This window comes from Paenibacillus sp. JT22N7 (genome assembly GCF_059383875.1).
On sequence record NZ_JBXENY010000003.1, the window covers coordinates 344267 to 401937 of the forward strand.

Annotated in this window: 52 protein-coding genes, 1 pseudogene and 1 riboswitch (2 of these 54 running past the window's edge); of the genes and pseudogenes, 42 read left to right on the forward strand and 11 right to left on the reverse strand. The window is 48.0% G+C overall.

Going from position 1 to position 57671, the window contains the following annotated elements; translation table 11 throughout:
• The 21 genes and pseudogenes from lacZ to AC50Y5_RS10105 form a co-directional block, all read left to right on the forward strand.
• Window positions 1-1567 carry the 3' portion of a beta-galactosidase, LacZ type gene (lacZ, locus tag AC50Y5_RS10005; RefSeq protein WP_494860227.1) on the forward strand. 1562 nt of this gene lie to the left of the window's left edge, so only the last 1567 of its 3129 coding nucleotides appear in the window; its start codon lies off the left edge, out of view; its stop codon occupies window positions 1565-1567.
• A gap of 317 nt (window positions 1568-1884) precedes the next feature.
• Complete coding sequence (locus AC50Y5_RS10010; RefSeq protein ID WP_056040538.1) at window positions 1885-2463, forward strand: TetR/AcrR family transcriptional regulator; 579 nt, start codon at window positions 1885-1887, stop codon at window positions 2461-2463.
• Window positions 2464-2735: 272 nt separating this feature from the next.
• Window positions 2736-3518: an SDR family NAD(P)-dependent oxidoreductase gene (locus AC50Y5_RS10015; protein ID WP_494860708.1), complete on the forward strand. Its 783-nt coding sequence runs from the start codon at window positions 2736-2738 to the stop codon at window positions 3516-3518.
• 139 nt (window positions 3519-3657) lie between these two features.
• Window positions 3658-3921, forward strand: a complete 264-nt coding sequence (locus AC50Y5_RS10020; RefSeq protein WP_494860229.1) for a hypothetical protein — start codon at window positions 3658-3660, stop codon at window positions 3919-3921.
• A gap of 251 nt (window positions 3922-4172) precedes the next feature.
• Complete coding sequence (locus tag AC50Y5_RS10025) at window positions 4173-4913, forward strand: SDR family oxidoreductase (protein ID WP_056040530.1); 741 nt, start codon at window positions 4173-4175, stop codon at window positions 4911-4913.
• A 93-nt stretch (window positions 4914-5006) separates the two neighbouring features.
• On the forward strand, window positions 5007-5708 hold the full coding sequence (locus AC50Y5_RS10030) for an SDR family oxidoreductase (protein WP_056040528.1): 702 nt from the start codon (window positions 5007-5009) through the stop codon (window positions 5706-5708).
• A 40-nt stretch (window positions 5709-5748) separates the two neighbouring features.
• Entirely contained in the window at window positions 5749-6018 is a 270-nt protein-coding gene (locus AC50Y5_RS10035; protein WP_056040526.1) for a muconolactone Delta-isomerase family protein, read from the forward strand.
• Between the two features lie 203 nt (window positions 6019-6221).
• Entirely contained in the window at window positions 6222-6659 is a 438-nt protein-coding gene (locus AC50Y5_RS10040; RefSeq protein ID WP_494860235.1) for a site-specific integrase, read from the forward strand.
• 57 nt (window positions 6660-6716) lie between these two features.
• Window positions 6717-6917, forward strand: a complete 201-nt coding sequence (locus AC50Y5_RS10045; protein WP_235533275.1) for a site-specific integrase — start codon at window positions 6717-6719, stop codon at window positions 6915-6917.
• Window positions 6918-6942: 25 nt separating this feature from the next.
• Window positions 6943-9227 (forward strand): annotated as a pseudogene (locus AC50Y5_RS10050) (Tn3 family transposase); the annotation flags it as partial.
• Between the two features lie 357 nt (window positions 9228-9584).
• Window positions 9585-10793 carry an MFS transporter gene (locus AC50Y5_RS10055; protein WP_494860237.1) on the forward strand — a complete coding sequence of 403 codons (1209 nt, stop codon included), beginning with the start codon at window positions 9585-9587 and terminating at the stop codon, window positions 10791-10793.
• A 70-nt stretch (window positions 10794-10863) separates the two neighbouring features.
• Window positions 10864-12198 carry a sensor histidine kinase gene (locus tag AC50Y5_RS10060; protein WP_494860239.1) on the forward strand — a complete coding sequence of 445 codons (1335 nt, stop codon included), beginning with the start codon at window positions 10864-10866 and terminating at the stop codon, window positions 12196-12198.
• Window positions 12195-12839 (forward strand): response regulator transcription factor, encoded by a 645-nt coding sequence (locus tag AC50Y5_RS10065; RefSeq protein ID WP_056040520.1) that lies wholly within the window; start codon window positions 12195-12197, stop codon window positions 12837-12839. Before AC50Y5_RS10060 ends, AC50Y5_RS10065 begins: the two co-directional genes overlap by 4 nt.
• A gap of 120 nt (window positions 12840-12959) precedes the next feature.
• Window positions 12960-13415 carry a thiol-disulfide oxidoreductase DCC family protein gene (locus AC50Y5_RS10070; protein ID WP_494860242.1) on the forward strand — a complete coding sequence of 152 codons (456 nt, stop codon included), beginning with the start codon at window positions 12960-12962 and terminating at the stop codon, window positions 13413-13415.
• Window positions 13405-14340: a DoxX-like family protein gene (locus AC50Y5_RS10075; RefSeq protein WP_494860244.1), complete on the forward strand. Its 936-nt coding sequence runs from the start codon at window positions 13405-13407 to the stop codon at window positions 14338-14340. Before AC50Y5_RS10070 ends, AC50Y5_RS10075 begins: the two co-directional genes overlap by 11 nt.
• A 19-nt stretch (window positions 14341-14359) precedes the next feature.
• On the forward strand, window positions 14360-15037 hold the full coding sequence (locus AC50Y5_RS10080) for a DUF4166 domain-containing protein (protein WP_056040514.1): 678 nt from the start codon (window positions 14360-14362) through the stop codon (window positions 15035-15037).
• 96 nt (window positions 15038-15133) lie between these two features.
• Window positions 15134-15427 carry a DUF3817 domain-containing protein gene (locus AC50Y5_RS10085; protein ID WP_494860246.1) on the forward strand — a complete coding sequence of 98 codons (294 nt, stop codon included), beginning with the start codon at window positions 15134-15136 and terminating at the stop codon, window positions 15425-15427.
• A 365-nt stretch (window positions 15428-15792) separates the two neighbouring features.
• Window positions 15793-16782, forward strand: coding sequence for an HD-GYP domain-containing protein (locus AC50Y5_RS10090; protein WP_162241933.1), 990 nt, complete (start codon window positions 15793-15795; stop codon window positions 16780-16782).
• A gap of 29 nt (window positions 16783-16811) precedes the next feature.
• Window positions 16812-17702, forward strand: a complete 891-nt coding sequence (locus AC50Y5_RS10095; RefSeq protein ID WP_494860250.1) for a GGDEF domain-containing response regulator — start codon at window positions 16812-16814, stop codon at window positions 17700-17702.
• Window positions 17703-17762: 60 nt separating this feature from the next.
• Window positions 17763-19529 (forward strand): sensor histidine kinase, encoded by a 1767-nt coding sequence (locus AC50Y5_RS10100; RefSeq protein ID WP_162241932.1) that lies wholly within the window; start codon window positions 17763-17765, stop codon window positions 19527-19529.
• Window positions 19529-21211 (forward strand): thiamine pyrophosphate-binding protein, encoded by a 1683-nt coding sequence (locus AC50Y5_RS10105; protein ID WP_494860254.1) that lies wholly within the window; start codon window positions 19529-19531, stop codon window positions 21209-21211. The genes AC50Y5_RS10100 and AC50Y5_RS10105 overlap by 1 nt, the downstream gene beginning before the upstream one ends.
• Before the next feature lie 182 nt (window positions 21212-21393).
• Here AC50Y5_RS10105 and AC50Y5_RS10110 read toward each other — a convergent pair whose 3' ends face one another.
• Window positions 21394-23373, reverse strand: a complete 1980-nt coding sequence (locus AC50Y5_RS10110; protein ID WP_494860256.1) for a methyl-accepting chemotaxis protein — start codon at window positions 23371-23373, stop codon at window positions 21394-21396.
• 558 nt (window positions 23374-23931) lie between these two features.
• On the opposite strand from AC50Y5_RS10110, the gene AC50Y5_RS10115 reads away from it, so the two are divergent.
• From AC50Y5_RS10115 to AC50Y5_RS10130, 4 genes are all read left to right on the forward strand, one after another.
• Window positions 23932-24906 (forward strand): ring-cleaving dioxygenase, encoded by a 975-nt coding sequence (locus AC50Y5_RS10115; RefSeq protein ID WP_494860258.1) that lies wholly within the window; start codon window positions 23932-23934, stop codon window positions 24904-24906.
• A 96-nt stretch (window positions 24907-25002) separates the two neighbouring features.
• Window positions 25003-25251 carry a hypothetical protein gene (locus AC50Y5_RS10120; protein ID WP_494860260.1) on the forward strand — a complete coding sequence of 83 codons (249 nt, stop codon included), beginning with the start codon at window positions 25003-25005 and terminating at the stop codon, window positions 25249-25251.
• Window positions 25252-25653: 402 nt separating this feature from the next.
• On the forward strand, window positions 25654-26787 hold the full coding sequence (locus tag AC50Y5_RS10125; protein ID WP_494860710.1) for a rhamnogalacturonan acetylesterase: 1134 nt from the start codon (window positions 25654-25656) through the stop codon (window positions 26785-26787).
• A 204-nt stretch (window positions 26788-26991) separates the two neighbouring features.
• The gene (locus AC50Y5_RS10130) at window positions 26992-27450 is read left to right on the forward strand and encodes a GNAT family N-acetyltransferase (protein ID WP_494860262.1); all 459 of its coding nucleotides are present in this window, start codon (window positions 26992-26994) and stop codon (window positions 27448-27450) included.
• Window positions 27451-27597: 147 nt separating this feature from the next.
• Here AC50Y5_RS10130 and AC50Y5_RS10135 read toward each other — a convergent pair whose 3' ends face one another.
• Window positions 27598-28554, reverse strand: coding sequence for a DMT family transporter (locus AC50Y5_RS10135; RefSeq protein WP_056040493.1), 957 nt, complete (start codon window positions 28552-28554; stop codon window positions 27598-27600).
• A gap of 195 nt (window positions 28555-28749) precedes the next feature.
• Between AC50Y5_RS10135 and AC50Y5_RS10140 the strand changes: the two genes are divergently transcribed.
• Window positions 28750-30108, forward strand: coding sequence for an aminotransferase-like domain-containing protein (locus tag AC50Y5_RS10140; protein WP_494860265.1), 1359 nt, complete (start codon window positions 28750-28752; stop codon window positions 30106-30108).
• 20 nt (window positions 30109-30128) lie between these two features.
• Here the strand turns inward: AC50Y5_RS10140 and AC50Y5_RS10145 are convergent, their stop codons facing one another.
• The 5 genes from AC50Y5_RS10145 to AC50Y5_RS10165 all read right to left on the reverse strand — a co-directional run bounded on the left by AC50Y5_RS10145 (window position 30129) and on the right by AC50Y5_RS10165 (window position 36424).
• A complete protein-coding gene (locus tag AC50Y5_RS10145) occupies window positions 30129-30911 on the reverse strand; it encodes an N-acyl homoserine lactonase family protein (protein WP_494860267.1) in 783 nt (260 codons plus the stop codon).
• A gap of 24 nt (window positions 30912-30935) precedes the next feature.
• Window positions 30936-31748: an ABC transporter ATP-binding protein gene (locus AC50Y5_RS10150; protein ID WP_494860269.1), complete on the reverse strand. Its 813-nt coding sequence runs from the start codon at window positions 31746-31748 to the stop codon at window positions 30936-30938.
• Between the two features lies 1 nt (window position 31749).
• A complete protein-coding gene (locus AC50Y5_RS10155; RefSeq protein ID WP_056040484.1) occupies window positions 31750-32550 on the reverse strand; it encodes an ABC transporter permease in 801 nt (266 codons plus the stop codon).
• Between the two features lie 91 nt (window positions 32551-32641).
• Window positions 32642-33682: an ABC transporter substrate-binding protein gene (locus tag AC50Y5_RS10160; RefSeq protein WP_494860271.1), complete on the reverse strand. Its 1041-nt coding sequence runs from the start codon at window positions 33680-33682 to the stop codon at window positions 32642-32644.
• Between the two features lie 114 nt (window positions 33683-33796).
• Window positions 33797-33900, reverse strand: a riboswitch (guanidine-I (ykkC/yxkD leader).
• Window positions 33901-34171: 271 nt separating this feature from the next.
• Window positions 34172-36424, reverse strand: a complete 2253-nt coding sequence (locus tag AC50Y5_RS10165) for a heavy metal translocating P-type ATPase (RefSeq protein ID WP_494860273.1) — start codon at window positions 36422-36424, stop codon at window positions 34172-34174.
• 197 nt (window positions 36425-36621) lie between these two features.
• On the opposite strand from AC50Y5_RS10165, the gene AC50Y5_RS10170 reads away from it, so the two are divergent.
• From AC50Y5_RS10170 to thrS, 4 genes are all read left to right on the forward strand, one after another.
• Window positions 36622-36969, forward strand: coding sequence for a hypothetical protein (locus AC50Y5_RS10170; protein WP_056040479.1), 348 nt, complete (start codon window positions 36622-36624; stop codon window positions 36967-36969).
• A 259-nt stretch (window positions 36970-37228) separates the two neighbouring features.
• The gene (locus tag AC50Y5_RS10175; RefSeq protein ID WP_056040477.1) at window positions 37229-38437 is read left to right on the forward strand and encodes an MFS transporter; all 1209 of its coding nucleotides are present in this window, start codon (window positions 37229-37231) and stop codon (window positions 38435-38437) included.
• 63 nt (window positions 38438-38500) lie between these two features.
• Entirely contained in the window at window positions 38501-38719 is a 219-nt protein-coding gene (locus AC50Y5_RS10180) for a hypothetical protein (RefSeq protein WP_155973426.1), read from the forward strand.
• Between the two features lie 92 nt (window positions 38720-38811).
• Window positions 38812-40770: a threonine--tRNA ligase gene (thrS, locus tag AC50Y5_RS10185; RefSeq protein WP_494860276.1), complete on the forward strand. Its 1959-nt coding sequence runs from the start codon at window positions 38812-38814 to the stop codon at window positions 40768-40770.
• Window positions 40771-40878: 108 nt separating this feature from the next.
• On the opposite strand, the gene AC50Y5_RS10190 is transcribed toward thrS, so the two are convergent.
• The 4 genes from AC50Y5_RS10190 to AC50Y5_RS10205 form a co-directional block, all read right to left on the reverse strand.
• Window positions 40879-41643, reverse strand: coding sequence for a MerR family transcriptional regulator (locus AC50Y5_RS10190; RefSeq protein WP_056040471.1), 765 nt, complete (start codon window positions 41641-41643; stop codon window positions 40879-40881).
• A 222-nt stretch (window positions 41644-41865) separates the two neighbouring features.
• Entirely contained in the window at window positions 41866-42357 is a 492-nt protein-coding gene (locus AC50Y5_RS10195) for a DedA family protein (RefSeq protein ID WP_056040469.1), read from the reverse strand.
• Window positions 42358-42364: 7 nt separating this feature from the next.
• Window positions 42365-42889 carry a CDP-diacylglycerol--serine O-phosphatidyltransferase gene (pssA, locus tag AC50Y5_RS10200; RefSeq protein ID WP_056040466.1) on the reverse strand — a complete coding sequence of 175 codons (525 nt, stop codon included), beginning with the start codon at window positions 42887-42889 and terminating at the stop codon, window positions 42365-42367.
• 174 nt (window positions 42890-43063) lie between these two features.
• Window positions 43064-43450: a DoxX family protein gene (locus AC50Y5_RS10205; protein WP_056040464.1), complete on the reverse strand. Its 387-nt coding sequence runs from the start codon at window positions 43448-43450 to the stop codon at window positions 43064-43066.
• A gap of 181 nt (window positions 43451-43631) precedes the next feature.
• Between AC50Y5_RS10205 and AC50Y5_RS10210 the strand changes: the two genes are divergently transcribed.
• From AC50Y5_RS10210 to AC50Y5_RS10265, 12 genes are all read left to right on the forward strand, one after another.
• Window positions 43632-44651 (forward strand): Gfo/Idh/MocA family protein, encoded by a 1020-nt coding sequence (locus AC50Y5_RS10210; protein WP_494860712.1) that lies wholly within the window; start codon window positions 43632-43634, stop codon window positions 44649-44651.
• A 199-nt stretch (window positions 44652-44850) separates the two neighbouring features.
• Window positions 44851-45579: a Crp/Fnr family transcriptional regulator gene (locus tag AC50Y5_RS10215; RefSeq protein WP_056040460.1), complete on the forward strand. Its 729-nt coding sequence runs from the start codon at window positions 44851-44853 to the stop codon at window positions 45577-45579.
• A 284-nt stretch (window positions 45580-45863) separates the two neighbouring features.
• A complete protein-coding gene (locus tag AC50Y5_RS10220) occupies window positions 45864-46931 on the forward strand; it encodes a LacI family DNA-binding transcriptional regulator (protein ID WP_494860280.1) in 1068 nt (355 codons plus the stop codon).
• Window positions 46932-46943: 12 nt separating this feature from the next.
• Window positions 46944-48800, forward strand: a complete 1857-nt coding sequence (locus tag AC50Y5_RS10225) for a sensor histidine kinase (protein WP_056040456.1) — start codon at window positions 46944-46946, stop codon at window positions 48798-48800.
• Between the two features lie 31 nt (window positions 48801-48831).
• A complete protein-coding gene (locus tag AC50Y5_RS10230) occupies window positions 48832-50340 on the forward strand; it encodes a response regulator transcription factor (protein WP_494860288.1) in 1509 nt (502 codons plus the stop codon).
• A gap of 134 nt (window positions 50341-50474) precedes the next feature.
• A complete protein-coding gene (locus AC50Y5_RS10235) occupies window positions 50475-51353 on the forward strand; it encodes a carbohydrate ABC transporter permease (RefSeq protein WP_056040451.1) in 879 nt (292 codons plus the stop codon).
• A 3-nt stretch (window positions 51354-51356) separates the two neighbouring features.
• Window positions 51357-52193, forward strand: coding sequence for a carbohydrate ABC transporter permease (locus AC50Y5_RS10240; RefSeq protein WP_056040449.1), 837 nt, complete (start codon window positions 51357-51359; stop codon window positions 52191-52193).
• A 76-nt stretch (window positions 52194-52269) separates the two neighbouring features.
• A complete protein-coding gene (locus AC50Y5_RS10245) occupies window positions 52270-53196 on the forward strand; it encodes a glycoside hydrolase family 113 (protein ID WP_494860714.1) in 927 nt (308 codons plus the stop codon).
• A 15-nt stretch (window positions 53197-53211) separates the two neighbouring features.
• The gene (locus AC50Y5_RS10250; protein WP_494860291.1) at window positions 53212-54456 is read left to right on the forward strand and encodes an AGE family epimerase/isomerase; all 1245 of its coding nucleotides are present in this window, start codon (window positions 53212-53214) and stop codon (window positions 54454-54456) included.
• 52 nt (window positions 54457-54508) lie between these two features.
• Window positions 54509-55714 (forward strand): glycoside hydrolase family 130 protein, encoded by a 1206-nt coding sequence (locus AC50Y5_RS10255; protein ID WP_494860293.1) that lies wholly within the window; start codon window positions 54509-54511, stop codon window positions 55712-55714.
• Between the two features lie 133 nt (window positions 55715-55847).
• Window positions 55848-57170, forward strand: a complete 1323-nt coding sequence (locus AC50Y5_RS10260) for an ABC transporter substrate-binding protein (protein WP_056040445.1) — start codon at window positions 55848-55850, stop codon at window positions 57168-57170.
• A gap of 174 nt (window positions 57171-57344) precedes the next feature.
• A protein-coding gene (locus AC50Y5_RS10265; RefSeq protein ID WP_494860295.1) for a beta-mannosidase crosses the window boundary here: on the forward strand, window positions 57345-57671 show its 5' portion. Its footprint extends 2259 nt past the window's final position; only the first 327 of its 2586 coding nucleotides appear in the window; it begins with the start codon at window positions 57345-57347; its stop codon lies off the right edge, out of view.

Genomic DNA, 57671 nt, shown 5'->3' on the forward strand with positions numbered 1-57671 from the left:
TATTGAGAGCCATATGTACACAAGTCCAGAAGGTGTAGAAGCCTATGCCAAAAATAATCCGCAAAAGCCGTTTATTATTTGCGAATACAGCCATGCAATGGGCAACTCTTGTGGCGGCTTGCATAAATATTGGGAGCTGTTTGACCAGTATCCGATCCTGCAAGGCGCTTTCATCTGGGATTGGATCGATCAGGCTATTCGCACGCAAACACCGGATGGCATTACGTACATGGCCTACGGCGGCGATTATGGCGATAGCCCGAACGATGGCAACTTCTGTGGAAATGGTCTGATTTTTGCCGATCGCTCGGTTTCGCCTAAGCTGCATGAAGTGAAGGCCTGCTACCAAAACATCAAAATTCATAACCCGAACTGGGAATCTGGAACGGTGCGTGTCGACAATAAAAATCTGTTCGTATCGCTGGATGCGTATGAGCTGCACTGGAAGCTGAACAGCAACGGCATTATTATGCAAAAAGGCGTGCTGACCGTAGATATCGCAGCGGGTGACTCTGCCGAGCTGGCCATTCCGTTCCAGATGCCAACAGAAGCAGGTCTGAATGAAGAAATTACGCTTACGGTAAGAGCTGTGCTTAAGGAAGCTACGCCATGGGCGGAGCAAGGACATGAGGTGGCCTTCGGTCAATTTATTGCGCCTGCACTGCCTGTATCGCCAGTTGCTGTAGAGATTGCATCGCCGCAGTATGGTGCAATAGCGGTTGAAGCTGTATCTAATGGCGTTCTTGTGTTAACGGGAGAAGGCTTTGACATTCGCTTCAATCAGGCGAGCGGCGAGCTGGAGTCCTACCAAATCGGCGGCTCTGAGCTGCTGTCTTCGCCGATTGTCCCGAATTTCTGGCGTGCGTACACGGATAATGACCGCGGAAATGGACATGTCGAGCGCTGTGCGCCTTGGCAGGCTGCTTCGAAGGAGCGCCAATTGATCCGCTTCAGCTGGGAAGCACTTGGAGACCGCGTTAAAGTAAGATCGCAATACCGTTTAAGCGCTGCAGCTGAAACACGCTGCGAGCTGGCATATACGATATATGGCGATGGACTGGTTGAAGCTGAGCTGCTGCTGCAGCCAGGTGAAGGACTTCCTGAAATACCAGAAATCGGCCTGCTTTTCACAATGAATGAAACGTTTGATTCTATTGCCTGGTATGGCAATGGCCCTCATGAATCGTATTGGGACCGTCAAACAAGCGCGCGTCTTGGCCGTTATGGCGGCAAGGTGAAGGATCAGCTTATGCCTTACATCCGTCCGCAGGAGTGCGGCAACAAAACCGAAGTGCGCTTCGCAGCTGTAACCGATGCAAACGGAAGCGGCATTTCGCTTCAAGGAGAGCCGCGCTTCGAGTTGAATGTGCTGCCTTATACAGCCGATGAGCTGGAAGGGCATGATCATCCTTACAAGCTGCCAGTGAGCGATAAAACCGTCGTTCGCGTCAATTACCGTCAAATGGGCGTGGGTGGAGACGACAGCTGGGGAGCACGGGTTCATCAGGAATATACGCTTCCAGCGAATCGAGACTATCGTTTCCGTGTCTCGCTGCGCGGACAATAATCGAGGGGTCCCGCCAACATTTTAACGAAAATATACGCTAAGCCTTCGGATATGACCGGCTTAGCGTTTTTTCTTACTCTAAGCTAAAAAAGTAAGCGTCAAATAGCCCCCACCAATTCAAGGAGGTGATGTACGCGAGAGTAAGGGAACTGCTAACTCCGGAATAAAGGCTGCAATATTTGCAAATACCGCCTGATCTCGGCGAGTGGTCATACAACTTCACCAAATCCATCGATGGATTACATACACGATTATCGAATATATATTGTTTACTGATCGTTCCCGATATGTTACTATAATTTTGGGAGGGAATTTATATGGCTAGAAGTAAAGAGTTTGAAGTGAACGAAGTATTGGATAAAGCAATGAAGATATTCTGGGAACAAGGTTACGAGAAGACATCGATGAGTGACCTTGTTGAGCATATGGGCATTCACCGCAGAAGTTTATATGATACATTTGACGATAAACATTCGCTGTTTCTGCAGACTATGGATCGTTACTGCGGCAAAGTTAACGCCACATTGCTCGCAGAAGTCAAAACGTCCAAGACTGCAGTGGAAGCTCTGCATAAAGTTTTTGGTTTTATGATCAGCGAATCAGAGGGTATGCCATCTGGTTGCTTAATCGTGAATTCGGCGGTAGAACTGGCCGCACGTGATACGGACGTGGATACAAGGTCTATTGAATCATTCACAGTGGGAGAGCAGATGTTCGAGCAGATTATTCTTTGGGGACAGCGGGATGGAGAGTTCTCCTCTGATCACGATGCCAAAGAAATGGCAGAATACCTGCATAATATATCTGTCGGTATAAGAGCAATGGCAAGAACATCGATTGATAAAAGAAAATTAAAGAGAATTGTGAATGTATCAACGAAACTTTTGCAAGGATAATCTTTTTTTACACTTACTAGAATGTTCATTCCCATGTAGCTTGGTTGTCCCTTTAAAGAAGTTAACCTCCCTGTTGAACCATCGAAGCACAGTACATTCTCCTCTTTAGAATGTTAGTTCTAAAAATGGCATCAATGAGGAGCAAATGAATAGCACTTGTAACAAGCGCCGCAAACAAAGGGAATGGTTCGACGTAACCAGGACCTTCGGTGGAAATAAATTTTACTAAATTGTGATCAATTCACACACTTACAATAAAAGGTGGATTTAAGATAAAAAAAACTGTACTTATTACTGGCGCTTCAGGTGGAATTGGAAAAGAGTTAGCAGATCGTTTTGCTAAAGATGGTAACAACATGGTTCTCGTGGCAAGAAGCGAGGCTAAGCTAATAGAATTGGCAAAAGGATATAGGGAAAGATACGGTGTTCACGTTAAGGTATTTGCAAAGGATGTATCGTTGCCTGGTGTGGCCGAAGAAATTTCTGCCGATCTTAAAAAGGAAGGAATCAATGTCGACTATCTGGTCAATAATGCGGGCTTTGGCTTGTATGGGTCATTCTTGGAAACAGATTTGGAACAAGAAATGAATATGATTGATGTCAATATCAAAGCTTTAACGATTATGACGAAGTTGTTCTTACCGGACATGGTTAAGCGGCGCCAAGGGGGCGTAATGAATGTGGCTTCGGTAGCAGCTTTTTACCCGGGGCCATTAATGGCAGTATACTTCGCTACGAAGGCATATGTTCTTTCATTCACAGAAGCGCTTGAGAATGAACTGACTGGAACGGGTGTGACTGTCACGGTTTTATGCCCCGGCCCAACGGCAACTGGTTTCGTAGACCGTTCAGATGTAGGATCATCCAAATTGTACCAAAGCGGTGTGATGGAAGTCGGAATGGTGGCAGATGAGGCGTATCGCGATTTCTTGCGTGGCAAGACACTCATCATCCCAGGTGCAATTCATCGGTTCATTACATCTCTACCTCGGTTTTTACCTCGGAAAATAATGACGGGTCAAATAAGAGCACGTACAGAACATGTAGATCGTTGATCTAGATCACTAGACAATGGATCAATAGGGTCTGTTAAGGTACATCTAATTTGTTTTGTTCACCATATTCGACGGGAATAACGATATAGGATTTTATATATTTATAAATCTAGTGTATCAGAACAAAAGTTTAGAGTTATTGGTCGCTAAAAAATCTATTAAATCTATTGCAAATACATTAAAATTCTCAGCAATTACAGGAGCGGATCAGCAATGGTTCTCTGAAGTCTGGTTTCCAAAAGCAGAAGAAGCTGGGTTGAAATATATGGCTTTGATTACGCCAGAAAAGGCAGTAGCTATATCCATTTTAAAACGACTTGATTCTGAGCTTAAGGGAAGTTATGCAACTAAAAACTTTGATTCTATGGAAGGAGCAGTCGACTGGTTAGCTAAAAGAAATTAAGGTTCAGGGAATAATATGAGGAGTGAAAAAAATCTTTACCGAACGTTCTCATTATGCTATAGTAATTTCAGAATGAGAGGAAAACAAAGTTCAGAGAATATGATTTCTGAGAGTAGGCCATAGGCTTTATAAATATTTTTTTGGGATAACTAGAATCATTGTTCTCAAAACGATGGGCAGAAGCAAAACCCTGGTTCATTTAAACGAGAAAGCAATAGATACTATAGTTATAAACTAAGGAGGATAAGAAAATGAAATTAACAGGCAACACGATTTTTATCACAGGCGGCGGTTCAGGAATTGGACGAGGGCTAGCAGAGGCATTTCACAAACTTGGAAACAAAGTTATTATCTCAGGACGGAGTAAAGAGCGTCTAGAGGAGACCATTCAAGCGAACCCTGGCATGTCTGCAGTGGAGCTGAATATACAAGACCCCGCAAGCGTAAACTCAGTTGCCCAGCACTTAATGAAGGAATACCCAGATCTTAATGTATTGTTTAACAACGCCGGTATGTATACGCCTGAAGATCCGTCGGGGTTGGTTGACGAAGATATACTGGTTCAAACAGTCACCACCAACCTGCTTGGTCCAATCCGTATGGCGGCTGCATTGCAGGAACATTTGAAATCCAAAAAAGAAGCTTATATCATCAATACGACTTCAATACTCGGATTCGTACCCGTGACGCAGGGGGCTGTATATTCTGCGACAAAAGCAGCGCTTCATTCCTATACACTCACCCAGCGCTACATTCTGAAAGACACATCGGTGAAAGTACTGGAGATTGCGCCGCCATTGGTTCAAACACAAATGATCAATTACGATCCCAATGCGATGCCACTTACAGCATTCATTGAAGAAACGATGAAGGTACTTGGTACAGATACGAATGAAGTTCTGGTGGAGTCAGCGAAAATGTATCGTAACAATCCGGGCCCGAACGAGAGCGTTCTTGTAAACCAAGTTAACGATATGCTGTCTGGTCAGTAATTTACTTGTACGGTAAAGCACGCAGATGTATACAATGAAGGCGTGCACAAAAATTTAAGAACGATAATTCTAAAAACAAAGGAGAAATAAAAAATGAATATTTCAAAACAAGTTGCTATTGTCAGTGGTTCAAATCGTGGTTTAGGTAAACAATTGGCTCTTGAGCTTCTAGCAAGAGGAGCCAAAGTATACGCTGGAGCAAGAAACCCAGCATCAGTCGATCTGCCAGGTGCTATTCCGCTGCAGCTCGATATTACTGATCCGAAATCCGTCATGGCAGCGGCCGAGGTAGCTGGGGATGCAACCCTTCTGATCAACAATGCTGGTACCGCAACGGGTGCTTCCCTTTTCGCAGGTGAACTGGAAGATATTCATGTTGAATTCAACACCAATGTTTTCGGCACAATTTCAATGGTTCGTGCTTTTGCACCCGTTATTGAAAAAAATGGAGGAGGCTCGATCCTGAATATCCTATCTGCATTATCTTGGTTCAATACCGGTGATTCAGGCGCGTATTCAGCAGCAAAATCTGCTCAATGGGGAGCAACAAATGCATTACGCTTGGAGTTAGCCCCTAAAAACATTAAGGTTGCCGGATTGCACGTAGCGTTCATGGACACGGATCTGACAGCTGGTATCGAAGCACCTAAGGCTAGTCCAAAGGAAATCGCCAAGATCGCGATTGATGGAATCGAAGCTGATCTATACGAGATTATTGCTGATGATACGAGCCGGAATTTACAACAAGGCCTTGCCGGAGGAGTACCTTCCCTATACCCGCAATTGTTTCAATAGAATTTTCAAGTAGTAAAGTAATGCCTAGGAGGGATACAACATGCGTTTTCTCGTTCATGTCAAAATTGATCCAGCAGCATCAAAGGAAGAAATTGCTGAACTGTTACCTGCGGAACAAACACGATTTGCCGAATTAGTGGAACAGGGGCTGATCAACACGTTTTATCTCTCCCACACAAGGGATGAGCATTGGTCCCTTTGTATTGCTGACAGCGTTGATGAATTAAAAACGGCTTTGAAATCATTGCCCTTATATAAATTCATGAAAATAGAACATACCCAACTGATCGACGATACGAACCAGGCGTAAACGAAAGTAGTACCGGAATCAGACTTTTTAAAAGAGCCATAAATAATGCCTAATCTCTCAGTTTAAACTAGTTGCAACATATGAAGTTGAAAAAAATTTAGAATCTAATTAATGACCGCTAATTAAGATTAGCGGTCATTTGATGTTTTCAGAGCCTATAGTTGATGTCCGCTAATGTAAGTCAAGATTTGGAGGCTTTGCTAATGAGAGAGGCGACCGGGATTTCGGAACAGGGCGAGCAGACGATTCAGGACTTTATTCACGCTCTCACCACCCATGAAGATTTGAATCCCAAAACATTGAAAGAGTACGCAAGCGACTTGAAGCATTTTATTGGCTGGTTTGAGACAGCCGACCACCAAGAGGAAGAGGTCATATTTCAAATTGAAGATGTGGCTACTCCAACATTAACACGATACCGGGAAGCTGCACAAAAAATAATGGAATTGAAACCGACGACCATTAACCGGCGGCTTATAACCCTGAAACGTTTTTTCGAGTGGGCCACGCAGGAATCCAAAATTCGCCGCGACCCTTCGAAGCCAGTCAAATTGGTCCCGGAGGAAAAGGTAAGCCCTAGACAGATGACAGACAAAGCAGACAAAGAAGAAGCTGCACTGATCGCTGCGGCTGAATACTGAGGTTCTTTACGGGATCAGACGATTCTAATCGTGATGTTTCACACCGACTTACGGACAATGGAAGTGTGTGACCTGGCTCCAGGAGATATTCAAATCGGTAAACGCAGCGGCCAGCTTACGGTCCGCTCCGGAAAAAGGAATAAACAGCGAGAAGTTTCTTTGAACGCTACGTGTAGAACTGCTTTAGAAAAATATCTGCAGAACTCACTCCGGACAGTCATTATCTGTTTCCATCGGAGAAAACCGGTGATCGATTAACCGAACGTGCTTTACGTCATCGAGCGAGTATCGTTCTTTGTGCAAGCGTCTTTTTAGCCATACCATGGCAAACGGTAATCCCCTACACCTGATTCAGCTCGCACTCGAAGATTTACGTAAACGTAAAATCATTCTACCCTCAATGGCCACGATTGAAAGAGCAGTTTGGCAAACTCGCAAACGGACAGAAGAAAAAATATTCAGGATGCTCAGCAGTTCATTGACAGAATTACAAATTGTTAAGCTGGATCGCGTCTTAACCACCATGCCGGAAAGCAGCAAAACATACTTGGCATGGTTAAGGGAAATCCCAGGTGCCAGCTCTCCGGATTCCTTTTTGAAGGTTATTGAAAAGCTTGAATACATACGGGATTTGCAGCTGCAAGTCGATACGAAAGGCATCCATCCGAACCGGCTGCGGCAGCTTTCTAAAATTGGTACGCGTTACGAACCCCATTCCTTCCGCCGCTTTAATGATCCGAAAAAGTACGCAATTTTAGTAGCGTACCTATTGGAATTGATTCAGGATTTGACAGACTTGTCTTTCGAGATTCACGACCGGCAAATCATGATACTGCTTTCCAAAGGGAGAAAAGCCCAAGAGGAACTTCAAAAACAAAACGGTAAATCGATCAACGAAAAGGTTGTTCATTTTGCCGATCTTGGAGCCGCTCTTATTAAGGCTCGAAGTGAAGGTATTGATCCGTTCGTTGCGCTTGATGCCGTTATGCCGTGGGAACAGATCGTCGCATCTGTAGAAGAAGCTAAACGGCTGGCGCGGCCCGTAGATTACGACTATTTGGACTTGCTGGAAAAGAAATACTATGCGCTCGGGAAATACACGCTAACGCTGCTAAAATCGTTGGCGTTTAGGTCAACCAAGTCGGCAGAGCCGCTAATGAAGGCGGTCGATATCATCCGGGATATGAATGAAACCGGAAAGCGAAAGGTTCCGGAAGGCGCACCGCTGAACTTCGTATCCAACCGCTGGCAAAAGCACGATTACGACGATGACGGAACGATCAACCGGCATTATTACGAAATGGCTGTCCTGACAGAGCTGCGGAATTACGTTCGTTCCGGGGACGTATCCATTGTCGGAAGCCGTCAGCATAAGGACTTCGAGGAGTACCTTGTACCGAAAGCGGATTGGAATAGCATCAATCCTAACGCTACAATGATTGCCGTTAGTTTGTCCGCAAAGGAATATCTTGAAGAACGGACTGAATCACTTCTTCAAAGATTAAACTGGGTTTCGGACCATATCGACAAGCTGGATGGCGTTAATTTGGAGAATGGGAAATTGCACATCGACCGATTGGAGAAAGATTCTCCCGATGAATCCCGGAATTTCAGTCTTTCTCTCTACGGACTACCTCTTCATCTGATGGAATGCGTGTCCAGATCGGTGTTTCGGCGCTTCATGCAGACGCCAACCCCCACTATGGGACCGGAAAAGGAGCTACGATTTATCGATTCGTAAGTGATCAATTCTCCACGTTTTACACGAAAGTCATCAATACGAACGCGCGGGATGCCGTACATGTCATCGACGGTTTGCTCCACCATGAAACGGATTTGGCCATCGAGGAGCATTATACAGATACAGCCGGTTACACCGACCAGGTCTTTGGTTTAACGCATTTACTTGGTTTTCGCTTTGCGCCGCGTTTACGTGACTTGGCTGATTCCAAGCTCTACTCTATCGGTAAACCTTCTGATTTCCCCAAATTGGAGAAATTGCTGCGCGGACAGATCCAAACAAGGATCATTCAGGAGAACTACGACGATGTTCTCCGGCTGGCTCACTCCATCCAGGAAGGAACCGTTTCGGCATCACTCATTATGGGGAAAATCGGTTCCTACGCAAGACAAAATAGTTTGGCCACCACGCTCCGCGAAATGGGCCGAATCGAAAAAACAATATTCATCCTGGATCACCTTTCAAGTGAGGCACTACGTCGAAGAATCCACCGGGGGTTGAACAAAGGGGAAGCCATGAACGCTCTTGCCAGAGCGATCTTTTTCGGCAAACATGGAGAGCTACGAGAACGGGCGCTTCAAGACCAACTCCAAAGGGCAAGTGCGTTGAACATTATCATCAATGCAATTAGCGTTTGGAATACCGTCTATCTCCAGCAAGCAACAGAACACCGCAAAAAGCAAGGAAAGCTTCAGGAAGAACTACTAAACCACATTTCTCCACTCGGATGGGAGCACATCAATTTCTTAGGCGAATACAAATTCAATTTCAGGCAGAGTACGTCTCTCAATTCATTACGACCGCTGAAACAACAGGAAGTTGAATGACCGGTTGGTTCGGGTTATGCCGCCCGGACTATTGGGCTTAGAGTAAGAAAAAACGCTAAGCCAGTCAGATCCGAAGGCTTAGCGTATATTTTCGTTAAAATGTTGGCGGGACCCCATCGAGGACTAACGCAAGCTATTGCTTTTTGCCAATCATATAGCCACACAACGGCAAACTGCCGCTATGACCGAACAGGTCACAGCGGCAGTTTTTTTGCATTTAGCGGGCAAATTTGACGGGGTGACGATAACCAGCTAAAACAAAGTTATTGACTAAAACCAAACTAAATAATATCATGTCTAATTAATAGACAAACAAAACTTAATTTTGTCTAATAAAAATCTAGGGGAGTTGCAAAAATGTTTAGTAATCGATTTTTCCGTACGATCATCCTGTCCAGAGTTTTGCTCCAATTGGGTATTTGGATTAGGAACTTTGCGATCTTGCTGTATGTGACGGAAGTCACGAACAACGATCCCTCAGCCGTATCGCTTATTTCGGTGGCAGAGTTTGCGCCGATTTTTGTCTTTGCCATCATTGGCGGCACGTTTGCAGACCGCTGGAAGCCTAAACGGACGATGATCGGCTGCGATTTCTTGTCCGCTTTTTCCGTCCTCGGCGTATGGATCGCATTGCTTAGCGGCTCATGGCAAGGACTGCTGCTGACGACGCTAGTTTCGGCCGTGCTGTCGCAATTTTCCCAGCCATCAGGCATGAAGCTGTTCAAGCAGCATGTACCACAAGATCAGCTGCAAGCTATGATGGGCATGTATCAGACCATAATGGCTGTATTTATGGTTATAGGACCACTGCTCGGTACATTTGTATATCAGCACTATGGCATTGAGGTGGCGATTACGGCTGCAGCGGCGCTGTTTTGCGGCTCAGCAGTCATATTGATGCTTCTGCCGCGCGATGCACAATCAGAGGGTACACAGCAGGCAGCGAGCTTCAGGCAAGAGCTTACGGCGGGACTTCATTATGTATGGGGCCAGCATGCCCTGCGCTCTCTGGGACTCACGTTTGCAGCAACCGGCCTCGCTTCTGGACTTACCCAGCCGCTGGCTTTGTTTATTGCTATCGATAATCTAGGACAGGATAAGTCGTTTTTACAGTATTTATTAGTGGTTAGCGGGGCGGCGATGCTAGTTGGCGGAGGTGTGGTTATGTCGATCGGGAAAAAGGCAAGTCCGCGCAAGCTGCTCCTATTCGGCTTGTCGGCAAGTGCACTGGCTACGCTGGGCACCGGATGGTCGGAGAGCATTCCGCTAACGCTCGCTTCTCTTATGGTCGGCGGCTTCTGTGTTCCGCTTATTCAGGTGGGCATTAACACCATTATTCTTCAAAATACCGATGCAGCCTTCATCGGCCGGGTAGGAGGAACGATTACGCCCATGTTTACCGGCATGATGGTCATCGGAATGTCGCTATCCGGCGTATTAATGGCAGCCTTGACGCTGCCCCTTGTTTACAGCATAAGCGCGTTCATCTTTGTTATTGCCGTCTTTACGGTAAAACTCGGGAATAGGGCAAGGCCAAGTGTTTCAAAAGCGTCAACGCAGGTTTGAAAATAGGACCTTAATCGATGAATTATGGTAAAATAAAGCGATCACACGCTTTTTTGGGGAAGGATACCGTATGCTTTATTATTTTGCAGCGCTGCTTGCCGCTGCTTTACTGCTGCTGCTGACAAATCCGAGGAGCGAGTCGAATCGCTGGGCCGCTTTTTTTCTCGGATTTGCGTCCATAGGCGGGCTGGCAGATACGCTTGCCGCAGCAGAAATGAATACGTTAGCGCATCTCGTTCAAATGATGAATCACACATTCACGCCTTACGGCGTACTGGTATTCAGCATCGTTTATTCCGATAAAGTGGCGAACGAGAAGATGCGCCTGCTGCTTAAAGGACTGCTGCTGCTTCCTGTAGTCGGCATGCTGCTGTTCACGCCGATTACTCCAAGGCTGGAGCTGGATTACCCTATATTGCTAGCCTGGACAGCGCCTTATTATTTAGCCTCCTGCTATTTGCTGCTCGTCTCGCTATGGAGCGAGGAAAATAGCCGCCGGAAGCGCAATCGCTTTATAATTGCCCTTATTATGGTGCCGACGCTGCTGGCGGTGCTTGTTCTTATTAATGTAGCGAACGTCATTTCGCCTGCATTCGATTATTTCCGTTACATTTCGCTCTTCATCTTTTATTCGCTTACTGTAGCCGTGTTATGTACATTTGCTTATGGCGTGCTTGGCGTCAAGCTGCGGTTTGAACGCGATCAGTGGGAAAGCACTCGCAAGGCGGTCAGTTCCGGGACGACGATACTTAACCATACGATTAAGAACGAAATCGGGAAAATCGCGATCAGCACAGAAAATTTAAAAAGCGAGCTATCAGCCCAATCGCCTGAGGCAGCGGAGCAGCTGCGCATCATTGAAACGGCTTCAAGCCATATGCTTGCGATGGTGACGAGCATTCACAGCCAGACTAGAAGCATTGTGCTGCGCGAGCAGCCTGTCCGTTTGGATGAGCTGGTCGAGCGCTGCTTGCAGCAGCAGCAGGTGGAAGGAAGGCCCATTCGGCTCAAGCTGCATTCGTTATGTAGGCCAACCGTGCTGTGCGATCCGCTTCACCTGCTGGAAGCCATGAATAATCTGGTGCAAAATGCGATTGAAGCGATTCCCGAAGGAATAGCTGGAGAAATAACCGTGACGCTGAGCTCGCACAAAAAGGCGGTGCGACTCCTCGTGAGCGACACAGGCACTGGAATGAATGAGGAACAGCTGAAGCAAGCGCTGGAGCCTTTTTATAGTACGAAAAACCGCAGCCGCAACTTTGGACTGGGGCTCGCTTATGTGTATAATGTCGTACACCAAAGCGGATGGACGATCGAGCTGTCCAGCATTCTTAATGAAGGAACAGAAGTGCTGCTGCATGTTCCTGCCCGCAAAGTGATGGAAATCAAGGAGGGAATTCGATGAGCCATATACGGGTGCTGCTTGTAGAGGATGATCCCGATTGGGTGAAGGCGATGACGCTCTTCTTGAACAAGGAGGCGGATTTGCTCATAGTAGGGGCGGCTTCTACGGCGGAAGAAGCGCTTAGCCTGGCTCGAACCTTGTCGTTTGATGTCGCATTGCTTGATATTCAATTAGCTGACCATCAGCAAAATGGAATCTATACGGCCGTAGAAATGCATCGCATTCACGCCGCCAAAATCATCATGCTAACCTCAATGAGCGAGGAGGAAGTGATGACCCAGGCGTTCACGGCTGGAGCGATTAATTATATTGAAAAAACAAATTTTCGCCAACTGCCGGAAGCGATTCGCAGCGCTTATCATCATCCTGCACCGATGGAGGCGCTGCTTAAGGAATTTGCCAGGTTAAAGCGTGAGGAGCAATTAAAGGATTTAACGTCTGCCGAACGGGAAGTATTCGAGCTGATTGAGCAGGGCTATACGCAGACGCAAATCGAGCAGAAGCTGTATAAGGCGGAGAGCACGCTGAAAAATCAAGTGAACAAAATGCTCAAGAAGCTTGGCGTCCGCAGCCGCAAGGAAGCGGTGGAGAAGGTACGGCGCAAAGGGCTGACCGCCGGCATGGAGGAATACAAAGAATAACCGCATAAACGAGGGGAGGGTACTACGATTTGTAGTACCCTTTTTCGTATGCCCGCTACAAAAGTTAGCACTGAGCAAACTTCGCTTTTACTACTACAATGAAGGAAGAACGGAGGGGGCATGATGCAGGCGCCTAGAAAAAAACAACCAGGACGAGCGCTGCTGCTCGTTGACGGACAATGCCAGCTGTGCAGCAAAATCTCGCAATTCGTTATTGCACGTGATCCGGAAGCCTACTTTCGCTTCGCTGCGCTGCAATCGCCAGCAGGGCAATATGTGCTGGAAGCGTATTTGCTGCCTCCGAGCGACTTGGACACCTTCATCATGATCGAGGATGGCTGCTGCTACACAAAATCGGAAGCAGCACTGCGCGTCTTGCGGCAATTAAAGGGACTTTGGCCGCTGTTATATGGCCTAATAATCCTTCCTGCTTTACTGAGAAACGTTGTTTACGATTGGATTGCGGCTAAGCGCTATGGTTGGTTTGGAGAAGTGGAGCATTGCTTGCTTCCAAATGCAGATCAGCGATTCCTTTTAATAGAAGAAAGAGAGGAGGCAGCTCCCTATGTCAAATAAGCGAAGAGATAAGTCGATCTATGTCGAAACGACCATTCATACCGATCTGGATACGCTTTGGAACTACACGCAAATTCCGAGCAATCATGTACAGTGGGATATGCGCTTTACAGAAATTTTATATTTGCCCCGCCATACGGAAGAAGAAATGCAGAAATTTCATTATCAAACACGCATCGGCTTTGGACTTGCGATAGCGGGCACAGGAGCGACTCGGGCAAGGTGGATAGAAAAAGAAGAAAATCAATCCCGCCTGTCTACCCTTTCCTTCAGCTCGGAGCAGAAGCTGTCGCTGATTAGCAAGGGAAGAGGCTACTGGCAATATACCGAGCAAGGAGACGACGTCATTTTTCTCACCCGCTATAATTATCAAACGCGCTTTGGAGCTGCCGGTCAAGCGTTTGATCGCCTCCTATTTCGCCCGTTATTCGGCTGGGCAACCGCCTGGAGCTTCGATGTGCTCAAAATATGGCTGGAGCAGCACATTCCGCCTGCGGCAACGATTCAGCGCGCACTCATTCATTATGTGAGCCTGGCGCTGCTCGCTGTTCTATGGCTTTATCAGGGCATTGTGCCCAAGCTGCTTTACCCGGAGACGGGAGAGCTTGCACAGATACACGCCTCGGGGCTATTTTCAGGCTGGGAGCAGCAGGCGCTCGTCCTTCTTGGGCTCGGTGAAGCGGCGCTGGCCATTATTTTCGTTGTATTTCATCGTTTTCCGATCCTTTATTGCTTGCAGCTGGTCCTGCTTCTGCTCTTGCCGGCCGTTGCTCTGGTGAACAGTCCAGAACTGCTGCAAGCCTCCTATAATCCGGCAACCATAACGATTCCGATGATTGGCCTATGCTTTGTGGCGTGGCGGACATGCAAGGGTCTGCCCAATGCGTCGCGCTGTTTACGCAAACCTAAGGCAAAAGCTAAATAATAGAAGGGGGACATTAACGATGGCTTCGATTTATGAGCAAGTATTAGGAGCGGACTTTGCAAAGCTGCATCCCCGCATTCAAGAGCGGTTTGGCTTCAGCAGCACGGAAGGCATTGCTTCGATTGGCGAAGGCGTCATGGAGGAAATTTGGTACAGCAAGCGGGTAGCCATCCCGCTTTATATTGGCAGCTCGCGCCATATTATGTTTCCGCAGGGAGGCAGACAGATTCCGTTCACGATTGGGAATTATGCCTATGCAGACCGATTCGGCCGGGAAACGGTAACATGGAACAGAACCTTCAAATTTCCGCAAAAAATACGAAGATTCGACGCTACGATGATTTATAGTCGAAAAAACAATAAAATTGTCGATTATTTAGGAACGAAACAGCATCTCGCTGTAGACCTCGATATTTCTGCCGTACCGGGAGGAGGCATTCGCATCCGTTCAGGCGAGCAGCGCTTCTATGAGCGATTTCTGCAGTTTCGTTTTCCGCGCCTGTTTACTGGCGAAGCCAATGTAACGGAGTGGTATGATGATGAGCAGGAGAAATTTCGAATTTCGGTGCAGGTGGACAATCCGCTGCTGGGTACGATTTTTCGTTATACGGGCTCCTTTCAGGCTTATTTCATCGATACCGGCAAGCAGCCGATTCCGCTTGATGCGAAGCCTCTTCGCGAGGAGCGCAGGGAGTAGATTCACAACTTGTTCAAAGTATGAATGCGTATTTCTCCCGCCTTGCTGGTATGATTAGGATGTGTCTGAAGATCATTTCGCCAGGAGGTAACACAGATGTCAACCCATACGATGAAAACAGCGATCGGACGGCTGCGCCTGTTCGGCATAACGGAAGGGATTTCGTTTTTGATGCTGCTCTTTATTGCCATGCCGCTAAAGTACGGTGCAGGCATTGACGAAGCGGTTGCAATTACAGGGATGCTGCATGGCTGGCTGTTTGTCATCTATCTAATCGGCATTGCCAACGCTTTTTTCGTCAAGCAATTATCCTTCTTTCATTCTTTTTTGGCAGTTGCTGCTGCCTTTGTACCATTTGGCCCATTTCTACTGGATCGCAAGCTGCGTTAATAGAGGTAAATGCGATAAATGTCTCATTTGTACATGCAGTCTGGTGCCCCGCACTCGGGGAGCCAGACTTTTTCTTATATGCCGTGCACTTTTAGTAAAATTTTTTGAAAAACGGTGTCTTAAGCACTAGTACGATTAAACCGAGATATGCTATGTTATTTCTATGATTCATCCAACTCCCAATAGAGAACGAAGAAGTATTTTTTGGAAATCTATCCAAAAGAAGAGGATTTCTCCAAATCGTGTGGAAACTTACTTAACCAGTATTTGAGACATGACGAATAAGAATCCGAGGTAAATGAATGCAAAATTCAGTATTTTTCAAAAGTGTGATAAACTCTGATTCGATCTTGGATTCTATTGGGTTGTTAGGGCAATACCTGGAGACATTGATCGGTTGCCAGCATATTTGTTTATTGCTGCCGCACGATAATGGGCGAAATAAGCTTATACCATATTCTTTCAAAATCAATCAAACGGATCTGAAGCTGCTGCAGCAAATGGCGATAGACACCGATTTATTTTCAGACATGTCCTCGGGCATGCACCTCTGTATAACGATGAGCAGCGCCAAACCTGCGATTAAACTCCTGTCCATGACAACTTTCCAATCGCTATATACCTTTCACCTAAACCGTTCTGTCTATGGCGCAATTTTATTGTGCTTCCGTTCCCCAGTTCAGTTGACAGACGAGCAGCTTCACATCTGCCAGATGGTTACAATGCAAATGGAACAGTTAATCGAGAAAATTTATTTTCGCAAACAGGTGTTGAAGCAGCAATCCTACGAAAATTTGGTCAACACATTGCGGATGAAGGATGGCTTTACGCTTAATCACTGTTATAATGTGGCCTTCTACGCATCTTTGTTGGGCGCCAAAGTAGGGGTTGATGCTGAGCAGCTGGAGCAGCTCAAAATCTCGGCACTGCTGCATGACATTGGTAAAATTGCCATACCGGATTCGATACTGCTCAAGCCTGATCGACTGACGGATGACGAATTTTCGGTCATCAAACAGCATCCTGCAATCGGTTACGAGCTGCTCAAGGATTTGCCTGATGTTCAGAAAATATTGCCTGTCGTACGCTGGCATCATGAGCGTATTGATGGCAGTGGCTATCCGGACGGACTCAGCGGGGATGATATTCCTTTGCTTGTGCGGATTGTCAGTCTGGCAGACGCCTTCGACGCCATGACTTCCACGAGAGTGTACAGGCACTCCCTGCCTGTCTTCGAGGTTCGCAGGCAGCTGGAAATCAACGTAGGCAAGCAGTTTGACGGGCGGCTTGTGCAGGCATTTCTGCAAATGCTTGATGATCATATGATTATGGACAGATTGGTTTGGGATGAGTGATTTTATAGTGAAGAAGGTTGGGGACATATATGCGCAAGAGGATTTTTATTGTCGACGATGAGCCTCACAACATCCATATACTCCGTGTTTTCTTGACATCGCTGAATTATGACATTTATGTAGCCGAGAACGGCAGGCAGGCGGTGGAAATGATTGACGCTGTTGCGCCGGACTTGATTTTACTGGATGTTATGATGCCGGATTTGTCGGGATTTGAGGTTTATAAACGCTGGCTGGACAAAGATGATTTTGATGTGCCGATCATTTTTCTGTCTGCCAATGTGCAGAAGAAGGCGATGCTGGAAGGCCTTCAGCTGGGCGCATTCGATTATTTAACCAAGCCTTATGATCTCGATTTGCTGGAGATGAAGGTGTCGATTGCCTTGCAGCAAAAAATGAAGCTGTTCAATTTGAAGAAGGATAATGAGCAGCTTGCAGAGCTGGCTTATGTGGACGCACTAACGGGGCTTTACAATCGTACATATTTGGAAGTGGTCGCTCAGCAAATTAAAGACGGAGATAAGCATTATGAGTCCGTTCTGATGATCGACATGGATAATTTTAAAACGATTAACGACACCTTCGGCCATATGATCGGCGACCAGACGCTTCGCGACATTGGAAACATCCTGTACCAGGTGCTGTCTCCTTATGTGCATGTGACTTTCCGCTATGGGGGAGATGAGTTTCTCGTTATATTGCAGGATAGCGGGGCAGCGCTCGAGGCGGCGGAAGCCATTATTGCGGCTGTTGATCAAATACAGGTCGGCCATCCTTCTCAAAAGCAGATTCAAGTTTCCGTTAGCATCGGAGTGTCATACAGCTTAGACTCTAGCACCCTTCATCAGATGATATCGCAAGCGGACTCTGCATTGTTAGGCTCAAAACGAGGCGGCAGGCACCAAATAACGGTGAAGTAATCTACGATGAATGGATGATGTGAAGTGATGGAATTAAAGAGCTTCAAGAAGCTTTTCCATATGACCAAGATTATTAACTCGCAATATGAGCAGTCCGAAATTTTACAAGTGTTTGTTGATGCAATAGCGAGCGAGATTACCCAGGCCGACCTTGTTGGCTTTTTTCTCAAGCAGCCGGATGGAACGTACAAGGGCTATAAAGGCAATAAAATGCCTGTCGATATAACAGAGCTAATCATTGATCCATTGAAGGACGCTTTCGTTCACGATATTATGGAGAATCGTACGATTGGCTACATTCCCGATACGAGCAAAGACAATCGCATTGACGATACGAAAAAAAATCTGCTGAGCATCAAGTCGATTCTCGGGATTCCGGTTATTGTCGATGATAAAATATTCGGCCTTGTGTTCGTTCATGACTTTGGCAAGCCTATGAATTTAACGCAGGAGCAAATGGATGTAACGGAAGCGTTCGTCAATATGGCCAGCGTGGCGATCCGCAATTTGCAAATGTTCGAGCAGTCGCAGGAGCTGCTGGAGAAGCAGCAATTGCTGCTTGATGCAACGAAGTCGCTGTCCAAATCGCTGTCCGTGCGCGAAGTTTTGAAAACCTGCTTTTATTATATGCAGCGTGCCAGCGGCTCCGATGATGTTGCCATTCATCTGTTCAATGAGAAGGATCGGACAGTCGAGCCTTTCCATCTCTCTTCTCTGAATGTGAAGGAGGAGGACTGGCGCGGGAAGCATCGTGATGTAATCAAGCTGAACATCGACAGCGACAAGCTGTTTTACGAAGTCATTATGCACAAGAAGGCGATTTTCATTCCGGATGTTTTTGCGGACGAGCGTCCTAATCATAAAGCGTGTGAAATGTTTGGTATTAAAAGCTTGCTCGCGATTCCGCTTGTTGCCAAGGGCAGCGTATTCGGCATTATTGCTATTCCGTCAATTCATAAACCTACAGCATATGAGGAAGGCAAAATAGAGTTTTGCCATTCCATTGCTGATGTAACGGCAACGGCTTTGTCTAATGCTCTGCATACCGAGCATTTGGATCAGGCGGTGAGCGAGCGCTCGATGGAGCTGCAGCAGGCGAACTTCAAGCTGGAGGGGCTTGTCAAGGAACTCGAATACTTAAACGAACTAAAAAATGATTTCATTGCAACGCTGTCGCATGAATTGAGAACGCCAATCACTGCAATCAAGGGCACCGTCGATATTTTGGGCAAAGGGCTGCTTGGTCAATTAAACGATGCGCAGCATGATTTGCTTGATACGGCGGGCAGATCCATTGAACGTTTATTAAATCAGGTAAACGAGCTGCTTGATTTTGCCAAGATGGAAAATGGGAAATTTGAGCTCAGCTACAAGGTTGCCGATTTCAATGATTTAATTCATGAGGCTGCACGGATCGTTCAGTCGCTGGTCAATAAGAAGAAAATCAACCTGGAAATAGAAATCGAAGAGACGGCCGACATGATTATTCAGGCCGATCGGGAACGCATTTTGCAAATATTGCTGAATTTGTTGTCCAATTCGGTGAAATTTACGCCGCAGCAAGGCCAAATTACGATCCGTGCTTCTTCTGACGATGAACATTTGAAGCTGGAAGTATGCGACAATGGTATCGGCATACCGCTTGAGAAGCAAAAAAATATTTTCACGAAATTTTACCAGGTTAACAATCAAATTAATGGCACGGGGCTGGGGCTTGCTATCTCCAAGCAGCTGATCGAACTGCATGGCGGTCAAATCTGGTTTGAAAGTAATGAAGGAGCAGGCTCCATATTTACGTTTATGCTGCCAAAAAGGGGGCGGAGATAATGCGTGCTATCGAAGCGGGTCTGCGCTTTTTGATCAAGCAGGGGGTTAAATATATATTTGGCATTCCTGCGGGTTCGATTAATGCCCTTTACGATTGTTTATATGATTTGCCAGAGCTGCAGGCGGTAGTCGCCAAGCATGAGACAAGCTCGGGCTATATGGCGGCAGCTTATACGCGAATCACCGGCATCCCGGCAGTTTGCGTGGGCTCCAGCGGCCCGGGAGCGACTAATTTGGTGACACCAGCAGCGAGCGCATGGAAAGAGAAGCTGCCCGTCATCTTCCTCACTGGCTCGGTACCATCGACGAAGCTGGGCAAAGGAGGCGCACAGGAGCTCGGAGCTGATCCGATTTTTGCGCCTGTCACAAAGCTCAGCCGAATGGTAACGAATGCGGAGGAGCTGCCAGCGGCTATTGCCGAGGCGTATTGGACGGCGATTAGCGGGGTTCCGGGACCCGTGCACCTGTCAATCCCTATCGACCTGCAAATGGCTGATATAGGCGAAATGGTACTGCCTCAGCTGCCATTAATACAAGAGCAGATGGAACCGGTAAATAAAGTGCTCATCAACGCGGCCTTACAAGCCGTGCTGCAAGTTGGCGAGCGGGGAGCAATCTTGCTCGGACATGGAGCGAAAAGCGCCCCGGCGGAAGTGCTCGCATTTGCGGAGCGGGCAGGCTGGATGGTCGCCACGACGCCGCGGGGCAAAGGAGCGTTCCCTGAGAACCATCCGCAATCGCTTGGTGTGTACGGACTGGCCGGCAATGATAAAGCGGTTGAATTTCTAAACAGCGATGGCCATAAGCTTCTTCTGGTGCTGGGGTCAAGCCTCGGCGAGCTTGCAACCTGCAATTGGGAAGCACGGCTGACCGCAGGCAAGCAGCTTATTCATGTTGATTATGATGAGCGGGAGCTTGGACGCTGCTATGAAGCGGACATTGCGCTGCATGGTGAAATTGCAGATGTATTGCGCGAACTGAGCGCAGGGCTTGCCCACGCCGGAAGCGGTTTGACCGCAGAGAGAAAAATGCTGCTGGAGCAGCTGCATCTTGCACGGTTAGAGGCGGCGGCGGATGCTTCGGCGATGGAGACGTGGAATACACGTACAGCGATCCGTCTACTTGGGGCAAACGCTCCGGAGCAAACCCGCTTTTACATCGATATCGGCGAATTCATGACCTATTCGATTCAAAATTTGCTTATTCGTGAGCAGCAGCAATTCGATATTAATATTAATTTTGGCGGTATGGGTTCAGGCATAGCGGGCTCGCTTGGTGCGAAGCTTGCAGAGCCTGATCGTCCCGTGCTTTGCATTACGGGGGACGGCTGCTTTTTCATGCATGGCCTTGAAGTAATGACGGCGAAAGAATACGGTTTGCCCATCGTTTTCGTAGTCATTAACAATGCTCGACTGGGCATGGTATACCATGGTCATATGCTGCAATACGAGCGTTGTCTCAGCGATTTCTCGCAGCAGCGCGTCAGCATTGCAGCAGTCGCACAGTCGCTTGGCATCCGCCATGTGCAAGTCGAATCCACGGAGCAGCTTCAAGCCGAGCACGTGCAGCAGTGGTTTGCTGAAGGCAAAAGTGGACCTATCGTCGTAGAAATTATCGTGGATGGCAATGAAATTCCGCCAATGGGCGAGCGAGTGAAGTTTTTGCAAGGCGCGACGTATTAAGGCTCAAACAGGAAATGGTCAATCTGAAAATAAAAACGCTAAGCCATCGAAAGATAGAGGCTTAGCGTTTTTTATTGTGGACTAGGGTGTGTATTCAAACCGGAGTCAGCCTGCAACTCCTTGCTCTAAGCTTATTCGCTGCTGGAGAACCGATGCCAAATACATTTGCATACACGCCCTAGCTAAATTTTAAACTTTTTCACTTCTTCAAAGAGTGCATTGGCATGCTGGGTCAACTCATTTGATCGCTCAGAAATGTTCGAAATAAATTCAAACTGCTCCTGCGTCGAGGAAGCAACTTCTTCCGTCGAAGCTGCGCTTTGCTGCGACATGGCAGCTACACTGGCTATGACCTCCGAAATTTTGCCGGCATTATCGTCCAGCTCCATCGTCGAGACAGAGACGGCTCGAATTTGGCTGCCAATACCGTCAATGGATTGTTGAATTCGCTCGAACGAATCCCGCGTCTCATTTACCGCTGCTACTTGTTGCTCCACAAAACCTTCCGCATGCGACACCTCGCTTACACTCTGACGGCTAGCCGCCTGAATTTCATCCAGCAGCACAATGATGTCGCCAGCGGAGCCAGTAGACTGCTCAGCAAGCTTCCTGACCTCGTCTGCCACGACTGCAAACCCTCGTCCGTTCTCGCCAGCCCGCTCTGCTTCAATAGCCGCATTTAAGGCAAGTAAATTCGTTTGGGAGGCGATGCCGCGAATAATACCGACAATAACTTCAATTTTTTGCGATTTATCTACAAGCAGGGCGATAGACTTGCCAACGCGATCAATCGACTGGCGGTTGTCTGCTGCAAGCTTCACCTGATGATCCACGGCCTGCAGGCCTGCATTCATTGCGCTTCCTGCTTCATTTATCATCGCGACGGATTGTTCCACACTGTGGCTGATGCCGCGGGCAGATTCGCTCATTTCAGACAGCCGCTCGGAGCCTGCATAGACGGAATCGGCCTGCGAGCTTGAGCCTTTCGCCAGCTCTTCCGTTGCCAAGGCAATTTGCTCAGATATCCTGCGCGTATTATTCGTATGCTCGTCCATTTCAAGGGAGACGCTGTGAACTTGGCTCGCAGACTCGGCAACCTGCTTGAGCAGGACACCTAATTTATCTGACATGTGATTAAAGGCTGTGCCCAGCTCAGCAAATTCATCCTTGCCTTTTAAAGTCACCCTCCCGGTAAAATCGCCTTCCGACATTTGCTGGGACGTTGCCCGCAGCCTTTGCAGCGGTTTGACGAAGCGCGTGGCTATAAAGTAAGATGCCGCCAAGACGATAAGCAATGTAGCAAAAATAATGACAATATATTGATTACGAAGCTTGTAATAATCGGCAAAAGCAACCTTTTCTGAAATGACGGAGCCTACAATCCAGCCGGTACTAGGTATTTGGTTGTAGTAAAGCAAATAGGTTTCACCTTCAAAGCTGAAGGTCTGCTGGCCCATTTCATTAGCTTGCATGCCTGCAAGAAACGGCTTCAGCTCCGCATTTTCCGCAGCAGATGTATTGACCTGCTGTTCATCAGGATGTGCTAAAATCATGCCCTTCTTATCCAGCAGAAAAGCATAGCCAAGATCATCCAAATTAATTTTTTCTACCGTTTCCGTAATAGTCGAAAGCAGCAGGTCGCCTGCAACGATGCCTTGGATGCCGCCATTTTTGCCGCTTACCGGCATAGCAATCGATACGGCGAATTGTTTGGTCATCGTATCCTGATACGGATCAGTAAAGATGAGCTTGTTCGCTTGTTTGGCCTCTATATACCATGGACGCTGGCGAGAGTCGTAGCCAGTATTCGGCGACCAAACAGCGCCATTCATGAATGTTCCGTCCGATTCGCTGCCAAAGTAAAAGTCAGACATGTTTTCTTTGTTCGTACCGAGATTCATAATTGAAAAATAATTTTCAGTGAGTTCGCCTTCGGGAATGCCTTCCTGAATTGCAAAACCGAGCGTTTCTACTACTTTTGCATTGCTGCTCAGCCAGCTGTCAAGTTGGTTGGCAGCGGAAGCCATTGCTCCATCGAGCTTGGCATCTACCCCGCGGGCAGCCTGCTTCTCAATTTGATAAAGCCCCACCGCAACTAATGGGGTGGCAGCAAAAAGGACTGTTATCGCAAACATTAACATTAATTTCATTTTGAGTTTCATTCAGTCACCTCTATTGAATTGGTAAATTTGTGAATTTGTTACTTAAGGACTATATCGTCAAAGCATGCAATAATATTAATACTAATTTTGCAATAAAATAAATTTTCATTAAAAATCTAATGAAAAATCCGTGTAATAGGATTCTTGATCCATTATTGGAATACTTAAGGTAACCACTTTCTGAAAGCAGGGTCATATTGACCACAGCTGCCGCATACATATAAAGTGGGAGCGAAGTTTCAAGTCACTTGCAGAGGAGAAGCCGGAACGAAGGAGCATTTTGAACAGCAATGGAGGTATGAAAATGAGCGCTGAGCTACTCATTCAATTACTCGTGCTTGTCATCATGATCATCGGGCTGGCGAACAAATCGGGAAAGTCCTGAATGCAAAATGCATAAGGAGGACGGAAAGCCGGAGCATGCGAACGTGCTGCTCCGGCTTTTTGACGTGTTTATTAGCAAGCGGGCATGGGCAGCGGGGAAGACTTGCTTTTCTAACCGAAAGGTTATATACTTACAATTATAAAGTTACAATATAACTCGAAAGGGTGTTTATAATGAACGTAAAAGGAATCCACCATCTATCTGCCATGACAGGCAGCGTATCCTTAAACTATAGCTTCTACACGCAAGTGCTTGGCATGAGACTGATTAAGAAGACGGTAAATCAGGACGATACCTCGGCTTACCATCTCTTTTATGGCGATGAGAGAGGCAATCCGGGTACGGAATTGACGTTTTTTGATTTCCCCGGCATTGGCAGCAATCGTCCAGGCGTTAGCAGCATCTCCGGTACATCGCTGCGTGTAGCAAGCGACAAGGCGCTGGAATATTGGCTTGAGCGTTTTGACCAGCACGAGGTTAAACATTCGGAAATTACGCCATTTGCCGGTCGCAGCGTCATCTTTTTTGAAGATCCAGAAGGGCAGCAGCTTGCTCTTGTCTCGGATGAAACGAACAGCGGGGTTGCAGCCGGAACACCTTGGGATCGAAGCCCTGTGCCGGTAGAATACGGAATTACCGGTCTTGGTCCTGTAAAACTGACCGTCCGCAAGCCTGATTCAACTGTTGACGCACTTAAGCTGCTGGGCTTTGAAGAAACAGGCCGCGTTCCTGCTCTCGTCGAAGGACAGGACGATATTATTATTATGCAGGCTCATGAGGGTGGCTCTGGCTCTGAAATACAGGTAGAGCCGCGCAGCGATTTATCCGTTGCTGGCCTTGGCAAAGGCGGTGTTCACCATGTTGCCTTCCGCATAGAGGATAAGGAAGAACTAATGGCGTGGATCGACGTGCTGAATAAGGCGGGCTTGCAAAACTCCGGCTTTGTGGAGCGCTACTACTTCCGTTCGTTATATTTCCGCGAACCGAATGGCATTTTGTTCGAATTGGCTACAGACGGTCCAGGCTTTGTAACCGACGAGCCTTTCGAGACGCTTGGTGATTCGCTTGCGCTTCCTCCGTTTCTGGAACCGCGCCGCGAAGCAATCGAAGCACGGTTGAAACCGATTGATACGACGCTAAAGTCATAAGGCATAAGGCCTACTGAAATGAGGCTTGCTGAGTTGTCATTGTTCTCCAAATTCTTTTATACTAATGTGTAAAGCGAATGGAATGGGGGAAAAGCATTGAAGCTGACTGAAAATGCGGTACTGATCGTTGACGAAGAAGATGTTTCCGGAATGTATTGTTATCGTGATCGTGACGCTATAGATTTCGTTGATGGCTTTAAATTTGAAGTGAAGCTTCAGGACATTGTCGTTAAGCCAGGAAGCATTGCCTCTGTGCAGTTTCCAGAAGATTTGTACAATGAACCCGAAGAGATTAAGCAGGCTGTATATACGGCGATTAAGGAATTAGAACAAGAAAATGGGTAAATACTTGCCCAAAAGCTAATAAACACGCAACCCATTTATTAGGTTGGATGGAGCATTCGGAAGCTCTTCCGGATGCTCTATTTTATTTTGCGTTTAAATATAGGATCACCAGTAAAACGCAGAACTTGCCAAGTTAGTTGCCATTCCAGTTCTACAAGATGTCAATTTTACAGGGCTTAGGTCTGGGAAAAAACTAGACTCGTAATAGCGGGGGCTATTTGTCATATGGAGATAAGAAAATATTCTATTTTTTGTAACCATGTAGAAAATGAAGGATATTTATGGTAAAGTTCCTATAAGGTCCTTTTTGAATGCGCTTCCATATCATCGCATCTGTATAGGACAACCTATTAAAAAGGAGGAATTGAAGTGACAAAGAAACGCTGGTCAAAAGCTTTTTTAATGTGCTTGGCATTTACTTTGCTGCTTGGGGGGATAAGCTTGGGGCAGGGGGAGCAGGCTAGCGCAGCGGACAATTATAAATTTGATTTCGGCAATGGCGGTGTGGCCTCTGGCTACATTGGCGTCTCCGCTACGCTCGGCTATTTGGCTTCGACCGGTTATGGCTTCAACACACCAGCCAATATGCAAAATGTAAGCGCTTCCGGTACGGGTGTAGGCAGTGATGCAGTACGATTCCTGACATTCGGTACGAAGAGTACAAATACATTTAATGTAGATTTGTCGAACGGCCTGTACGAAGTGAAGGTTATGCTCGGCAATACGTCGAGAGCGAGTGTGGCCGCAGAAGGCGTTTATCAAATTATGAATATGACAGGCAATAATGCGACGGACTCTTTTCAAATTCCAATTACCGATGGTCAGCTTAATATTTTGGTAACGGAAGGCAAGGCGGGTACTGTTTTTACGCTTAGCTCGCTGGAAATTACGAAAATCTCGAACAATCCGGTAACGAACCGGACGATTTATATTGGCGGCGACTCCACGGTCGCGAATTACTATCCACTGGCAAGCAGCGTACAGGGCGGCTGGGGGCAAATGCTGGAGCAATATGTAAACGGCAGCACGTTCAAGGTGCGGAATATGGCGACAGGCGGGCAATTCGCGCGAGGGTTCCGGGATGATGGACAGCTGGAAGCGATTTTAAAATATATTAAACCGGGCGATTATTTCATTCTCCAGTTCGGCATAAACGATACGAATGCGAAAAATGAAACGACCGAAGCGCAGTTCAAGGAAATTATGCGCGATATGGTTACTCAGGTCAAGGCGAAGGGAGCGACCGTTGTCCTTTCCACGCCGCAAGGCCGAGCTACTGATTTTAATGCGAGCAATGTTCACAGCTCAACGGGAAGATGGTACAGAGCCGCGACAATGGCGCTGGCTGCCGAGGAAAATGTGACGCTCGTTGATCTCAATGTGCTGAGCTCGGCCTATTTCACCTCCATTGGCCCTGCAGCGACTTTGAACCTATACATGAGTGGCGATTCGCTGCATCCAAACTACGCAGGTGCCCAGAAGCTCGCCCAGCTTGTGAAAAACAATCTAAGCAGCCAAGGCTTGAGCGGTTTTTAAGAAAATAGCCGGTGTGCAGCGAGAAATTCGCGGCATGCCGGCTATTTTTCATTTAAAATATAGGAAAGTATATGATTTTTCTATTCTTTCTCTATATTCCACCCTCGAAACGGTAGCTTTGCCGCCAAAGGTCGGCGAAAGCCGTTTACGCTTGTTTTCTCCTGCATAGAGATTTGATATACTACTCAGACAGGAGGCTGAAAAATGGAAAATACTTATGTTGTTGAGCAAGCAGGGATAGAGCAGTTGGATGAAGCGGCTATGTTATTTGATTTGTACCGTATGTTTTATGGACAAGCCCCGGATGTGCAGGGAGCGCGCCGCTTTTTATTCAATCGCTTTGAGCAGCGGGATTCGGTCATCTTTATGGCCAAGCATTCCGGGAGTGGGGAGGCAGCCGGCTTTACCCAGTTGTATCCTGTATTCTCCTCGATTTCAATGCAGCGTTCCTATATTTTAAACGATCTATACGTTTTGGAATCCCACAGAAAGCAAGGCGTAGCCCAATTGCTGCTGGACCAGGCAAGAAGCTATGCCAGCCTGCTGCAAGCGAAAGGCATTGAGCTGTCTACCGCTGTTATGAATGTGCAGGCTCAGCGGCTGTATGAACGCAATGGCTATAAACAAGATGCAGAGTATAAGCATTATTATTTAACGTTATAAACTAATTAGTTAATGCCATGAATTATTTATACAGATTCGCCAAGCAGCTTGTTTTTGCCTTATTTAGGCTTGAGGCACTAGCACAGCCGCTCTGGCGGATTTTTTAAAATAAGAATGTATAAGTTTCACCCTTATAATCGTCTTATATTACACCCTCGAAACGGTCGCTTCGCCGCCCTCTGGCGGCGACAGCCGTTTACGCTTGCTGCCCAGCAGATTAGTGCCGACAACCCCCGCAATAATGAACAGCGAACCGATGACATGATACATCGTCAGCTCTTCCCCGAGGAAAAGGGCACCGCCCGCCATAGATACGATCGTCGATAAATTGGTAAACACGCTCATTTTCGAAGCTTCGATCCGTCCCAAAATGTAATTGGACGTCAGAGAAGTGATGAGCGAGGAAATAACGCCCAAATAGAAGATGGATAGCAGGAATGATCCGCTGCGCAGCGGCGTAAGGAAGCTGTCCATCGTCCCTGCAGTCGTGTGCTGCACCAATGATATAGAGAGAAACACGCCAAAACCAATTCCAAGCATTAAATACGTAAGTTCAGCTGGGCTAAAATGCTTGGAAAGCGAGCGTGCAAGCACGCTATAGCCGGCAAACGCGAAGCAGGTCAGAAACAGCAGGGAAATGCCAAGCATATTGGATAAGTCGATGCTGCTGCCCTTCATCATGAAAATGAACACAACGCCAAATACCGAGAGGAAAATCGATAGCTTTTGCAGCAAGGACGTCCTTTCTTTCAGAAAGATGGAGGCGATGATCATCGTCACAACGGGCGTAAAGGCATATAAAATGCCGCCTTCAGCAGAGCTTGCATGCAGCAGGCCAAAAGCCTGAAGGGTGAAAAAGCCGAGCGGATACATCGCTGCGAGCAGCAGCGCTTTAAAAAGGGGCTTGCCGCGATAATTCAGCTTAATCATGCCCAGTGCTACAGGGATTGTCATGATGAGAAACGAAAATGCAAACCGGAACGTGAGCGTGTCTAGCGGCTGGGCGCTTCCGAGCGACAGCTTGGCGAATAAAAAGGAGAATCCGATAATGACGGCATTTAATACAGCGAATATATAGGCGAGCTTAATACTTTTATCTTTCATAGGTATGACTTCCTTCCTAAGGTTAAGCGAGGTCGTGTTCGCGAACGGCTCATCTGTTAATTTAAAGATAAACCATTCGGCAGTGCCGCACGATAGCTGATTTCGCGAACTGTATCAATACAGTTGGGAGATATACGGTATAATCATGGGAGAAGGAAGACAGCTAGAGCAGTAACAGGAGCAGGGAGGGACAGCATGAAAAAGTATTTTGCGATTTTGTCCGACATGGAAGGGAAAATTCGCGACGGGCATTACCGTCCAGGCAGCAAGCTGCTGTCTGTTCGCAAAGCTGCGGAGCAGTACGGATGCAGCACAAATACGATTACCCGTGCGTATGCAGAGCTGGAGAAGCGCCATGCGATTTATTCTATCCCGCAGAGCGGCTATTATGTGGTGGACAAGGATGGCGGCGGAAGCGGGAAAAATGAAGTCGACATTCAAAGAGAGGGCATCGATTTTTCATCGGCATCGCCGGATTTGTTTGTGTTTCCGTATTTGGATTTTCAGCATTGCTTGAATAAAGCCATTGATACGTACAAATATCATTTGTTTACGTATGGCGATCCTCAAGGAATGGCTGAGCTTCGCGAAACGCTCGTTCGCCATTTGGCTAATGATCAGGTGTTTGCGAAAACCGAGCGGATTTTCGTGACGTCAGGCGCTCAGCAGGCGCTGGAAATATTGGCGAAAATGCCTTTCCCAAACGGCAATCATACCATTCTCGTCGAACAGCCGACTTATAATCTGTATTTGCGATTTCTGGAAATCGAGCAGCTGCCGACAGCGGTCATTGCCCGCACCACGGCTGGGATCAGCTTGCAGGAGCTGGAGCGGTTATTTCGCAACGAGGATATTAAATTTTTTTACACGATGTCGCGTTATCATAATCCGCTGGGCACCTCCTACACAACCGAGGAACGGAAAGCAATTGCTGCCTTGGCGAAAAAATACGATGTCTACATTGTCGAGGACGACTATATGGCAGATCTAGGGGTGGAACGGGGGTTTGATCCGATTTATAGCTATGATTTGACGGAGCATGTCGTTTATTTGAAAAGCTTCTCGAAAATCATTTTTCCCGGCTTGCGCCTTGGAGCTGCTGTATTGCCGGAACAGCTCATTGAAACGTTTTACCGCCATAAAAAATACGGCGATACGTCATTCCTCTCCCAAGCGGCATTGGACATTTATATTAAAAATGGGATGTATGAACGCCATAAGCGCGCCATAAGCAGCCTGTACACCTCGCGAATGCTGTTGCTGAACGAAGCGCTCGATCGGCATAATGGAGCAGGGCTTATTCAAGCTTCTGGAGTGAGTTCGGGCATCTACACCCAATATAAACTGCCTATTACCGTCAATATGGAACAACTCATGGAACGGCTATCAGCAAAGCATATTCGGACTGTCGACGGGAAAGGCTTTTATTTGCCAGGGTATCTGGAGCGGGAGAAGTTTTTGCGAATCAGCATCTCCCGGGCCAGTGAAGGGCAAATCGATGAGGGCATAACGGCTATTGTGGAGGAAGTAAAGCGGGCTAATCATTTTTATTAACACGAATGAGCTATATTCCTCTATTCATAATAGAGTGGGGCGAGCTTAACACCTTGAATAAAGACGGGATCATGAAAGGGAAAAAGCATGCTCCCAGACTGTTTGGCCAGCTCATTCAGCCTGCGGATGGAGGCGAGCGCCGCCTCGTCGCCACCGCTTGCTGAGCCCGGCAGCTGTTCCTGCTCAAAGTTTTCGAGGAAATCGCCAGCATCGAACGTGAGCACGAGCCTTGTCCCGCTTGGCAGCGTTGCGACAGCAGATTGATGGCCCGGCGTATGTCCGGGTGTTGAAATGATTTGCAGGCCAGGCACCAGCTCGGCGTCGCCATCGAGAAGCTGCCAATCGATATCTGGAAAGTCATAATCCTCCGTAATATTGCCCAAGAAGGGCGGCGTCTCCGTGGCGAAAATATACTCTGCGCGTTGAACGTACACTTTGGCATGCCGGAAAAGCTTCAAATAACCAGTATGATCGGCTTCCATATGAGAAAGAAACACGCGGGTAACATCGGCTGGCTGAACACCAATGGCGTTCAACTGATCCAGAAGCGAGTGGGTGGGACGGACGACAGGAAGGGCGCTCCAGCCGCGGCTCGTATAAAATTGCTTCGCGAGCTCGGGATCGCGGAGCCTCGATTCATCTAAGCCTGTATCCATTAAAATCCATCCTGTATCGGTATCAACCAAATAACAGCATATCGGCTCTGCAATCATAATGCGGCTATCGCCGCCTCGCAGCGACAACGACTTGGGCACCATTTCATATCCTACTAGCAGGACATAGAAGCGTTTAATTGATGTCATTAAAGATCCTCCTTTTTTTCACGGTCAGGCATGAAGCAAATCTACAATTTCCCGTTTTAATTGAATGAAGGGCTCTGAATCTCGGAGCGCTTTATTTTGGCGCATAGCAGCCGGAATTTCAATTTCGCGGACGATGCGCCCTGGGCGGCTTTTCATCACATATAGTCGCTCAGATAGAAAGATGGCCTCATCAATATCATGCGTAATAAACAAAATAGTGGCGTGCTCATGCTTTTGAATGTTCATGAGCAGCTCCTGCATATCGCTGCGTGTCTGGGCGTCCAGAGCGGCAAAAGGCTCATCCATCAGCAGCATTTCCGGAGAATTGGCTAATGCTCTGGCGATGGCGACGCGCTGCTTCATTCCGCCCGACAGCTGCTTCGGATAAGCATCAGCAAATTTCGTCAAGCCGACCAGCTCCAAATATTTATCCGACACTTCGCGCCGCTGCAGCTTGGGAGTTCCTTTCAGTTCCAAACCAAATTCAATATTGTCGCGTACGGTGAGCCAAGGAAACAGCGTATAGGATTGGAAAACAACGCCGCGGTCTGCGCCAGGCCCGGTTATTCGCCTGCCCGCTATGGAGGCGCTGCCGGAGCTTGCTTCCTCAAGGCCCGCAAGCACCCGGAGCATCGTTGACTTGCCACAGCCGGACGGGCCAACGAGCGTCACGAATTCATTTTCTAAAATATGTGCTGAAACTTGATCCAGCGCAGTAAAGCTGCCGGATTTGGTTGTGTAGGTTTTGGACAGGCTGTCGATGATAATTTTGCTGGATCTGGCTGCTTGGCTTACGCTGGCTGTATGCGGCTCCGTTTGCGAGGGGAAAATATTCATCTTAGCGACCTCCTTCTGCCCATGGAAATAGCTTCTTGTTGAGTAAAGCAAACAAACGATCAATGATGAGTCCGAGCATGCCGATAACGAGTATGCCCATGAAAATCATATCCGTCTGCAAATAGCGCTGCGCTCTAATAATCATGAATCCTAGCCCGGAGCTGGCGGCAAATAGTTCGGATGCGATGAGGTAAGACCATGCCCATCCCATTATAAGGCGCATCGTATTCATAAGCTCCGGCAGCAGTGCAGGGAGGAGCACCTTGCGAAGCACCTGTAGCTTATTGGCGCCAAGCGTATAGGAGGCCTGCAGCAAATCATTGGATACTGCGCGGGCATTGTCGGCAACCATCAGCAGCATTTGAAAGAAGCAGCCTACGAAAATGACCATAATTTTTGCGGGCTCCCCAAGCCCAATCCAAACAATAATGAGTGGAATAAAGGCAGTGGCGGGCATATAACGAATGAATTCGGTAAGCGGTACAAGCACAGCTTCAGCAAATTTAAACGTACCTGCCAAAATGCCGAGTGGAATAGCAAGAAGGCAGGTGAACAAATACCCCATGAGCACCCGGTAGGAGCTAATGCCGACGTAGCTCCAGAAATCAGCGCTCTGGACGCTGCTCCAAAAGGTTTTGCCGACTGTGCCAGGCGTTGGCAGAAAGGTCGGATCGACCAGCTGAGAGTAGCTTAATAAACTCCACACCACAAACACGGCGGCGAAGGTACCGACAACAGTAGCCAAATAAGCTTTACGGCTCATCTCCCCACGGATTTTAAAAAGGTTGGATAAGGTGTCCATCAATGTTGTTCCTCCTGTTTATGCGAACGGATAGCACGCAGAAGTGGCCCAGCCGCGTCCATTCGCATCGATATTTTACATAGCTAGCTGTTTATTTAAACAGGAAAGGATTAATGGCGCTGCTTGTGTCAAACGACTCGGTCAATATTTTTTGCTCGATAAAAAATTGTACAAATTCAGCCATTTGCTTCTCCCAAGCTGCCTGATCCTCCATGAGCATTTTTTGGGAATCCGTAAGTGTAGCCAAATCGAGTGTTGCAGCTGTACCTTTAACAGCCTCGAGGTCCATGCCAAGCTCATCGCCAACAAGCTGCTTGCCTTCGTCTCCATTGTTGAACAACGCAAGGCCTTCATCAAAGGCTTCCGCCATTTTTCTCAGCTCATTTGGATATTGGTCAATGATGCTTTTCTTGGTTACGAGAGTATCGACAATGAGATCAGGCGCATCAGCTGTGGAGTAGAGCAGATGTCCATTTTTTTCTACCGCCTGAGATAGGTAGGGCTCCCATGTTACCGCTGCGTCAACTTGTCCGGACATGAAGGTCGAGCCGGCAAGGTTGTTGTCCATATTTACAATTTTGACATCCGATTCTTGCAATCCAACCGTATCCAAGGCGTGGAGCAGCAGAAAGTGGGCGAGAGAGCCAATGGATACGGCTACGCTTTTGCCTTTAAGCTCGGCCAAAGAAATAACGGACTGACTGGCAATAATGCCGTCTGCACCTTTGGATTTGTCGACGACCGCAATAATTTGGATCGGGTCATCAGCCTTTTCCTTCGATTTCATCTGCACGACAGCATCGAGCGACTGCACGACTACATCCAGTTTGCCTGACATAAAGGCATCCTTTGTGCTGCCTTCCATTTTTACAAATTCGACGTTAACGCCCTTTTCCGCAAAAATGTTTTTGGCTTGGGCGATGATCGCACCCGCAGAGCCGATCCAAGGACTATAGCCGAAACGAATCGTTTTGGAGCCGCCCTCGCTATTGTTGCCCGCGGTCTGTTCGCCGGATGGGGAAGCTGTAAGAGCGGGGGATTGGCTAGGTGTGTTATTGCTTCCGCATCCAGCAATGAACAGCATAACGGAGAGCAGGAGTGACAGCGTCGTAAACATGTGCTTTTTTGTCATAGGTGATTCCTCCAAGTGATCGTTTTTAGCTTGCTTATCCAATCGTTCAAAAAAACTGAAGCACAGGCACCTCCCTAATAAAAATAAAAAACCCGGGAGATTATTTGTAAAATAATCTCCCGGGTTTTTATCCCTCCGTGTCACTGGCGCATTAAGGTAGCAGCAGTGGTTTACTCTCGGACCTGACCCAAATTGGCGGAACCCTAGTAAACTGTAAAACCGTTATTCAGTTAATGTAATGTATACTAACATTTAAAAGTTGATTTTGACAAGAGTTTTTATGAAATATTAAATTTATTTAAGAGAATAACCAATTAGTTAACTCAATATGTTATCTATAAGTTATGTTTGGCGTTGGATAATTTCGTTGTTTTTCTATATTCATAACGAAATAAGAGAGGAAAAAAGAAAAGGCAGAGGAGAGGGCCATGCGCGCCCGTTCCTCTGCCTTTTAAAAATGGCCAGCCAATCAACAACGAAAATTTGCCTCTATTTCAGCGGCTTGCTGCTGCTTAATTTTACCGCATGAGCTTTGCGCAGCGGAATGAGAATAGTCAAGCTGACCAAGGTGACGAAAATAGTGGCGCCCATATCGGATAAAATGGCAATCCACAGCGTGAGCCAGCCTGGTATGGTCAGCAGCAGCGCAAGCACCTTAAGCCCGAGTGAAACCGCAATGTTGAAGCGAATCACCCGGTTTACCTGCTTGGCAACGGATATAGCCTCGGGCAGCTTGCCCAAATGATCCTGCATGAGCACAATGTCCGCTGTTTCAATAGCGCTGTCTGTGCCCTTGCCCATGGCAATGCCAAGCTGGGCAGAGGCAAGAGCGGGAGCATCATTGATGCCGTCACCGATCATAGCGACTTTGCCGCTTTCCCCAAGCTCTTTAATGCGCGCTACTTTATCCTCAGGGAGCAACCCTGCGTAGAAAGTAGATACCCCGACAGCCGAAGCTACCTTATCGGCCGTTTTTTGGTGATCGCCCGTCAGCATGACCGTACGTTTAATGCCCTGCTGATGAAGCGCAGCAATGACCGCACGGCTTTCCTCGCGAATTTCGTCAGCGATTCCGAACACGCCAAGCACTCGATTGGCATTTGCAACAATGACGAGCGTGAGTCCAGACGCTTTCATCTGCTCGATCGTGTGGCGCACCTGATCAGGAAAGCTTAAATGCGCGATGCTTTTCTCATTGCCGAGCCAGTAGCGCTCTCCATCAATGACAGCTTCCATTCCACGGCCGGCTACATTGATCATTTCCTCTGGCTCTGGCAAGCTGACTCCGCTCACTTGTACAGTTTTCATAACCGCTTTAGCGAGCGGATGGGAGGAGGAGCGCTCCATCGCGCCGGCAACCTTATAGAAAAGCTGCTCTTCATAAACTTCCACCTGTACGACATGCGGCTCGCCTTTGGTTAAGGTGCCTGTTTTATCAAAGGCAATCGTATCGATTTTTCCAAGCTGCTCCAAATATACGCCGCCTTTAATTAAAATGCCGTTGCGCGCATTGCGCGTAATGCCCGAAACGATGGCGATGGGCGAAGACAGAATAAGGGCGCATGGGCAGCCAACAATCAGCACAGAAAGGCCTTGATAAAGCCATTTTGTCCAATCCCCTTGCAGCAGCAGAGGAGGGAGCAGAGCCACAAGCAAAGCAATGGCCATAATAATCGGCGTATAATATTTGGCGAATTTATTAATAAACAGCTCGGTTGGCGTTTTTGTTTCCTGGGCTTCCTCTACCAAATGCAAAATCTTCGCTAGCGAGGAATCTTCATAAGCTTTATCAATTCGAATGATCAGTACGCCTTCATTGTTAATGCTGCCGCCAAATACGGTATCCCCAGCTGCTTTGTCGACCGGAAGCGACTCGCCAGTAAGGGCAGCTTCGTTGACCGAGCTTTTCCCCTCCGTAACAGCACCGTCCGATGGGATTTTCTCGCCCGGCTTGACGCGGACGATGTCTTGCGCCTTCAGCGAGGTAATGGGAATAACCAATTCCTTTCCATCTATCAGCTTGGTCGCTTCCTTTGGCGCTACCTGCAGCAGCGTCTCCATTGAACGCCGCGCCTTCTCCATGCCGTAGCCTTCCAGCCATTCATTGACGCCGAACAATACGGCGACGAGCGTCGCTTCCTTCCACTCGCCGATGGCGATGGCGCCAACAAGCGCAATGGTCATTAGCGTATCAATGTTGAATTTTAACTTGAACAAATTGCGCAGTCCGCGCCAAAAGGTCGTATAACCGCTGATGGCAATGGCTGCCAAGTATAAAGCGATTAACAGTGGTGCGCTTAGCGCCTGCTCCAGCAGCAGCGCTCCGCCATAGAGTACGCCGGAAGCAAGCAGCAGCTTCAGCATATGGGAGTTTCCGCCTCCATGGCTATGATCATGTCCATGGTCGTCGTGAGCATGGCTGTCGCCATGCGAATGAGCAGCTTCCTCATGGCAATGACCGTCATGGCAAGCGTGGTCATGAGCCGAATGAGCATGAGAATCAGCGCTATGGGCCGATCCCGATCCTTTAACGGCAGCGGGAGCAGAAAGCTTCTCTAAATAAGCGCCTTCCGACTTCAAAATTTGTTCAACCTTCTGCATCGAAATTTGCGCATTGACAAGCAGCTTGCCCGAATTATAGCTGAGCTTGGCATCTTCGCCAAACGTCAATTTTTGAATTTCCGTCTCCATCGTATGGGCGCAATGGCCGCAGGTCAGACCTTTAACACGATACTCAACCATGATTCAGCCCTCTTTCCTATCAATGTATGAATAAGTGCTCATATATAAATAATATGCCTCGATGACAGCATCTGTCAAACCTATCTTTGCCAATTAGCTCCAGAATCATGAGGCAAAGCTGTTTAAAAGCAGATTATGCAAGACATGGAGCGGCGTGTCTAATGCATATAAATAGGGAGTAGAAGGAGCGTGATGAATTGAACGAGAAGGTGAAGAAATATTACCAGCTTAAGCAGAAGCAAAAGGAACTGGAGCAGGAGCTGGCTGGCCTGCGAACGGAAATTTTAGCTTATTGTGCAGAGCAGGAAGCAGGGGAGCTGACTGTAGGGCGCTATAAAGTAAAAATTGTCGCACAGGAGAGGCGGGAATACGATGAGGCGAAACTGCTTGCAGCACTTCCCGAGCCCGATGCCTGGCGCCTCGTTTCCAAAGTGGACCCAGCAAAGGTATCCAGCCTGCTGCAGCTAAACGTCATTAGTGAAACCAGTCTGCAGGATACCTTTACAACGAAAAAAATCTCTTTATTGCAGGTTGATAAACTATAATTTCCACCCAAAAAGGCGATTGCAACCGTTGGACTGAGATTGTTTATGCTTAGACTGCCAACGCTGCAAACGTCTTTTTTTATTTCTTTTCATAAATTAATTTCCATATATATCATAATGTAAATGGATTGCACGATTAAATAATAATCCGTTTAGCGGTATTTAGAATCCGTTTTAAGGTAGCCGCTATTTTCGCATTGGATTACGCTTTAAGCAGAGCAGCGCCAAAACAACAGCTGCGAAAGGAGAAGTGGTGAAAATGGTACGAATTAGACTCAGTATATTTTTTAGCGTTTTTGTTGCCATGGTTGGATTGATGATTATAGCTCCTGTCATGCCACCGCTTATCCGCGAATTGGGACTAAGCGAAACACACTCGGGCTTAATTATTTCCTTAGGTTCCATTGCCATGGCCGTGATGGCTCCGGTATGGGGGAGAAGAAGCGATTCGTTAGGGCGGAAGCCGGTCATTTTAATCGGTTTTATAGGCATGTTTGTCAGCTACATTTTGTTCACGGTCATCATGTATGCTGGGCTGTCGAAAATGATAAATGGAACGCTGCTGGTTGTGCTGCTGATCGCAGCGCGTGCGATGGTTGGACTATTCATTCCAGCCGTACCTTCGTCGGCACAAGCTTATATGGCGGATGTGACCGATGAAAAGGGGCGTTCGGCCGGCATGGCCTTAATCGGGGCTGCCAATGGGCTGGGACTGGTGCTCGGACCGGCAATTGCGGGTGTTTTTGTCCTGATTGGGCTGCTATGGCCGTTATATATCGGTGCTGCGCTGCCGCTTATTGCCTTTGTTGTCGTCCTCTTGTTAATTCCCGCTCAAAAACCGGTCATTCGAGAGAAGCCGCCCAAAGTTAATCCGTTCGCCAAAGGGCTTCGTCTGTATTTGTTTGCTGGACTTGCCACGATGCTGAGCATCGTCACTTTGCAAGTCATTGGCGGCTTTTATTTTCAGGATCAGCTCGCTTTGACGACGCAGGAAACCGCACGCGTGGTATCGCTTGGCCTCATATTTAGCGGAGTCGCGATGATTATTACCCAAGGGCTGCAAATGAAAAATACAAAATGGCAGCCAAAGCCGCTCATTCTTGCTGGCGCTTTGCTTTTGCTCGTCAGCATGGCTATTTTTCTTTTTGCTATGAGCTTAATTGGTTTTTATACGGCTTTCTTTATATTCGGAATTGGTGCGGGATTGATGATGCCGGGCTTTATGGCGGGCGCTTCGCTTTCCGTTTCACCAGAGCAGCAAGGCGGCGTCGCAGGCATGGTTGCATCGGTTCAAGGAGTGTCCGCTGTGATCGCGCCGATACTAAGCACGACCTTATATCAGGTGGATAAACATCTGCCTTTTATCGCGGTTGCCGCGATTGTGCTCATTATGGGAATTACACTGCTTTCCGTGAAAAATAAAGCGGCTGCAGGCCAGCCAGCCTCCGAAAAACATTTTTCTACTTGACTTTTTTAAACCAGCAGTCGTAATATAATACCTACATCTTCATAACTGGCATTGACCAAAGACATGATTCCAATTTCGGGCCGCCCAGAGAGAGAAGCGATTGCTGCAAGCTTCTTCGGATACCGGATATGGTTTTACCCCTTTGCAGCCGTGCTGCTGAACCCGCTCCCTTGTGCGAAAGTAAGCTTCACCGCTTTATCTGCGATAACGGATACCAATAAGGGCCTTTTATCCGGGGCGCTGCAGCAAGGGCTGTGGCAAGCTGGCGATAAGGTCGAATAAGGGTGGAACCACGAGCCGAACGCACTCGTCCCTTTCCGGGATAGAGGCGTTTTTTTTGCGTTCATAAATAGGCAGAAGTGGAGGCTCAAGCGATGAAAAATCAAAGCGAAAATCAAAATCACATACAAATCAAGCTGCCGGATGGCGCAATTAGAAGGTGCCCAGTTGGGACAACAATGGAACAGCTCGCTGAATCAATCAGTCCTGGGCTGCGAAAAAAAGCCGTCGCTGGCAAAATCAATGGGGAAGCTGTTGATTTAAGCTATTCCATAGAGGCAGACAGCGACGTGGAAATCATTATTTTGGACAGTCCGGAGGGGCTGGAAATTTATCGGCACAGCACAGCGCATCTTTTGGCGCAGGCATTGAAGCGGCTGTATGGCAAGCAAGAGGTTCAGCTCGGAATTGGGCCTGTCATCAGCGACGGTTTTTATTATGATATTGCCATTGCAAGCCCGCTGCCGAATGAACAGCTCGCCGTCATTGAGCAGGAGATGGCCCGAATTGCAGAGCAAAATCTGCCGATCGTTCGCCGTGTTGTCAGCCGGGAGGAAGCGCTGCAGCTATTTGAGCAGCTAGAGGAGCCGCTAAAAGTCGAGCTGATTCAAGCTTTGCCGGAAAATGCTGTTATTTCGCTTTATGAACAGGGCGAATTTATCGATTTATGTCGCGGGCCGCATTTGCCAGCAACTGGCTGGATTAAGGCGTTCAAGCTGCTGCACACAGCGGGAGCCTACTGGCGTGGTGATTCCAATAACCAAGTGCTGCAGCGCATTTATGGCACAGCGTTTCCGAAAAACAAGCAGCTGGAGGAGCATCTCCATATGCTCGAAGAAGCGAAAAAGCGCGATCAGCGCAAGCTGGGCAAGGAGCTAGGGCTATTCATGTTTTCGGAGGAAGCGCCTGGCATGCCGTTTTATTTGCCGAATGGCATGATTATACGTAATGAGCTGGAGGAACTGGAGCGCGGCATTCATCGCGAACGGGCCTATGATGAGGTTCGTACACCGCTGATGCTGAACAATCGGCTATGGGAGCAGTCCGGTCATTGGGAGCATTACAAAGACAATATGTATTTTACAAATGTTGATGACTCGGTTTTCGCCCTCAAACCGATGAATTGTCCGGGACATATGCTCATATTTAAAAATGAGCTCCGTTCTTACCGAGATTTGCCGATCCGCCTTGCCGAGTATGGACAGGTGCATCGCCATGAATTTTCCGGGGCGCTCAATGGCATGATGCGGGTGCGGACGTTTTGTCAGGATGATGCGCATTTATTCGTCCGGCCCGATCAGATCGAGGAGGAAATCGCTAAAGTAATGGCGCTCATTGACGATATTTATTCGATCTTTGGCTTTACTTATCGGGTGGAGCTGTCCACTAGGCCAGCCGATTCCATGGGCTCGGCACAATTATGGGATCAAGCGGAGGAAGCACTCAAAAATGTGCTGGTCCAGCAAAATGTCCCTTATATGCTCAATGAAGGGGACGGCGCCTTTTATGGGCCGAAAATCGACTTCCATATTCGCGATGCGCTTGGCCGCAGCTGGCAATGCGGAACAATCCAGCTTGATTTTCAAATGCCTGAAAAGTTTGATTTGACTTATATCGGCGAGGATGGCGGAAAGCACCGTCCTGTCGTCATCCATCGTGCCGTATATGGCTCCATTGATCGGTTTATGGGCATATTGACAGAGCATTTCAGCGGCGCATTCCCGCTGTGGCTCGCACCCGTACAGGTGAAGCTGCTTCCTGTTTCAATCGTACATTTGGATTATGCCCTGCAAGTCAAGCAACAGCTTCTGAAAGCAGGCCTTCGTGTGCAAGTCGATGCTCGCAGCGAAAAGCTTGGCTACAAAATTCGGGAGGCGCAGCTGGCGAAGGTGCCTTATACGCTCGTAATCGGGGACCAGGAGGCGAGCGAAGGGACGGTTTCGGTTCGCAGGCGCGGCGTGAATGAGCAGCAGGGGATGTCCATCGCACAGCTAGTGGAGCTGCTTTCCCGGCAAGTTGCAGCTAAAGAGCTGAACGCTAACGAGAGCGTATAGCGGACTTGTGCTGCCGGACTTTCTACTGGCGATAAGCTAAAAAGCAGGAAAGAGCTAAAGGACGGCATCCAGGCTATAAAGCTTGGTGTGCCGTCCTTTTTCATTGGATTAAGAGGGCTGCCTTGTGTAAACGAGCACCGCATCGCGTAAAAATGCAGCAGAACCGGGCTGCTTCTCATCATAATAGGCAGTGAAGCGCTCATCGTCAACGTACATTTGGGCAACGCCAGCATGCGCTTCCTTCGAATAGCTGCCCCAGTAGAAGCTCAGCCATTGCTTGTGCAAGTCAGCTGCTTTCTGTGCCAGCTCGCCCGCAGGATCACCTGTCAGGAAGGCTGCCGCCAGCGTCGTCAGCACATCCTCGCCGAGCTTTTCCACTTCAGCGTGCTGCGCTTCTGTCATATTTTTAATAGCATCGTTTGAGCGGTTGACGGCTGCTTCCCCATATTTGGCCCTGATTTCTTCGCCATACTTGGCCTCATTGTCATCCAGCAGCTGCTGCTTGAAGCCTGCGAACTTTTCTTTATCGTTCATCGTTTGTTTCCCTTCCTTCTGCAATAATGTTTGGTCGAGATTGGCAATGAGCTGATCGAGCTGCTGCCTGCGCTCAAGCAGCTTGCTGCGATGCTCCAGCAGTGCCGCATGAACGTCGAAATTAGGCGACGTAATAATCGCTTTAATTTCCTCCAAGGTGACGCCAAGCTCCTTGTAAAATAAAATTTGCTGGAGCAGCTCTACCTCGCTCAGTCCATAAATCCGATACCCTGAAGAGTTGATGCGTGCCGGCTTCAATAGGCCGATTTCATCATAATAACGCAGCGTTCTCGTACTAACGCCAGCCAAATAGCCTAGCTTCTGAATGGTGTATTCCATATGCTCACCTCCTGACAAATTTATCGTACACGTTGACGGCGCGTGAAGGTCAACCGTTATTTTTCCCTGATGGAGAAGGACACTTAAAAAGCATCTGAATCCGCTATAATGAAGAGGTAATGGGAAGATTTACTTGGCCTGAAATACAACCAAAAGCCCCGTCAGAAGAGAGTGTTCTTCTGATGGGGCTTAATCGTTTTGATTTTACATTTATGTTTTGATTTAAAATTTAATGCTGGCGCCTAGAAAGTAGCCGATCGTAACAAAAATAAGCACCCATGTAAGTGAGCCGAGACTCGTAATGAGCAAATACTTGCGGAAAGGCATTGAAGTAATGCCGGAAATGTAGCTGGTCATGCTCCTAACACCCGGAATGAAATAGCCGAAAAACAGCGTCCATATGCCAAAGCGGGCAAACCAGCCCTTTACCTTTTCAAAACGTTTGGTTGTGAGTCCGACCCACTTGCCATGCTTGTCGATTAAAGGCTGTCCAAATGTTTTGCCCAGCGTGTAGCTTAAAAGCATGCCCGTTATAGCTCCCGTGAAACTAACCAGCAAGGAAATGGAATAATTTAACACCATAATCGAACATAAATATCCGATAAATAACATTAATAATTCGTCTGGAACCGGAAGCCCGATAATGCCGAGAGCAAGCAGCCCGAAGACGGCGTAATACCCGTACTGAGAAATCATTTCTATGGCAAAAGTCATAACCGGCTCACTTCCTTGCGTAGTCTTTTTTGAAGGCGGGAAATGGAATTCGGCTGACCATTAAGACAGAAAGCAGACCCATTAAGGCGAGAGCAGCAGCAGGCTTCATTTGACTATTTAAAAAAGGAGCAAGCGCCAAAATAACCCCGGCGGCTGTAATCGGCAAACCAACAAAACCTTTCACTTGGCCTTTTATATTGAATCTTGCCAGACGCAGCGCGCCGCAAGCTAGAAATAATACAGCGGCAATCGGCCCTAGCCACAATGAACCGTCGAGCTTGTACAGCAGGACCAGAAATACAGGCGCGATTCCAAAGGAGACCAGATCAGCCAGCGAATCCAGCTGTTTGCCGAAGTCGCTTGCACAATGAAGCCATCTGGCAAGCAGTCCATCAAGTACATCCCATAAAGCTGCCGTCATAACCATGGCGAAAGCAAGCTTATACTCGGCTTTTATCGTAAAAAGTAAAGACAATGTCCCGGCTCCCAAATTCAATAATGTACAGAGGGAGGGCAGCCAGTTTTTATTCATGTCAATCAGCCCCTTGATGAATGAAATCCTTTTTTTACTTGCAGGTTAATAATGTAACAGGCGGCTGTGACTTTTATGTGTCCACTTGTCCCTCTTTTATATCTTTAACGACAAAATCCCTATTAATTCACTTTATTAAACGACAATGTTAAATTTTAATGTCGATTTTCATCTTTACATAAATGAATAGGCGCCTCCGCCAGCAAGGGCGACACCAAGCAGCGATGCCATCATCACTAAATTGTACTCAAACCCGCCGTTAACCGACCAGAGTCCTTTGCTGCCATGTACTTTGACGATGGCAACAATCATCGTCAAAATCAGCAGCACTGCACCCGCCACAACCGATAGACCGGAAGCAAATAATACTCCGCCGATCAGCTCGGCAAGTCCAGCGCATACGACCATCATTGCGCCAGGACGGAGGCCAATCGCCTCAAAAAAACCAGCTGCTCCTTGAATCCCTTCGCCGCCGAACCAGCCGAACAGCTTCTTGCAGCCATGGCCAATCATAAGGAGTCCAATAACTAAACGGATTATTAATAACCCTAAATCTAACATTTATAAATCATCCTTCCTCGTATACATACGCCATTACACTCGTTCTAAGGAGCAATCATACTGAAATCTCATTTTTAAGTCAATATCGTGCAGAAAATAATTTATTTTTTCCGCTTGCTTGTATCAGAGTATGGAAATGTGCTAATGTCGTTGTCGATATGATGAACAGGAGAGATAAATGATGAGCCAAGCAAAACTTTGTTTTATCGGTGCAGGCTTTCATGCCTCGACGAATATTTTTCCATCCGCAGTAGAAGCAGGAGCTGAAATTGCAGCAGTATCCACCCGAAGCCTGGAGCGTTCGCAAGCCGCGCTTACACGCTTCGGCAGCAGCGGCACACCGTATGATGACTACAAGCAAATGCTGCAAAATGAAGAGTGCGATGGCGTTATTGTTGTAGCCCAGCCTGGCGATCAAACGGAAATCGTTATGGACTGCATTAGAGCGGGTAAACATGTATTCGTCGACAAGCCGCTAGGCTGGACTGCCGAAGAAGCGGCAGCCATTGCGGAAGCAGCTGAGAAGGCTGGCGTCGTGCTGATGGTCGGCTTTATGAAACGTTATGCCCCGATCTATCTGAAGCTTCAAGAGCTGATTGAGTCTGGCGAGCTCGGAGCAGCGCGCTCGTTCCAAATTCGTTTTGCCTGCGATAGTACAGGCTTTAGCAAAAACGAGGAGCAATTCCTAAAGCTTGCTGCCATCCATCTCGTTGATCTCATGCGCGGCTTGTTTGGCGAAGTGGCGCAAGTTGCAGGGTTTAACAACAATTTGGGCGAAAATATATCCCAGTCGTTTTCTTTGAAATTCGACAACGGTATTTCCGGCAGCGTTTATTTTGCAGGCATGACCGCTTGGTCGAGCGAAAGTGAAAGCGTGCTGGTTACCTTCGACAACGGCCATGTCGTAGCCGAAGATTCCAAAAAGCTGTCGATTCACAAGTCGCTTATGTCTGGCTCCTCGTCGTACCAGACGCTGTCCGAGGAAACAACGGTGCTGACGCCGTCGATTTCCACGATGTCCGGCTGCTTTGGCGACCTATACGCGCGCGGCTTTGTCGGTGAAATGGCCCATTTCATCGCCTGCTGCAAGCAAAATTTGACGCCGAATTCGAGTGGTCGGGACAACATTGGCACAATGGATTTATGCGACCGTATTTTGGGAGCGCTGAACTCCAGCATGAATGCTTCCAGCTCCGTCTAAAAGTTTGAAAAAGCCTTGATTGCCGCGATGATTCGCGGCTTTTTTGCTGTCTTTTTGCCATGCAGGCCTCAGCATTCAGTATGAGAGCAAGTGACGGCTGAAAAAACTTTGCCAAAAAGGACATATGTCCTTTTTAAAAGGGTAAAATAGGTTTACATTTAAGAAACTGAGGATGAGCGACAGCAGAGAAGGTGCCATATTGCGTACAGAATTGCGTACAGATACAGATTCCATTGAACGGATCATTCAGGGACATGGCTGGCTGAAGGAGATGTTTGAGGAGCTTCCGAAGCAGGTGCAGAACTGCTGGGAAGTGCGCCGCTTTCATCCGGGCGAGACAGTATGTGATCAAGCCAGCGACATGGTCTATGTGTATATTTTGATTTCCGGCGAGCTTGCCGTAGAACGAAAGCTATCTGACGGAAAAATGTTCCGGCTCGCCATGCTGATGCCAGGTGACGTTATTGGCGATATTGAGATTAGCCTAGATATGCCGTTTATTAATCAGGTCGAGACGACACGCGAGTCTACGCTGCTTGCCCTCGATAAGCAGCGCTTCAAAAAGTGGGTCATCAACAGTCCCGCTTTTCTGCACCGATTGAACGATCAGCTAGCGAATAAGCTTTTCCAGCAGGGGAGAAAGACGCTTGAAAACAGCTTTTATTCAATGGAGCATAAGCTGCTGGCCTATTTTTACGAGGCATTGGGCCATGCTGATTTTCAGAAAAAGCCCGTGTTTGAGCTCTTTGCCACTCGTGAGGAAATGGCGCGGCAGCTTGGCGTAGCGGTGCGCAGTGTCAATCGAATTATGAAAATGCTGAAAGAAGAGAAGCTATTCGTCGTAAAAAAAGGGCGATTGCTGTTTACCCAACAAAGCAAGCAGTCGATTGAGCAAAAGCTGAACAGCAGCAACCGCGCGATGTTTTAATAAATGGGGATAGCACAGAATGGACGGCGTTAAATGCTGCTAGCATTTAGGCTTGCCATTTGAACAGTGTGCGACGTGTTTCTTCTATATATAATAGAGTGCTGTTAGAGAGGCCTAATTTATCATTTTGATCTGCTGAAAGATCCGCTGCTGAAGCGGGTCTTTTTTATTTTGCAAACAAGCTTTTCAGGAAGTCGTTCGTATGCTAATGTTAGCTTATAAATGATTAACGAAACCTAACAAAACTAACCGATATCTCTATTTTAACTAAAGGATGTGCAGCTATGGCTAACAAGGTGACGATGCAGCAAATTGCTGACTATTTAAATGTTTCAAAATTCGCTGTTTCTAAAGCGCTTTCAGGAAAGCCGGGCGTTAGTGCGGAGACGCGCGAGAAAATAGTCAGCGTTGCCACGCAGCTCGGCTATTTTTCCGGACAGAAGCTCAAAGCTCCTTCCGCCAGCTTAAGCGGCGACAAAGCAAGCGAGCGTCAAACACGCGATACAGTCATTTTGCTTGTGCCTAACGTGAGATACCAGACGCGGGACTCTTTTTTCTGGGGCAAAATTTTGGATGGCATTACGATGGAGCTGGAGGAGCGGGAAATTGGCACGATGATGATTACGGAGCAGTTCAAAAATCATTTCTCGCAGTTCATTAACCCGAGCAGCATTTGCGGCATTATTGGCGTTGGCCAAATCACCTCGCAAATGCTGCTTGAAATTAGAAGTCTGGGCATTCCTTTCGTGCTGGTGGATCATGAAGACCCGCTGATTCCGTCGGATACGCTCTTTATGAACAATATGGAGTGCATGCGCAGAGTGACCAATTATTTAATCGGCTGCGGTCACCGCAAGCTGCAATTTGTCGGCAACACTCACTATTCGCGCAGCTTTCTTGACCGTTTTCTCGGGTATAGCTCCATGCTGGAGGAGCATGGGCTTGTGCAAGAGCAGGAGTCTGCGCTGTTGACGTTCGAGGGAAATAACCGATCAGAAATGACAGAGGCACTGGAGCTGATTGTGAAAAAAATGGTCCAGGAAGCAGCGCTGCCGACCGCCTTCATTTGCGCCAATGATTCCATTGCCATCTGCATCATGACGGTGCTGGCTAAGCTACATGTTGCCGTTCCTGGCGAATGCTCCGTTGTCGGCTTTGACAATATTGAGGATGCGGCTTGGTCAAAGCCTACGCTCAGCACCGTCGATGTGCAGAAGGAGGCTTTCGGCCGCCGTGCTGTGGAAATGCTGCTGCGCCGGCTGAAGCACCCGAGCAGCCCGCAAGAGAAAATTTTGCTGTCGGGCGATTTCGTCATGCGTGAATCGACTTCCAGCTCCATGACGCAAAGCTAAGGGGCGAATGCGATGGGAGACTCGAAATTTGGGCTGCGGCGCTGGACTTTCTTTCCGGCAACCCGCATGGAAGCAAAGCTGTTTATCGTGTTCGTGCTGCTGATCATTATTCCGGTTGGCGGGCTTACTTATATTTCTTCGCTGCGTTATACGAATACGATTGAGAAAAATACAGTCACCTATGCAGCGGAAATTTCCGACAAAATGGTCAGCAAGCTCGACGATTATACGAAGGATATGAAAAAAATTTCGATTATACCTTCTTATCTCGGCGAAATTCAGGAGGGGCTTAAGCTCTCTAATCATTATTATTCGCAGGTGGAGGCCGAAACGGGAGGCAATCCTAATCTGCATGACGGAAAAAATATACAAATGAAGCTGCAAATCCAGCGCAAAATCGAAAGCAGCATTTATTTTATGAACAATATTAAGGAAGGCGCCAGCAGCGTTTATTTATTTGATGCGTACGGCAATCCCTATTATGTCATGAAGAGCGGGGGAGCCCGCGCCAATCTGCCTGAGTTTTATAATCGCTGGCATGAAACCGCTGCTGCTGCAAATGGCAAGCCTGTGCTGATCAGCACGCAGGAGGTAAGCGGCGATACGAATCGCAAGCGGTATGTATTCACGATCGTACGCAATATTATTGACAGCACCTACCACTCCGTCGGCATAATTGCGGTCGATGCCAGCATTGAAGTCATTGAGAACGTTGTGAATGATCTGGATGAGACGACGAAAGGCACAACGCTCATATTGGATGAGGCGGGTACCGTTATTTATGACAGCGAGCAAGCCTTTCTTGCTGAAAATTTATCCGGCGATGCGCTGCTCCAGCAGGCAGAAGGACAAAACGGCAGCTACATCGTCGATAAAAATGGCAAGGAGCAGCTCGTCATTTATCGTAAATCCGAGGAATCCGGCTGGCTCACTCTTATTCTCATTCCGAAGGAGCAGGTGGAGGCCGAAGCGATTCAGACGCGTAATTACACGGCAGCGGCAGCAATCGCCATTATGACGCTGGCTCTGCTCATTTCGATTGTGCTGATTTTTGCGCTGACGAAGCCGATGCGCGAAATGGTGAAGCTGATGAAGCAGGTACAGGCGGGCAATCTCGATGTCGCCTTTCCGGTGCGCCGCCGCGATGAAGTCGGCATGCTTGGCAATGCCTTTAACCGCATGATGGTGAGAATCCAGCTGCTGATTGAAAACATTTACCGCATGGAGCAGCGTAAAAACCAGATCGAGCTGGAGAGCTTGCAGCGCCAGATTAATCCTCATTTTATATACAATACGCTGGAGTCGATTCGGATGACCGCTGTGCTGAACGATGATCCTGAGGCAGCTGAGATGGTCCAGCTTCTTGGGCAGCAGCTCAGGTACAGCATTCATGCAGGAGATGAAACGGTGACGGCCAGCCAGGAATTTGAGCATTTGCGCATGTATATGCGGCTGATTAACGACCGCTTCGGCGATCGGTTTCAACTGGAGCTTCCGGAGGGAGAAGCAGCCTGGGGCATAAGGGTTATGAAGCTGCTGTTCCAGCCCATTGTGGAAAATGCCGTCAACCATGCGTATGAGGATTCACGGGAAACGATGCTCATTCGCATTGACTGGGGAATCGTCGGCAGAGAGCAGTGGTTTACCGTTGCCGATGATGGCTGCGGGATGGAGGAAGCACAGCTGCTTCGGGTACGCAATGCCTTGTCTGCTGCCGAGCCGCTAGAGCCAAACGGAAGAGGCATTGGACTGCGCAATGTGCATGAGCGCCTGAAGCTGCGTTTTGGCGTCAGCTATGGCTTAACGATCGACAGCGAGCAGGGGAAGGGAACACGGGTAACGATTCGGATGCCGCTGGAACAGGAATGAAAAGCGCAGCGAAAAGGAAGGAGTGGCAACGATGAATATAGTTGTTGTAGACGACGAGGAACGAATTAGGCTGGGATTATGCAAGCTCATTGAGCAGGCAGGCGAGGAATACCGAATTATTGGCGCATTTGGCAGCGGGCAGGAGCTGCTTGACCAACTGGATCATCTTAATCCCGATTTTGTGCTGACGGATATAAAAATGCCGCAGATGACAGGGCTCCAGCTCATTGCCAAAGTAAAGAAGCTAGGTAAAAATATTAAATTTGCTGTGCTGAGCGGATTTAATGATTTCGAATTTGCCAGAGAATCGCTGCGGCAGGGAGCAGAGGATTATTTGTTGAAGCCAGTAAACCTGGATGAGCTCATTCGCCTGCTCGCCAAGGTGAACAGCAAGGTGAAGCAGGAGCGCAGCCGCAGCCGTCTGGAGTCGGGCGATTTAATTAGCCTGCTGCTTTATGCGGATGAGAAGCAGCTCCCTTCCTATGTCGTAGAGGATGTATGCGGAACGCTCGATCAGCTGCCCTTGTTTTTCCATCACTACGCGGTGCTGCTATTAACGACTTCCCCAGAGCTGGACGAAGTTCAGTTGGAGCGGTTTATGGCTGACTGGCTGCGTGAGCGAATGATTATTACTGGTGAAGGCGGCAGACGGATTATCCTCATTGCCATTCACGATTCCGACCATGTCGAGACCGTCAGGGAGCTCGCTGTTATACTGCTTCAGCGAATGCCAGCCTTTACGCGTGCAAAAGTAGGCTTCAGCAGCATTTTCCGTGGCAGCAGCTGGCTGACAAATGCTTATAGCGAAGCTTTTTCCGCCTATCAGCATGCTTGGTATAATACGGAGCCGCGCTGGTGCTCCGGCGCTGTTAGCCGTGTTGCACCTGTTGATCATTTGCTGCGTTTGACGCATATTGTGGGCAAGGAGCTGCTGCCGGCACTGCAAATGAATGATTTCGCCTTGGCGCAGACTGCATTTGACAGCTGGCTGCAGGAGGCTGCCGCCCAGCGCATTTGCTGGAAGGAGCTGCAGGAGGCATGCTTTGGCATTAGAGCACTCATTGCCGAGGAGCTGAAAAAACGCAGCGTTCAGCTTGCATATGGGCAGGTGAATATGCCGATCGACCCGGAAGCTAGCGAAAATTGGGAAGCTTTCGCCCAAAGTATGCGGACGGGCATGGAGGAAATTAGCGCCTTGCTAGGCAGCGCGCGATCGGATAATAGAGCTATAGATAAAGTTAAATCGTATATCCAGCAGCATTTTACCGAGGAGCTTGAGCTGCAGCGCCTTGCGGATATTGTATATTTGACGCCAAGCTATTTAAGCAAGCTGTTCAAGACGGAGACGGGCGAGACGATTACCGACTACATGATTTCTGTACGGATTGAGGCAGCAAAGCAGCTGCTGCGGCAGGAGCAGGGGCTGAAAACGTATATGGTCGGTGAGCGGGTAGGGTATGCCGATCCGGCTTATTTCACTAAAGTGTTCAAAAAAATGACCGGCCTAACACCGAAGGAATATCGCGATAAAGTTAGGTGAAGAAAGTTAGGTTCCCGTTATCCAAATTGAAGACAATAAAACATAACAAAGACCATTATAATCGGGCCCGGCATCTCCTATAATGATGAAAACGCTAACAATGGTGTTCATTAAAAGAAAGCGAGGGTGGCCTTATGCATCAGTTCTCTTACAAAACGCAGCGATATTTAATTTTGTTCGGGTTTTTGACAATTCCCGTCCTACTGTCGCTGACCTTCTCGTATTACCCGGCCGTATCTTTGCTGTATTACAGCTTGACGGATTGGAGCGGTCTTGGCTGGGATATGAATTTTATTGGCCTCGACAACTACAAGGAGATTTTCACCAAGCCCGAAGTATTCGGAGCACTTAAAAACAATGCTTATTATTTCATCGGTGGTTTAATACAAGTCGTCTTTTCCTTGTATTTTGCCGTCATATTGACTGGCAAGCTGCGGGGACGCAATGGGTTTCGGGTCATTTTGTTTCTGCCCTATGTGCTGCACAGCGTAGCAACGGTCATTATGTTCAAAAACGTTTACCATGTGGAATACGGCTCGCTAAACACGCTCCTTGGGGCCATTGGACTTGAATCATGGCAGCAAAGCTGGCTGGGCGATAAGCATTTGGTCAACTTCTCGCTTGCCTTCATCTCCATGTGGAAGTATATGGGGCTGAACATGGTTATTTTCATCGGCGCCTTGCAGTCGATTCCAGACGATTTGTATGAAGCAGGTTCGATCGATGGCGCATCGGGCTGGCAGAAGTTCAGGTTCATCACGCTGCCAAGCATTCGCAAAGTGCTGGAGCTCATGCTTATTTTAACGCTGACAGGAGCGCTTGAAGCATTCGATATTCCTTATGTCATGCTGCTAGGTGCGAACGATACGTCAACCTTCGTCATTAAGACGGTGGATACGGCATTTAAATATCAAAACTTCGGCCTTGCCTCGGCGATGGCGGTTGTGCTGCTATTGATGGTTCTGCTCTTTATCGTTATTCAGCGCAAATTTTTGTTCAAAGGAGGGGAATAGAGGATGGGGCAGAGTAGAGAAGGTTCACCGTTATTTACAATTTTCAAATATGTGACGCTGGTTCTTGCGCTGTTCGTCGTCTTATTCCCACTGTACTCCATTGTAACCGGGGCGTTTAAGACACAGGTCGAGTATTATCAATCCGGCCTTGCTTTGCCAGCAAACTTCTTGAATTTTGATAATTTTCAAAAGGTGTTCGACATCGGCAAGCTCGGGCTTGGCTTCCGCAATATTGCGATCATTTTGGTCATCGCTGTAGCGGGCAACATTATGTTCGGCACGATGGTGGCGTACGCGCTGGGAAGATTTGATTTTAAGCTGAAAAAGGGAATTATGGGCATGTACCTCGTGGCCCAAGTCATTCCTATGGTTACGACGCAGGTTGCTACATTTAGCGTCATTAAGTATTTCTCGCTTTACAACACGATGGGTGCGCCAATCATTCTTTATTTGGGAGCCGACGTGCTGCAAATCGTCATCTATTTGCAATTCGTCAACAGTATTCCGAAAGATTTGGACGAAAGCGCAATGATGGAAGGCGCATCGCTGTTTAAAATTTATCGCTCGATTATTTTCCCGCTGCTCGGGCCAGCAACAGCGACGCTCGTTATTTTGAAGACGATCTCGATTTACAATGACTTTTACACGCCTTATCTGTATATGCCAAGCCAGAAGCTAAAGGTTGTATCGACGGCTATTTATGCCTTTGTCGGGCCGAATGCCGCTCAACTGAACGTGATATCCGCGGGCATTTTAATAATTTTCATTCCGACGGTAGCGATTTTCCTCTCGATGCAAAAGTTTATTTTCGCCGGGGTAACGAGCGGTGCGGTCAAATAACAGGGCGATCCAATACAAGGTTAGCGAATTGAAGGGGGAAGCACATTTGCAGCAGTGGAATGAGCAGGTTTTTGGAATGACGTGGGGCTGGACGGGAGTTCGTGGTACGTGGGCGGGGCCTGCGGCGGCGGCTTCCATCGCTGAAATGGCCAAGCTGAACGTTAACTGGACGGCGATTGCGTTCGCAGCAGTTCAAGATACGCCGCAATCGACGGAAATTCCCTATTGGAGCGAGCCGACGGTTAGTGATGAGGAAATACGCTGGGCGATTCGCGAGGCGAAAAGGCACGGCATTAAAGTATGCCTCAAGCCAGTAGTCAATGTTGGAAATGGCACTTGGCGGGCACATATCGGCTTCTTCGACCAGGACACGCCAGGGGAGCCGAGCTGGGGGGAATGGTTCGCTTCCTACGGAAAATTCATTGCCTATTATGCAGCGATAGCCGAGGAAGAGGGCTGCGAAATGTTTTGCATCGGCTGTGAAATGGTCCAGACGGACAAACGCGAGCAGGAATGGCGCGATTTAATTGCTTTGGTACGGACGCTATACAGTGGACCTATTACTTATAACTGCGATAAATATCAGGAAGAGCGAGTGGGCTGGTGGGATGCCGTCGATATTATTTCGTCCAGCGGCTATTATCCGATTGATCAATTCGAGGAGCAGCTTGATCGTATAGAGGCGGGCATTGCGAAGTGGAATAAGCCGTTTTTCTTCATGGAGGCGGGCTGTCCGAGCCGTGATGGCTCGGCTGCAAAGCCGAATGACTGGTCGCTGCCAGGCGCGCCGTCTGAAATCGAGCAGGAGCGTTATTATGAAGCGATGTTTGCTGCTTGTGCCCAGCGCGATTGGATGCTCGGCTACATGCTGTGGGATTGGCCAGCTCAGCTTTACGATGCGAAAGATGCTGCCCGCAACGATGATTATTGCATGTATGGCAAACGTTCGGCAGCGGTCATCCGCGCTTACTATGCCAAGGGACAAGGACAGCCAGTAAGCTAGGGAGGCGAAAGAAAAATGAGCAACGTAACAGGAACGCAAAACATGCTGGATTTTGTAGAGTGGCAAAAATCGCTGACGGAGGAAGTGCGCGAGCAAATTCTTGGCTTCTGGATGAAGCATGCGGTAGATGAGAAGAACGGCGGATTTATTGGACATATGGCAAGCGACGGGTCCATTTCGGAAAATGCAGATAAGGGCCTCGTGCTCAATGCACGGATTTTGTGGTCATTCTCGTCAGCGTACCGCATTTATAAGGAAGCGCCTTATTTGGAATTGGCAGAGCGGGCTTTGGGTGCGCTGCGGGAACATTTTCACGATCAGGAGTATGGCGGTTTGTATTGGATGGTCGATAAGGACGGGCAGCCGGTTCAGACGAAAAAGCAAGTATATGGGCAGGCCTTCGTTATTTATGCGCTAGCGGAATATGTACGGGCTACTGGCAAGCAGGACGTGCTGCCGTGGGCAGAGGAAATTTACAGATTGCTGGAGAAGCATGCCTTTGATCCGGTTCATCTGGGCTATATTGAAGCGCTGGCGCAAAACTGGCAGGAAACGGATGATTTGAGCCTCAGCGGCAAGGATCTCAATGAGCGGAAATCGATGAACACGCATTTGCACGTTCTGGAAGCTTATACGAATTTGTATCGGGTATGGAAGCCGGAAGGGCTTCGCGACAAGCTGAAGACGCTCATAGAGCTGCATTTGGATTACATCATTGATCCGCAAAGTCATCACTTTAAGCTGTTTTTTGATGATGCATGGAACTCCAAATCCCGCCATGTCTCGTATGGCCACGATATTGAAGGAAGCTGGCTGCTGTGGGAGGCGGCTGAAGTGCTGGGCGATAAAGCGCTTGAGGAACGCGTGCGGGAAGCTGCTATTCAAATGGCGCACGTGACGCTTGCCGAGGGCGTAGATGTGGATGGCGGCGTTTATAATGAAGCCGACGGAGACGGACATCTGGATGCAGCGAAGGATTGGTGGCCGCAGGCGGAAGCGATGGTTGGGTTTCTGAATGCTTATGAGCTGACGCAGGAGGAGCGGTATTTGAATGCCGCTTGGGGCAGCTGGCAGTTCATTGCAGCTTGCGTATCCGATAAAGAGACAGGCGAGTGGCACTGGCAAGTATCCCGTGAAGGTGTGGCAGATACAAGCTATCCAAAAATCGATCCATGGAAATGCCCGTACCACAACAGTCGGGCTTGCTTCGAAGCTATCGAGCGCTTGGAACGAATTAAAATTAATGGCATTAATAATTAATGGACATAAATAAAGCAGACATAAATAAGACATGAATAATAAGGAGGCCCTTATGAATCAATGGTTGGAACAGCTTAAAGCAATATCGGATCGGCATGAGCAGCTGCTTCATGCGCCTAATAAACAAGTTCAGCAGTCCAATGGAGTATTTGCAAGATTCGAGCATCCCGTTATTACGAATGAGCACACGCCTCTGTACTGGCGTTATGATTTGGACCCGGAGACTAATCCGTATTTAATGGAGCGAATTGGTGTTAATGCCGCTTTCAATCCGGGAGCCATTGAGCTGGGTGGGAAGTTTTATTTGATGGTTCGGGTAGAGGGTGCTGACCGCAAATCCTTTTTCGCAGTTGCTGAAAGCGACTCTCCCGCAGAAGGCTTCCGCTTCTGGGATTATCCCGTGCTGCTGCCGGAAACGGAAGATCCGGATATAAACGTGTATGATATGCGGCTTGTAAAGCATGAGGATGGCTGGATTTACGGGTTGTTCTGCACCGAGCGCAAAGATCCGGAAGCGCCAGCTGGCGATACGTCAAGCGCGGTTGCCCAAGGCGGCATTGCCCGCACGAAGGATTTGCGCACCTGGGAGCGTCTGCCGGATCTTGCTTCTCCGTCGCCACAGCAGCGAAATGTCGTGCTGCACCCTGAATTTGTCGATGGTAAATATGCCTTTTATACGCGTCCTCAGGACGGCTTTATTAATACAGGCGCAGGTGGCGGCATCGGCTGGGGCTTGTCGGAGAGCATGAATCCGGCAGTCATCGCCGAAGAAACAATCGTCGACAGCAAGCTTTACCACACGATTAAAGAAGTGAAAAATGGACAGGGTCCAGCGCCGCTAAAAACGGCTGAAGGTTGGCTCCATATTGCTCACGGTGTGCGCAATACAGCGGCAGGACTTCGTTACGTCCTGTATGCCTTCATGACGGATTTGAATGATCCGAGCAAAGTTACGTACGCACCAGGTGGTCATTTGCTTGCCCCAGAGAAGATTGAACGGATAGGCGATGTATCCAATGTCGTATTTTGTAATGGCGCTGTCCAGCTTCCGGGCGGCGAAGTGTACATTTATTATGCTTCCTCCGATACAAGAGTACATGTTGCTGCAACGAGTATCGGCCAGCTTGTCGATTATGTGAAGCAAACGCCGCCGGATCTTCTGCGTTCCCGGGCAAGCGTCGAGCAGCGCACGGAGCTGATCAGCCGCAATCTCCAATTGATGGAGCAGGCGGAATACGCTTTTCTGCGCCGCAGCTAAGCAAACTAACAAACGTTGACGCTGTTAGCATAATTCATGACAATAAAAACAAAACAGCGTCATATTATTTTGCTTTCATAGCGTATATGATTACGATGTAAGCGATACCAAATATGACTCAGGGGGAAACAAAATGAAAAAAAGCTTGGCTTTATCTTCCGCAATTTTATTGATGACTTCCATTCTCGCTGCCTGTGGCGGCAATAATACGCCGGCCGAAAGCGCTCCAGCAGCCTCTGCTTCGGCAAGCCCTAGCGATTCCGCGGCAAGCCCGGAAGCAAGCGCAGCTAGCGAGCTGAGCGGCAAAATTAAAGTTTTGACGCATCGTACCGATTTTCTCAACGATGGGACGCTAGATAAATACGCAGCAGCTTTTAAAGAAAAATATCCGAAAGCTGAAATTGAGTTTGAAGGCTTGACGAACTATGCGACAGACATCCAAGTTCGCCTAACAACGGGCGAAGCAGGCGACGTATTGATGCTTCCGGCTGGACTTGCCGTTTCGGAATATCCGAAATATTTTGAACCGCTGCCGGATGATTTTTTCACCAATACTTTTTTCGCTGACCTGTCGCTGTTCGATGGCAAACGTTATGGATTGTCGACCGGCGTAAATACGCAAGGGATCGTGTATAACAAAAAAGCTTTTGCAGCAGCAGGCATCGATAAAGTTCCAGCTACGCTTGATGAGCTGTATGCGGATGCGGAAAAGCTGAAAGCTGCAGGCATCATTCCACTTTATATGAACTATGGCGCACAATGGCCAATGGGCAACTGGGGTGACGGCTCTGCATGGTACGTTGCGGGCGATCCGCAGTTTGTATCCAAGCTCGTAACAGATGAAGCACCATTCAAAGTGGACAACGCTTGGGGTATTCTTGCCAATATCGGCCGTACTTTCATTGAAAAAGGCTGGGTTGAAAAAGATCTGTCGACAAACAACTGGGAAATGTCGAAAGGCGAGGTTGCATCGGGTAAAGCGGCTATGTACTTCCTTGGCAACTGGGTCATTCCACAAATCGTAGGCGCTGGCGCATCGTCAGACGACATTGGCTTCTTCCCGCTTCCATACGACAATAGCGGCAAATACAATGCACCGCTTGGTTCGGATTATTTGGTTGGCGTAAGCAAAGACAGCAAAAACAAAGAGCTTGCGACAGCTTGGGTCAACTTCTTCGTGAAAGAGTCCGGTTATGTAGAGCAATCCGGATTCATGCCAATCGACAAGTCGGCACAGTCGACAATTGCTCAATTGGCTGAGTTCCAAGCAACTAACCCAACACTGCTGGAAAGCGAAGCTACAGATCCAAAATTCAATGAAATTGCCAATAAAGCGCAAATCGGCATCGGTACTGGCAACTATGTACAAGAGTATCTGGTTGCTGACGATCTGCAAGCAGCTTTCGACAAGCTGAATGCGAAATGGAAAGAAGCTAAAACAGCTTTGGGCTACTAAGTATAGCAGCTTCCACTAGCTGATTTATCTTAATAGAGCAACACAAGTCATAAACAATATATTTATTAGTGTTAAATTAGCGGTAAAATGCATGGCAACCTTGCTTCGGCGGCTCAGTCCCCGGAGTAAGGTTTCATGTGTTTAGCTGACTTTTTTCATTTTCAGGAGGATACGATGAAAGAGCAATGGACGATTGGGAATTGGAGATTTAAGGAACAAGAGCAGGGAGAATGGCTGCCTGCTGCCGTGCCAGGCTATGTACATACGGATTTAATTCAAAATGGCCGGCTGACAAATCCTTTTTACGGAACGAATGAGAAGGACGCGCAGTGGGTGGACAAAAAAGACTGGGAATACGTATCGAGCTTTCAGCCTTCACCGGAGCAGCTTGCTGGGGCGAAGCAGGAGCTCGTGTTCGAGGGCCTCGATACATATGCGGATGTGTATTTGAATGGTTCACATGTACTGGCGGCAGATAATATGTTTCGTACGTGGAGAGTT

What these genes read in the sequence shown, in the direction of transcription:
- AC50Y5_RS10010 (WP_056040538.1), top strand. Translation starts at nt 1,885, where the DNA reads ATGGCTAGAAGTAAAGAGTTTGAAGTGAACGAAGTATTGGATAAAGCA.
- AC50Y5_RS10025 (WP_056040530.1), top strand. Translation starts at nt 4,173, where the DNA reads ATGAAATTAACAGGCAACACGATTTTTATCACAGGCGGCGGTTCAGGA.
- AC50Y5_RS10030 (WP_056040528.1), top strand. Translation starts at nt 5,007, where the DNA reads ATGAATATTTCAAAACAAGTTGCTATTGTCAGTGGTTCAAATCGTGGT.
- AC50Y5_RS10035 (WP_056040526.1), top strand. Translation starts at nt 5,749, where the DNA reads ATGCGTTTTCTCGTTCATGTCAAAATTGATCCAGCAGCATCAAAGGAA.
- AC50Y5_RS10040 (WP_494860235.1), top strand. Translation starts at nt 6,222, where the DNA reads ATGAGAGAGGCGACCGGGATTTCGGAACAGGGCGAGCAGACGATTCAG.
- AC50Y5_RS10045 (WP_235533275.1), top strand. Translation starts at nt 6,717, where the DNA reads ATGGAAGTGTGTGACCTGGCTCCAGGAGATATTCAAATCGGTAAACGC.
- AC50Y5_RS10055 (WP_494860237.1), top strand. Translation starts at nt 9,585, where the DNA reads ATGTTTAGTAATCGATTTTTCCGTACGATCATCCTGTCCAGAGTTTTG.
- AC50Y5_RS10060 (WP_494860239.1), top strand. Translation starts at nt 10,864, where the DNA reads ATGCTTTATTATTTTGCAGCGCTGCTTGCCGCTGCTTTACTGCTGCTG.
- AC50Y5_RS10065 (WP_056040520.1), top strand. Translation starts at nt 12,195, where the DNA reads ATGAGCCATATACGGGTGCTGCTTGTAGAGGATGATCCCGATTGGGTG.
- AC50Y5_RS10070 (WP_494860242.1), top strand. Translation starts at nt 12,960, where the DNA reads ATGATGCAGGCGCCTAGAAAAAAACAACCAGGACGAGCGCTGCTGCTC.
- AC50Y5_RS10075 (WP_494860244.1), top strand. Translation starts at nt 13,405, where the DNA reads ATGTCAAATAAGCGAAGAGATAAGTCGATCTATGTCGAAACGACCATT.
- AC50Y5_RS10080 (WP_056040514.1), top strand. Translation starts at nt 14,360, where the DNA reads ATGGCTTCGATTTATGAGCAAGTATTAGGAGCGGACTTTGCAAAGCTG.
- AC50Y5_RS10085 (WP_494860246.1), top strand. Translation starts at nt 15,134, where the DNA reads ATGTCAACCCATACGATGAAAACAGCGATCGGACGGCTGCGCCTGTTC.
- AC50Y5_RS10095 (WP_494860250.1), top strand. Translation starts at nt 16,812, where the DNA reads ATGCGCAAGAGGATTTTTATTGTCGACGATGAGCCTCACAACATCCAT.
- AC50Y5_RS10100 (WP_162241932.1), top strand. Translation starts at nt 17,763, where the DNA reads ATGACCAAGATTATTAACTCGCAATATGAGCAGTCCGAAATTTTACAA.
- AC50Y5_RS10105 (WP_494860254.1), top strand. Translation starts at nt 19,529, where the DNA reads ATGCGTGCTATCGAAGCGGGTCTGCGCTTTTTGATCAAGCAGGGGGTT.
- AC50Y5_RS10110 (WP_494860256.1), bottom strand. Translation starts at nt 23,373, where the DNA reads ATGAAACTCAAAATGAAATTAATGTTAATGTTTGCGATAACAGTCCTT.
- AC50Y5_RS10115 (WP_494860258.1), top strand. Translation starts at nt 23,932, where the DNA reads ATGAACGTAAAAGGAATCCACCATCTATCTGCCATGACAGGCAGCGTA.
- AC50Y5_RS10125 (WP_494860710.1), top strand. Translation starts at nt 25,654, where the DNA reads ATGTGCTTGGCATTTACTTTGCTGCTTGGGGGGATAAGCTTGGGGCAG.
- AC50Y5_RS10130 (WP_494860262.1), top strand. Translation starts at nt 26,992, where the DNA reads ATGGAAAATACTTATGTTGTTGAGCAAGCAGGGATAGAGCAGTTGGAT.
- AC50Y5_RS10135 (WP_056040493.1), bottom strand. Translation starts at nt 28,554, where the DNA reads ATGAAAGATAAAAGTATTAAGCTCGCCTATATATTCGCTGTATTAAAT.
- AC50Y5_RS10140 (WP_494860265.1), top strand. Translation starts at nt 28,750, where the DNA reads ATGAAAAAGTATTTTGCGATTTTGTCCGACATGGAAGGGAAAATTCGC.
- AC50Y5_RS10145 (WP_494860267.1), bottom strand. Translation starts at nt 30,911, where the DNA reads ATGACATCAATTAAACGCTTCTATGTCCTGCTAGTAGGATATGAAATG.
- AC50Y5_RS10150 (WP_494860269.1), bottom strand. Translation starts at nt 31,748, where the DNA reads ATGAATATTTTCCCCTCGCAAACGGAGCCGCATACAGCCAGCGTAAGC.
- AC50Y5_RS10155 (WP_056040484.1), bottom strand. Translation starts at nt 32,550, where the DNA reads ATGGACACCTTATCCAACCTTTTTAAAATCCGTGGGGAGATGAGCCGT.
- AC50Y5_RS10160 (WP_494860271.1), bottom strand. Translation starts at nt 33,682, where the DNA reads ATGACAAAAAAGCACATGTTTACGACGCTGTCACTCCTGCTCTCCGTT.
- AC50Y5_RS10165 (WP_494860273.1), bottom strand. Translation starts at nt 36,424, where the DNA reads ATGGTTGAGTATCGTGTTAAAGGTCTGACCTGCGGCCATTGCGCCCAT.
- AC50Y5_RS10175 (WP_056040477.1), top strand. Translation starts at nt 37,229, where the DNA reads ATGGTACGAATTAGACTCAGTATATTTTTTAGCGTTTTTGTTGCCATG.
- AC50Y5_RS10180 (WP_155973426.1), top strand. Translation starts at nt 38,501, where the DNA reads ATGATTCCAATTTCGGGCCGCCCAGAGAGAGAAGCGATTGCTGCAAGC.
- thrS (WP_494860276.1), top strand. Translation starts at nt 38,812, where the DNA reads ATGAAAAATCAAAGCGAAAATCAAAATCACATACAAATCAAGCTGCCG.
- AC50Y5_RS10190 (WP_056040471.1), bottom strand. Translation starts at nt 41,643, where the DNA reads ATGGAATACACCATTCAGAAGCTAGGCTATTTGGCTGGCGTTAGTACG.
- AC50Y5_RS10195 (WP_056040469.1), bottom strand. Translation starts at nt 42,357, where the DNA reads ATGACTTTTGCCATAGAAATGATTTCTCAGTACGGGTATTACGCCGTC.
- pssA (WP_056040466.1), bottom strand. Translation starts at nt 42,889, where the DNA reads ATGAATAAAAACTGGCTGCCCTCCCTCTGTACATTATTGAATTTGGGA.
- AC50Y5_RS10205 (WP_056040464.1), bottom strand. Translation starts at nt 43,450, where the DNA reads ATGTTAGATTTAGGGTTATTAATAATCCGTTTAGTTATTGGACTCCTT.
- AC50Y5_RS10210 (WP_494860712.1), top strand. Translation starts at nt 43,632, where the DNA reads ATGAGCCAAGCAAAACTTTGTTTTATCGGTGCAGGCTTTCATGCCTCG.
- AC50Y5_RS10220 (WP_494860280.1), top strand. Translation starts at nt 45,864, where the DNA reads ATGGCTAACAAGGTGACGATGCAGCAAATTGCTGACTATTTAAATGTT.
- AC50Y5_RS10225 (WP_056040456.1), top strand. Translation starts at nt 46,944, where the DNA reads ATGGGAGACTCGAAATTTGGGCTGCGGCGCTGGACTTTCTTTCCGGCA.
- AC50Y5_RS10230 (WP_494860288.1), top strand. Translation starts at nt 48,832, where the DNA reads ATGAATATAGTTGTTGTAGACGACGAGGAACGAATTAGGCTGGGATTA.
- AC50Y5_RS10235 (WP_056040451.1), top strand. Translation starts at nt 50,475, where the DNA reads ATGCATCAGTTCTCTTACAAAACGCAGCGATATTTAATTTTGTTCGGG.
- AC50Y5_RS10240 (WP_056040449.1), top strand. Translation starts at nt 51,357, where the DNA reads ATGGGGCAGAGTAGAGAAGGTTCACCGTTATTTACAATTTTCAAATAT.
- AC50Y5_RS10245 (WP_494860714.1), top strand. Translation starts at nt 52,270, where the DNA reads ATGACGTGGGGCTGGACGGGAGTTCGTGGTACGTGGGCGGGGCCTGCG.
- AC50Y5_RS10250 (WP_494860291.1), top strand. Translation starts at nt 53,212, where the DNA reads ATGAGCAACGTAACAGGAACGCAAAACATGCTGGATTTTGTAGAGTGG.
- AC50Y5_RS10255 (WP_494860293.1), top strand. Translation starts at nt 54,509, where the DNA reads ATGAATCAATGGTTGGAACAGCTTAAAGCAATATCGGATCGGCATGAG.
- AC50Y5_RS10260 (WP_056040445.1), top strand. Translation starts at nt 55,848, where the DNA reads ATGAAAAAAAGCTTGGCTTTATCTTCCGCAATTTTATTGATGACTTCC.